The sequence below is a fragment of the Streptomyces sp. NPDC048297 genome, from assembly GCF_043201585.1.
Lineage (GTDB): Bacteria > Actinomycetota > Actinomycetes > Streptomycetales > Streptomycetaceae > Streptomyces.
Window position 1 is genome coordinate 1 of sequence record NZ_JBICZA010000041.1, and the last position, 55,838, is coordinate 55,838.

Annotated in this window: 50 protein-coding genes, 2 tRNA genes, 1 pseudogene and 1 riboswitch; of the genes and pseudogenes, 30 read left to right on the forward strand and 23 right to left on the reverse strand. The window is 70.7% G+C overall.

The features are described from left to right. A pseudogene (locus ACGFYV_RS32515) lies at positions 1-509 on the reverse strand (transposase); the annotation flags it as partial. Between the two features lie 164 nt (positions 510-673). Between ACGFYV_RS32515 and ACGFYV_RS32520 the strand changes: the two are divergent. Beyond that, positions 674-886, forward strand: coding sequence for a hypothetical protein (locus ACGFYV_RS32520; protein WP_393882106.1), 213 nt, complete (start codon positions 674-676; stop codon positions 884-886). A 14-nt stretch (positions 887-900) separates the two neighbouring features. Here the strand turns inward: ACGFYV_RS32520 and ACGFYV_RS32525 are convergent, their stop codons facing one another. Further along, the gene (locus ACGFYV_RS32525; RefSeq protein WP_393882107.1) at positions 901-2,358 is read right to left on the reverse strand and encodes an ABC1 kinase family protein; all 1,458 of its coding nucleotides are present in this window, start codon (positions 2,356-2,358) and stop codon (positions 901-903) included. Next, complete coding sequence (locus ACGFYV_RS32530) at positions 2,351-3,553, reverse strand: TOMM precursor leader peptide-binding protein (protein ID WP_393882108.1); 1,203 nt, start codon at positions 3,551-3,553, stop codon at positions 2,351-2,353. Before ACGFYV_RS32530 ends, ACGFYV_RS32525 begins: the two co-directional genes overlap by 8 nt. Before the next feature lie 301 nt (positions 3,554-3,854). Here ACGFYV_RS32530 and ACGFYV_RS32535 point away from each other — a divergent pair, with 301 nt between their 5' ends. From ACGFYV_RS32535 to ACGFYV_RS32550, 4 genes are all read left to right on the forward strand, one after another. After that, a complete protein-coding gene (locus tag ACGFYV_RS32535; RefSeq protein ID WP_393882109.1) occupies positions 3,855-4,451 on the forward strand; it encodes a M48 family metallopeptidase in 597 nt (198 codons plus the stop codon). A 124-nt stretch (positions 4,452-4,575) separates the two neighbouring features. Then, a complete protein-coding gene (locus ACGFYV_RS32540) occupies positions 4,576-6,258 on the forward strand; it encodes a TerD family protein (protein WP_393882110.1) in 1,683 nt (560 codons plus the stop codon). An 11-nt stretch (positions 6,259-6,269) separates the two neighbouring features. Next, a complete protein-coding gene (locus ACGFYV_RS32545; RefSeq protein WP_393882111.1) occupies positions 6,270-6,950 on the forward strand; it encodes an AIM24 family protein in 681 nt (226 codons plus the stop codon). Positions 6,951-6,968: 18 nt separating this feature from the next. Then, positions 6,969-7,724: an AIM24 family protein gene (locus ACGFYV_RS32550; RefSeq protein ID WP_393882112.1), complete on the forward strand. Its 756-nt coding sequence runs from the start codon at positions 6,969-6,971 to the stop codon at positions 7,722-7,724. 160 nt (positions 7,725-7,884) lie between these two features. Here ACGFYV_RS32550 and ACGFYV_RS32555 read toward each other — a convergent pair whose 3' ends face one another. Next, a complete protein-coding gene (locus ACGFYV_RS32555; protein WP_393882113.1) occupies positions 7,885-8,406 on the reverse strand; it encodes an NUDIX hydrolase in 522 nt (173 codons plus the stop codon). After that, positions 8,403-9,842: a zinc-dependent metalloprotease gene (locus tag ACGFYV_RS32560; protein WP_393882114.1), complete on the reverse strand. Its 1,440-nt coding sequence runs from the start codon at positions 9,840-9,842 to the stop codon at positions 8,403-8,405. The genes ACGFYV_RS32555 and ACGFYV_RS32560 overlap by 4 nt, the downstream gene beginning before the upstream one ends. Before the next feature lie 192 nt (positions 9,843-10,034). Between ACGFYV_RS32560 and ACGFYV_RS32565 the strand changes: the two genes are divergently transcribed. The 4 genes from ACGFYV_RS32565 to ACGFYV_RS32580 all read left to right on the forward strand — a co-directional run bounded on the left by ACGFYV_RS32565 (position 10,035) and on the right by ACGFYV_RS32580 (position 13,290). Continuing rightward, the gene (locus tag ACGFYV_RS32565; protein WP_393882115.1) at positions 10,035-11,147 is read left to right on the forward strand and encodes an SDR family oxidoreductase; all 1,113 of its coding nucleotides are present in this window, start codon (positions 10,035-10,037) and stop codon (positions 11,145-11,147) included. Between the two features lie 176 nt (positions 11,148-11,323). Then, entirely contained in the window at positions 11,324-11,785 is a 462-nt protein-coding gene (locus ACGFYV_RS32570) for a molybdenum cofactor biosynthesis protein MoaE (protein WP_393882116.1), read from the forward strand. A gap of 183 nt (positions 11,786-11,968) precedes the next feature. Further along, a complete protein-coding gene (locus tag ACGFYV_RS32575) occupies positions 11,969-12,142 on the forward strand; it encodes a hypothetical protein (RefSeq protein ID WP_393882117.1) in 174 nt (57 codons plus the stop codon). 50 nt (positions 12,143-12,192) lie between these two features. Continuing rightward, complete coding sequence (locus ACGFYV_RS32580; protein WP_393882118.1) at positions 12,193-13,290, forward strand: PDZ domain-containing protein; 1,098 nt, start codon at positions 12,193-12,195, stop codon at positions 13,288-13,290. A 120-nt stretch (positions 13,291-13,410) separates the two neighbouring features. Here the strand turns inward: ACGFYV_RS32580 and ACGFYV_RS32585 are convergent, their stop codons facing one another. After that, positions 13,411-13,953, reverse strand: a complete 543-nt coding sequence (locus tag ACGFYV_RS32585) for a PPA1309 family protein (RefSeq protein WP_393882119.1) — start codon at positions 13,951-13,953, stop codon at positions 13,411-13,413. Positions 13,954-14,117: 164 nt separating this feature from the next. On the opposite strand from ACGFYV_RS32585, the gene ACGFYV_RS32590 reads away from it, so the two are divergent. The 4 genes from ACGFYV_RS32590 (at position 14,118) to ACGFYV_RS32605 (ending at position 19,313) form a co-directional block, all read left to right on the forward strand. Next, positions 14,118-17,039, forward strand: a complete 2,922-nt coding sequence (locus ACGFYV_RS32590) for a UPF0182 family protein (protein ID WP_393882150.1) — start codon at positions 14,118-14,120, stop codon at positions 17,037-17,039. Between the two features lie 41 nt (positions 17,040-17,080). Further along, positions 17,081-17,154: transfer RNA gene (locus ACGFYV_RS32595), tRNA-Met, on the forward strand. A 205-nt stretch (positions 17,155-17,359) separates the two neighbouring features. Further along, positions 17,360-19,162: a tetratricopeptide repeat protein gene (locus ACGFYV_RS32600; RefSeq protein ID WP_393882120.1), complete on the forward strand. Its 1,803-nt coding sequence runs from the start codon at positions 17,360-17,362 to the stop codon at positions 19,160-19,162. A 77-nt stretch (positions 19,163-19,239) separates the two neighbouring features. Then, positions 19,240-19,313: transfer RNA gene (locus ACGFYV_RS32605), tRNA-Met, on the forward strand. Positions 19,314-19,484: 171 nt separating this feature from the next. Here the strand turns inward: ACGFYV_RS32605 and ACGFYV_RS32610 are convergent. The 3 genes from ACGFYV_RS32610 to hisN all read right to left on the reverse strand — a co-directional run bounded on the left by ACGFYV_RS32610 (position 19,485) and on the right by hisN (position 21,422). Next, positions 19,485-19,901 carry a Fur family transcriptional regulator gene (locus tag ACGFYV_RS32610; protein ID WP_393882121.1) on the reverse strand — a complete coding sequence of 139 codons (417 nt, stop codon included), beginning with the start codon at positions 19,899-19,901 and terminating at the stop codon, positions 19,485-19,487. 152 nt (positions 19,902-20,053) lie between these two features. Then, positions 20,054-20,449 (reverse strand): cyclic nucleotide-binding/CBS domain-containing protein, encoded by a 396-nt coding sequence (locus tag ACGFYV_RS32615; protein WP_393882122.1) that lies wholly within the window; start codon positions 20,447-20,449, stop codon positions 20,054-20,056. Between the two features lie 172 nt (positions 20,450-20,621). Further along, positions 20,622-21,422 (reverse strand): histidinol-phosphatase, encoded by an 801-nt coding sequence (gene hisN / locus ACGFYV_RS32620; RefSeq protein ID WP_393882123.1) that lies wholly within the window; start codon positions 21,420-21,422, stop codon positions 20,622-20,624. 312 nt (positions 21,423-21,734) lie between these two features. On the opposite strand from hisN, the gene ACGFYV_RS32625 reads away from it, so the two are divergent. Beyond that, on the forward strand, positions 21,735-22,343 hold the full coding sequence (locus ACGFYV_RS32625) for a TetR/AcrR family transcriptional regulator (protein WP_393882124.1): 609 nt from the start codon (positions 21,735-21,737) through the stop codon (positions 22,341-22,343). A 112-nt stretch (positions 22,344-22,455) separates the two neighbouring features. On the opposite strand, the gene ACGFYV_RS32630 is transcribed toward ACGFYV_RS32625, so the two are convergent. From ACGFYV_RS32630 to ACGFYV_RS32645, 4 genes are all read right to left on the reverse strand, one after another. After that, complete coding sequence (locus ACGFYV_RS32630) at positions 22,456-22,779, reverse strand: DMT family transporter (RefSeq protein ID WP_393882125.1); 324 nt, start codon at positions 22,777-22,779, stop codon at positions 22,456-22,458. Positions 22,780-22,863: 84 nt separating this feature from the next. Beyond that, the gene (gene rsgA, locus ACGFYV_RS32635) at positions 22,864-23,874 is read right to left on the reverse strand and encodes a ribosome small subunit-dependent GTPase A (protein WP_393882126.1); all 1,011 of its coding nucleotides are present in this window, start codon (positions 23,872-23,874) and stop codon (positions 22,864-22,866) included. A 16-nt stretch (positions 23,875-23,890) separates the two neighbouring features. Next, on the reverse strand, positions 23,891-25,198 hold the full coding sequence (aroA, locus tag ACGFYV_RS32640) for a 3-phosphoshikimate 1-carboxyvinyltransferase (RefSeq protein WP_393882127.1): 1,308 nt from the start codon (positions 25,196-25,198) through the stop codon (positions 23,891-23,893). A 242-nt stretch (positions 25,199-25,440) separates the two neighbouring features. Further along, entirely contained in the window at positions 25,441-26,163 is a 723-nt protein-coding gene (locus tag ACGFYV_RS32645; protein ID WP_393882128.1) for a M50 family metallopeptidase, read from the reverse strand. Positions 26,164-26,231: 68 nt separating this feature from the next. Here ACGFYV_RS32645 and ACGFYV_RS32650 point away from each other — a divergent pair, with 68 nt between their 5' ends. The 10 genes from ACGFYV_RS32650 to ACGFYV_RS32695 all read left to right on the forward strand — a co-directional run bounded on the left by ACGFYV_RS32650 (position 26,232) and on the right by ACGFYV_RS32695 (position 36,609). After that, entirely contained in the window at positions 26,232-27,047 is an 816-nt protein-coding gene (locus tag ACGFYV_RS32650) for an SOS response-associated peptidase (RefSeq protein ID WP_393882129.1), read from the forward strand. 1 nt (position 27,048) lies between these two features. After that, complete coding sequence (locus ACGFYV_RS32655) at positions 27,049-27,675, forward strand: alpha/beta family hydrolase (RefSeq protein ID WP_393882130.1); 627 nt, start codon at positions 27,049-27,051, stop codon at positions 27,673-27,675. A gap of 397 nt (positions 27,676-28,072) precedes the next feature. Then, positions 28,073-28,777, forward strand: coding sequence for a sigma-70 family RNA polymerase sigma factor (locus ACGFYV_RS32660; protein WP_393882151.1), 705 nt, complete (start codon positions 28,073-28,075; stop codon positions 28,775-28,777). Continuing rightward, positions 28,774-29,076, forward strand: coding sequence for a mycothiol system anti-sigma-R factor (rsrA, locus tag ACGFYV_RS32665; RefSeq protein ID WP_393882131.1), 303 nt, complete (start codon positions 28,774-28,776; stop codon positions 29,074-29,076). Before ACGFYV_RS32660 ends, rsrA begins: the two co-directional genes overlap by 4 nt. Before the next feature lie 147 nt (positions 29,077-29,223). Then, on the forward strand, positions 29,224-30,531 hold the full coding sequence (locus ACGFYV_RS32670) for an HD-GYP domain-containing protein (protein WP_393882152.1): 1,308 nt from the start codon (positions 29,224-29,226) through the stop codon (positions 30,529-30,531). 154 nt (positions 30,532-30,685) lie between these two features. Further along, positions 30,686-31,948 (forward strand): HD-GYP domain-containing protein, encoded by a 1,263-nt coding sequence (locus ACGFYV_RS32675; RefSeq protein ID WP_393882132.1) that lies wholly within the window; start codon positions 30,686-30,688, stop codon positions 31,946-31,948. A 128-nt stretch (positions 31,949-32,076) separates the two neighbouring features. Next, positions 32,077-33,084, forward strand: a complete 1,008-nt coding sequence (locus ACGFYV_RS32680; RefSeq protein ID WP_393882133.1) for a tetratricopeptide repeat protein — start codon at positions 32,077-32,079, stop codon at positions 33,082-33,084. A 196-nt stretch (positions 33,085-33,280) separates the two neighbouring features. Beyond that, positions 33,281-33,931, forward strand: coding sequence for a peptide deformylase (def, locus tag ACGFYV_RS32685; protein WP_393882134.1), 651 nt, complete (start codon positions 33,281-33,283; stop codon positions 33,929-33,931). 228 nt (positions 33,932-34,159) lie between these two features. Beyond that, a complete protein-coding gene (gene cyc1, locus ACGFYV_RS32690) occupies positions 34,160-35,239 on the forward strand; it encodes an epi-isozizaene synthase (protein ID WP_393882153.1) in 1,080 nt (359 codons plus the stop codon). Beyond that, entirely contained in the window at positions 35,239-36,609 is a 1,371-nt protein-coding gene (locus tag ACGFYV_RS32695) for a cytochrome P450 (protein ID WP_393882135.1), read from the forward strand. Before cyc1 ends, ACGFYV_RS32695 begins: the two co-directional genes overlap by 1 nt. 116 nt (positions 36,610-36,725) lie before the next feature. Here the strand turns inward: ACGFYV_RS32695 and ACGFYV_RS32700 are convergent, their stop codons facing one another. Then, entirely contained in the window at positions 36,726-37,691 is a 966-nt protein-coding gene (locus tag ACGFYV_RS32700) for a helix-turn-helix domain-containing protein (protein WP_393882136.1), read from the reverse strand. A 93-nt stretch (positions 37,692-37,784) separates the two neighbouring features. Here ACGFYV_RS32700 and ACGFYV_RS32705 point away from each other — a divergent pair, with 93 nt between their 5' ends. Continuing rightward, positions 37,785-38,117 carry a hypothetical protein gene (locus ACGFYV_RS32705; RefSeq protein ID WP_393882137.1) on the forward strand — a complete coding sequence of 111 codons (333 nt, stop codon included), beginning with the start codon at positions 37,785-37,787 and terminating at the stop codon, positions 38,115-38,117. Here the strand turns inward: ACGFYV_RS32705 and ACGFYV_RS32710 are convergent. The 6 genes from ACGFYV_RS32710 to ACGFYV_RS32735 form a co-directional block, all read right to left on the reverse strand. Continuing rightward, complete coding sequence (locus tag ACGFYV_RS32710; RefSeq protein ID WP_393882138.1) at positions 38,030-39,043, reverse strand: ribonucleotide-diphosphate reductase subunit beta; 1,014 nt, start codon at positions 39,041-39,043, stop codon at positions 38,030-38,032. The genes ACGFYV_RS32705 and ACGFYV_RS32710 overlap by 88 nt on opposite strands. Then, positions 39,043-41,430 carry a ribonucleoside-diphosphate reductase subunit alpha gene (locus ACGFYV_RS32715; RefSeq protein WP_393882139.1) on the reverse strand — a complete coding sequence of 796 codons (2,388 nt, stop codon included), beginning with the start codon at positions 41,428-41,430 and terminating at the stop codon, positions 39,043-39,045. Before ACGFYV_RS32715 ends, ACGFYV_RS32710 begins: the two co-directional genes overlap by 1 nt. 126 nt (positions 41,431-41,556) lie before the next feature. Next, positions 41,557-41,695, reverse strand: a riboswitch (cobalamin riboswitch). 50 nt (positions 41,696-41,745) lie between these two features. Continuing rightward, on the reverse strand, positions 41,746-42,252 hold the full coding sequence (locus ACGFYV_RS32720) for a GNAT family N-acetyltransferase (RefSeq protein WP_393882140.1): 507 nt from the start codon (positions 42,250-42,252) through the stop codon (positions 41,746-41,748). A 67-nt stretch (positions 42,253-42,319) separates the two neighbouring features. Then, complete coding sequence (mctP, locus tag ACGFYV_RS32725; RefSeq protein WP_393882141.1) at positions 42,320-43,939, reverse strand: monocarboxylate uptake permease MctP; 1,620 nt, start codon at positions 43,937-43,939, stop codon at positions 42,320-42,322. After that, entirely contained in the window at positions 43,936-44,202 is a 267-nt protein-coding gene (locus ACGFYV_RS32730; RefSeq protein WP_393882142.1) for a DUF3311 domain-containing protein, read from the reverse strand. Before ACGFYV_RS32730 ends, mctP begins: the two co-directional genes overlap by 4 nt. Before the next feature lie 423 nt (positions 44,203-44,625). Continuing rightward, a complete protein-coding gene (locus tag ACGFYV_RS32735; RefSeq protein WP_393882143.1) occupies positions 44,626-45,390 on the reverse strand; it encodes a GntR family transcriptional regulator in 765 nt (254 codons plus the stop codon). Positions 45,391-45,750: 360 nt separating this feature from the next. Here ACGFYV_RS32735 and ACGFYV_RS32740 point away from each other — a divergent pair, with 360 nt between their 5' ends. From ACGFYV_RS32740 to ACGFYV_RS32755, 4 genes are all read left to right on the forward strand, one after another. Next, entirely contained in the window at positions 45,751-47,028 is a 1,278-nt protein-coding gene (locus tag ACGFYV_RS32740; RefSeq protein ID WP_393882144.1) for an extracellular solute-binding protein, read from the forward strand. A gap of 74 nt (positions 47,029-47,102) precedes the next feature. Then, positions 47,103-48,089 (forward strand): carbohydrate ABC transporter permease, encoded by a 987-nt coding sequence (locus ACGFYV_RS32745; protein WP_393882145.1) that lies wholly within the window; start codon positions 47,103-47,105, stop codon positions 48,087-48,089. Between the two features lie 5 nt (positions 48,090-48,094). Further along, positions 48,095-49,024, forward strand: coding sequence for a carbohydrate ABC transporter permease (locus ACGFYV_RS32750; protein ID WP_393882146.1), 930 nt, complete (start codon positions 48,095-48,097; stop codon positions 49,022-49,024). A gap of 9 nt (positions 49,025-49,033) precedes the next feature. Beyond that, positions 49,034-50,536: a glycoside hydrolase family 3 protein gene (locus tag ACGFYV_RS32755; RefSeq protein WP_393882147.1), complete on the forward strand. Its 1,503-nt coding sequence runs from the start codon at positions 49,034-49,036 to the stop codon at positions 50,534-50,536. 136 nt (positions 50,537-50,672) lie between these two features. Here the strand turns inward: ACGFYV_RS32755 and nagB are convergent, their stop codons facing one another. Beyond that, on the reverse strand, positions 50,673-51,458 hold the full coding sequence (gene nagB, locus ACGFYV_RS32760; protein WP_393882148.1) for a glucosamine-6-phosphate deaminase: 786 nt from the start codon (positions 51,456-51,458) through the stop codon (positions 50,673-50,675). A gap of 724 nt (positions 51,459-52,182) precedes the next feature. Here nagB and ACGFYV_RS32765 point away from each other — a divergent pair. After that, positions 52,183-53,649, forward strand: coding sequence for a sensor histidine kinase (locus ACGFYV_RS32765; RefSeq protein ID WP_393882154.1), 1,467 nt, complete (start codon positions 52,183-52,185; stop codon positions 53,647-53,649). Positions 53,650-53,867: 218 nt separating this feature from the next. Here the strand turns inward: ACGFYV_RS32765 and ACGFYV_RS32770 are convergent, their stop codons facing one another. Together ACGFYV_RS32770 and ACGFYV_RS32775 are read right to left on the reverse strand one after the other, a co-directional pair. Then, positions 53,868-54,125: a WhiB family transcriptional regulator gene (locus ACGFYV_RS32770; RefSeq protein WP_003992873.1), complete on the reverse strand. Its 258-nt coding sequence runs from the start codon at positions 54,123-54,125 to the stop codon at positions 53,868-53,870. A 320-nt stretch (positions 54,126-54,445) separates the two neighbouring features. Next, entirely contained in the window at positions 54,446-55,414 is a 969-nt protein-coding gene (locus tag ACGFYV_RS32775) for a diacylglycerol/lipid kinase family protein (protein ID WP_393882149.1), read from the reverse strand. Between the last annotated feature and the right edge of the window lie 424 nt (positions 55,415-55,838).

A 55,838-nucleotide genomic window follows, 5' to 3' on the forward strand; every position in this document is an offset into this window, starting at 1 on the left:
CCGCCCGTAACGTCTCGCCGACCAGCTCCAGCCAGTTCAGCTCACGCGCCGAGGAGAGCACATGCGTGGAGTCGGTCCGTGCCTTCCCACCAGCGGCGACCAGCCCTCGTTCCTGAGCTGCGACCAGGATGGGCGTCCAGCACAGTCCGCCCGGCGTCCCCGCCGACCAGACGGTCCCTGGACTCCGAGAGCACCGAGAAGTCGAAGCCGGGACCGGCCAGCTCCAGCCCCAGCGCGAACTTCCAGTCGATCCGGGCCCGCACCGCCTCAGCGGCCTGCCGGTCGGTCAATCCCTCGACGAACTGCAACACCAGCACCATCGCCAGACGCCCCGGCGACCAAGCAGGCTTACCCCGCACCGGGAACAAGTCCGCGAACTGCTCGTCCGTGAACAGAACACCCAGCTCATCACGCACCCGGATCGCCAGGCTGCCCTTCGGGAAAGCCGCCCGGGCCACCCGCACCGTCTCCACCGGGATCTCCCCCGGCTCCCGCGGCTGCATCGACATCGACACCCTCCCCATACGGCAACGTCGGCTCCCAAGACCGCAACAAGGTCTCGGGAGCCGACGTCACGCGAAGGCCGGGATTACCCAACAGCATCGGCCGAACGGACCGGCCCCCGCGGTGCGTTGTACGTGGCGTCCGGCCGCCGCGGGGTTATCGTCACGAGGTGACGAGTCCTCCCGGAGAACGTGATCAGGGTGGCTCCACCACGGAGCACCGCACCCTCGCCTGCGCCCGCTGCGGCACCAAGGCCGACGGCTCCCAGTCGGCCACCTGGACCTGCTCCGTCGAGAACGGCGTCCGGCAGTACTTCTGCGACGTCTGCTCCCGGGAGAACCTCAGAGCGGTCGAGGGCCGGCTGGACTCGTCCTGGTGGTGAGGGTCTGGTGAGGATCAGGCCTCGGCCGCGGTGACCTCCTCCGCCAGGTCCCTCTCGGGCAGCAGCCCCCTCTCGGGCAGCAGCCCCCTCTCGGGCAGCAGCTCCTCCCCGGCGGGCTCGTCCCCGGCCGGCTCCTCCGCGGTGGGGACGAATCCCGGGAGCCATTCCTCCAGCTCGTCGCGCAGCCGCACCGTGGCGCCCAGCTGGCAGAGCACGCCGATCGTGCTCAGGGTCACGCGGTGTATCAGGAGGTAGGCCGGCGGCAGGTTGAGCCGCTTGCCGAGCTGGTAGGCGGGGGAGCGGGGGTCGGCGATGCGGGCGGCCTGGCTGCGCATCCAGTTGCGGGTGAAGGTGAACTCGTCGACCCGGGCCGGCTCGATGATCGGCAGCAGGTAGTCGAGGACCGCGTCGGGATCCAGCTCGATGGAGTCCTTGACGAACCCCTCCTCGCACAGCAGCTCGTAGACGGTCTCGGCCCGGCCGTCCAGAGTCATCCGCAGGGAGACACCGATCGGCACCGGCAGCCCGCCGGAGAGCCGGTCGACCGTGCCGAAGTCCAGCACGCCGAGGCGCCACTCCTCCTCGTCGTCGGGACCGCCCGGCAGCAGCCGGAAGTTCCCCGGATGCGGGTCGGCGTGCAGCAGGCCCGTGCGGGCCGGGCCGGAGAACAGGAAGCGGGCCAGGAGCTGGCCGGCCCGGTCGCGCTGCTCCTGGGTGCCGTCCGTGATGATCTCGGACAGCGGGATCCCGTCGATCCACTCGGTCACCAGGACCTGTTCGCTCTGGTGCACCACCGCCGGAACCACCACGTCCGGGTCGTGCGCGAACTCCTCCGCGTGCGCCGCCTGGGCCTGGGCCTCCAGCGCGTAGTCCAGTTCCTCGGAGACCCGGTCCCTGAGTTCCGCGATCAGCGGCTTGATGTCCATGCCCGGGATGAGTGGCCCCAACAGCCGGGCGAATCGGCTCAGTTGGCCGAGATCCGACAGCAGCGCCTCGCCGGCACCCGGGTACTGGACCTTGACCGCCACCTCGCGGCCGTCGTGCCACACCGCCCGGTGGACCTGCCCGATGGAGGCCGCGGCCGACGGCTTGTCCTCGAACTCCAGGAACAGATCACGCCAGTCCGCGCCGAGCCGCTCCTGGAGCACCTGGTGCATGGTGCGGGTCGGCATCGGCGGCGCCGCGTCCTGGAGCTTGGTCAGCGCCGCGCGGTAGGGGCCGGCGACCTCCTCGGGGAGGGCGGACTCGAAGACGGACAGGGCCTGCCCGAGCTTCATCGCACCGCCCTTCAACTCGCCGAGGACCTTGAACAGTTGCTCGGCCGTACGCGCCTGCAGCTCACGGCCGACGATCTCCGCGGACTCGCCCACGATCCGCTTGCCCAGCCCCCAGGTGGCCCGGCCGGCGAAGCCGAGCGGGAGCGCGGCGAGCTTGGCGGTCCGGGTGACCGCCTTCCGGGGAAGATCAGACATGCGCCCTCCAAGTCCCAGTCGGCCGCGCGGCGCCTGCCCTGTGTCGTCGCTGCGTCGACGGCCGTTGCACCGCCATTGTCTCGCGCGCCTGTGCGCCGCTTGAGGAGTGCTCCCCTTTGTGTTTCTCCACTGCCCCGCACCCGCATGCCGGATGCGGCGGCACAGGCCGGGAGCGCCAGTTCAGACCGGGCAGGGACGCCTCCCAGCGGGCACTCGCGCTGGACGGCGACTCCCCGTCGAGGAAGGCGAGGGCGTGCGCGGCGGCCAGTCCCGCGACCGCCGTGGCCAGCGTGAGATCGCAGGGGCCCACCTGGCGGGCCCGGCCGGAGCGCCACTGGGCGACCAGCCGGGGCCAGACCGGATCCCGGTCCGCGCGGTCCTGGTGGAGACAGCCCGCGCAACTCGTCTCGCCGGGCAGGACCAGCGGCCCGACCACGCCCGTCCCCTCCGCCACCCCCGCGTAGAGGTGCGGGACCCCCGAGTCCATGAGCGGCTCGGCGACGAACGGGTCCGGCGCGTGCACGGCGACGTCGTCGCGCGGGGTGAGGATCACCAGTGAAAGGGGCGGCTCGTCCGCGCCCGAGCGCCTCTGGCGGGGGCGGTCGGGCGCCGCACGCCGGGTGGCCGCCCGTGCCGCCTGGTCCCGGCGCTGTCCGACCGACTCGGCGGGCAGCCCGCCCGGGGCCACGTCCCACGGCTCCACGCTGCCCACATCCCGCACGTCGACCTCGCCGATCCCCGCGCCGGACAGCACCGAGGCCACGACGGCTCCGACCCGCCCCGCGCCCCGTACCTGCACCCGCAGGGAGCCGCGGGCGGCGAGCCGGTCGAGGGCGCCGCCGGGCTCGGCCGTGCTCAGCGAAAGGGAGGCGAGGTCGGGGCGCATCCGTTCCAGGACCCCCTTCCGCTTTCGCAGGGTGTCCGCGGCCGGCCCGCCGCCGTGCGGGTCGTCGAGCAGTCCCGCACGGCCGAGCCCGTCCACGAGCGCGTCGACATGGCCGTCCGGGAAGTCCATCCGGCGGGCCTCCTCCCGCAGCAGGGGCAAGCCCCGGGTGCCGTTGAGGAGTTCCAGGAAGTGACCCGTCGCCGTGTCCATCGGCCCCAGGGCCATGGCGTGCGCCGGAGTCATCCCGAACTGCACGGTGTTGAGATCGCGCCAGCCGCGCCGCAGCGCCGGCTTCACCATCGGATGCATGACAAGCCCCCGTGTCCGTCCGTGTCGAAGATGCGTGAAAAGCCCCTGAAGTCCTCCGGGTTCCGAAGTTCCGGAACGCCGCTTTCGCCGGTGGAGCCGGTCACGCTCCGCCGACGAAATCCAGAATGCCCGGCCGCGCCGACAAGCGGCGGAAGTTGTCCACAGGCTCGGGATGATCGTCGTACGAATGGGCCGTACCAGTCGGGCATATCGGTCGTACGATTCCAACGCACGGTGGGCACCGGCACAGAACCGTTCCCCAGCCGGGACTTCGGTGCGGCCCAGCGGGTAACGTCGGAGCGTGCCCGCCGACCCACTGCACCGCGCCGGAATGCCATATCGCAGCACGACGAGCCAGCCGCCCAGCGGCTCGAAGGCGAGCGCGATCGAGGTCCGCAGGAGTACCCGGCGCCGCCGCACGGTGTCCGCCTACCGCGAGGGCGATCGCACCGTCGTGCTCATCCCCGCCCGCATGTCGGAGGCGGAGGAGCAGCGCTGGGTGACCCTCATGCTCGACAAGCTCGCCGCCCAGGAGAGCAGACGGGGGCTGGGCGACGCCGAGCTGATCGAGCGTGCCGAGCGGTTGTCGGAGCAGTACTTCGGCGGCCGGGCCCGTCCCGCCTCGGTGCGCTGGGTGACCAACCAGAACACGCGCTGGGGTTCGTGCACCCCGGCCGAGGGCAGCATCCGTCTCTCGCACCGGTTGCAGGGGATGCCCGAGTACGTCGTCGACTACGTGCTCTGCCACGAACTGGCGCATCTGCTGGTGCCCGGTCACGGCCCCGACTTCTGGCGGCTGCTGGAGTCCTATCCGCGTACCGAGCGGGCCCGCGGCTACCTCGAAGGTGTGGTCGCCGCCGAGCGGTTGCCGCACGTACCCGGCGCGCGCGGCGAGTGAGCGCCCGGTGTGAGCCGCCGGGCGCGGTTGTGTACCGGGTCTGTACCGGTTGCGTCCGGTGTCGGTGTTTGCCGTTAGCCTGGCGCGACGCACTCGTATTCGGGATGGGGGACGGTCGTAACGCATGGCCAGGGAATTCCAACGCGGCCACAAGGCCAGGATCAGTGACCTCACGGCGGGCACGGATCTGTACGTAGGCGTGCAGATCTCCGGCCCCGGACTGACCTTCGACATCAGCTGCTTCGGTCTGGACGCCGACGAGCGTCTCTCGGACGACCGGTACTTCGTCTTCTTCAACCAGCCGAAGTCCCCGGAGGAGTCCATCCAGCTGCTGGGCGCCCAGGCGGGCGACAGCGAGTCGTTCCGCATCACGCTGGACCGGGTCCCCGACAACATCCGGAAGCTGTCGTTCACCGCGACCCTCGACGGCGCCGGGCAGATGTCGCAGATCGGCCCCGGATACGTGCGCATCGTGGCCGGCGGCGAGGAGGTCGCGCGGTACTCCTTCAACGGCTCGGAGTTCTCCACCGAGCGGGCCGTGATGCTCGGTGACTTCTACTTCAAGGACGTGTGGCGGTTCGCCGCGGTCGGCCAGGGCTTCGACGGCGGACTTGAGGCGCTGCTGAAGAACTTCGGCGGCGAGGTGCTGGAGGAGGCGCCCGCCGCGCCGCAGCAGCCGCAGAGCGGTGCCGCGCCCGGCTTCGCCCCGCCCGCCCAGGCCTCCGCGCCGCCCGCGTTCGGCACCCCGGCCGCACCCGCCCCGGCCCCCGCACCCGCCCCGGCTCCCCAGCCGGCGCCCATGCAGGGCTTCACGCAGCCCCAGGGCCACACCCCGCCCCCGGCGCCGGTCCCGAACATGCACGGCGCGCCCACGGTCATCGCCCCGCTGGCCCCGCCCGCCGGGGGCACGGTTCCGCCGCCGGCCCCGGCGCCCGCGCCCTACGGCCAGCCGCCGCAGCCCCAGCAGTTGTCGTACGGCGGTCAGTCGAGCGCCCCGATGCCGCCCGGCTACGGCCAGCAGCCCTCCCACGGCGGCCAGCCCGGCGCGCCCATGCCCCCCGGCTACGGCCAGCAGCCGCCCTACGGCCAGGTCCCCGGCCAGCAGGCCTCCCCCTACGGCGTGCCGCAGGGCGCCCCGCAGGGCGGTGCCGGCGTGACCGCCGCGCTCAGCGCGTTCAAGGAGACGCCCACCGGGCAGCGCTGGACGCAGCAGAACTCGAAGCTCATCCGCGTCGACCTCGGCATGGGCGGACAGCCCGTGCTGGCCCGGCAGGGCAGCATGGTGCTCTACCAGGGCAAGGTCGACTTCAGCTACAAGGGCGCCGGGTTCGCCGGACGCATCGTCGGCAACGCCACCGGCCAGGAGATGCAGCTCATGCGCTGCACCGGCCAGGGCCAGGTGTTCCTCGCCGAGAGCTCCACCCACCTGCACCCCGTCGAGCTGCAGGGCGACGCGATCTGCGTCTCCGCCGAGAACGTCCTCGCCTTCGACGAGAGCCTGCAGTACGAGGTCCGCCGGATCGAGGGCCACGGCATCCCCGGCGGCGCGCTGTTCACCATGCAGTTCCAGGGCACCGGCACGATCGTCGTCAAGACGCACGGCACGCCCGTCGTGCTGCCCGTGACGCCCACGACCTTCGCCGACTGCAACGCGGTGGTGGCCTGGTCGGCCGCCTCCCAGGTGATCGTCTCCAGCCAGGTGCGGATGCGCCGCAACGCCTACCCCGGCGACACCGGAGAGAGCGTCAACCTCCAGTTCCGGGGCGCTCCCGGCAACTTCATCGTCGTCCAGCCGTACGAGGTCTGAGGGAGCCCGTCATGAACCAGCCGCTCGCGGGCTACGCCCCCGCACCCGTCACCGCCCGCATGGAGAACCACGGCAACCACATGCTGAAGGTCGCCATGCAGACCGGAAGCGACCTCTTCGCGCGCGTGGGCTCGATGGTCGCCTACGAAGGCTTCATCCAGTACGAGCCCAACCCGCCGGCCGTCCGCCAGATCGCCCGCGACTGGATCACCGGCGAGGGCGCCCCGCTGATGAAGTGTTCCGGCGACGGCCTGCTCTACCTCGCCGACTACGGCGCCGACGTCGTCGTGATCAACCTCAACGGCGATGGCATCTCCGTCAACGCCACCAACCTGCTCGCCTTCGACGCGCACCTGCAGTGGGGCGTCGAGCGCGTCAAGGGGCTCGCCAAGTTCGCCGGGCAGGGCCTGTGGAACACGAAGATCTCCGGCCAGGGCTGGGTCGCGCTGACCTCCCGGGGCAAGCCGATCGTCGTCGACTGCGGTGGCGGCGAGGACGAGACGTACGTCGACCCCGACGCGCTCGTCGCCTGGTCCCCGAACCTGAAGGTGAAGGGCAAGCGCAGCTTCAAGGCGCAGTCACTGATCGGCCGCGGCAGCGGTGAGGCCTACCAGATGGCCTTCTCCGGCCAGGGCATCGTCGTCGTCCAGCCCAGCGAGGACAGCACCGACCGCCTCCGGGTCCGGGGCTGAGGGGGAGCCAGAAACACCATGCAGAGCCCGCTTTTCGCGTACAACGACTCCCAGACACAGGACCGCTGGAGCCTGCAGAACAAGCAGATGCTCCGCGTCACCCTGGGGGGCAACGACGACATCCTCGCCCGCAAGGGCACCATGGTCGCCTACCAGGGCCTCGTCGAGTTCGACGCCGAGTACCAGAACAACGGCCAGCGCCGTTCCCGGGCCTACACCGGCGAGGGCCTGGACCTGATGCGCTGCCACGGCCAGGGCACCGTCTACCTCGCCAACCTCGCCCAGTACGTGCACGTCATGGACGTGGAGCAGGACGGGCTGACGGTCGACAGCAGCTATGTCCTCGCCATGGACTCCTCGCTGCACCACGAGGTCATCGCCGTCGACAGCCTCTACGGCATCTCCGGCTCGGGGAAGTACCAGCTGAACATCACCGGGCACGGCAAGGTCGCCCTGATGACCTCGGGCGCGCCGCTGCTGATGCAGGTCACGCCCGACAAGTACGTCAACTGCGACGCGGACGCGATCGTCGCCTGGTCCACCGGGCTGCGGGTGCAGATGCAGGCCCAGACGCACTCCTCCGGGGTGTGGCGGCGGCGCGGCAACACCGGTGAGGGCTGGGAGCTGAGCTTCATGGGCTCCGGATTCGCGCTCGTACAGCCCAGCGAGCTGCTCCCGCCGCAGAACGCGGCGATCGGCCAGGGGCTCGCCGCCCAGTACGGCATGGGCCAGCACGGCGCGCGCGGACAGAACCAGGGCAACGTCTGGAGCTGACCGCACGCCGGCTGCAGGGAAGGCACTCGCCGACCGTAGGGAAAGCACACGCCGACCGTAGGGAAGGCAAACGCTGAGGGGCGGTCGCAACAGCGACCGCCCCTCACCCGTTCAGGGCCCGGTCCAGGGTCCGTGTCCGGGGTCCGTGTCCAGGGTCCGTTCAGAGCCGGGCCCGGGTCGCCTCCAGGAGCCGTACGACCGAGTCGTCGGCCACCTCCGCCACCTCTCCGTAGGCGAACCAGCGCACGTCCAGCGACTCGTCGCTGATCGCGTGCGCGGCGCCGCGCGGGGCCAGGACCGCGTACTGGACGTCGTAGTGCCAGTTGCACGGTGCCGGGATCGGATGCCGGTCCAGGCGCACCGGACCACCGGGCAGCAGCGTCAGACCCGCGATCCCGGACTCCTCCGTCGCCTCGCGCAGGGCAGCCGCCCGCAGGGACGGGTCGCCCGGCTCGCAGTGGCCGCCCATCTGGAGCCACATCCGCAGCTTCTTGTGCAGCGTCAGCAGCACCCGGTCCTGCTCGGGGTCGATCACCAGGGCGCTCGCCGTGACATGTCCGGCGTCGCAGGCCTTCCACATGCCGTCCGGGTGGGCCGCCAGATGGTCCAGATAGGCGTCGCGCAGCTCACCCTGGCCCTCGTACCCCTTGAGCACCAGGACCGCGTCGTCGTACAGGCTCACTCGGTGTCGTCGCCCTTTTCGTCGTCCTTCTTGCGCAGGTCGGGCTTCTCGGCGGAGCCGCTCGCCGCCTCGCCGAGCATCTTGTCGAGCTCGGAGAAGTCCAGGTGCTCGCGGTGGACGAAGCCGTCCGGGTCGTCCAGGTCGGAGGCCGTCGGCAGCATGTCCGGGTGGGCCCACAGGCCGTCCCGGCCCTCGACCCCGCGCGCGTCCGTGAGCGAGGCCCACAGGCGGGAGGCGTCGCGCAGCCGGCGCGGGCGCAGCTCCAGGCCGATCAGGGTGGCGAAGGTCTGCTCCGCGGGGCCGCCGGTGGCACGGCGCCGGCGCAGGGTCTCGCGCAGCGCGTCGGCGGACGACAGGCGCGGCTTCGCGGCGGCGTGGACCACCGCGTCCACCCAGCCCTCGACGAGCGCCAGAGCGGTCTCCAGACGGGCCAGAGCGGCCTTCTGCGCGGGCGTGTCCTCGGGCTGGAACATGCCCTGCTGGAGCGCGTCCTGCAGCTGCTCGGGGTTCTGCGGGTCGAACTGGCCGACCACGTCCTCCAGCTTCGCGGTGTCGACCTTGATGCCGCGCGCGTAGCCGTCGACCGCGCCGAACAGGTGCGAGCGCAGCCAGGGCACGTGCGCGAACAGGCGCTGGTGGGCGGCCTCGCGCAGCGCCAGGTAGAGCCGCACCTCCTCCTTGGCCACGCCGAGGTCCTTGCCGAAGGCCTCCACGTTGGCCGGCAGCAGCGCGGCCTTGCCGACCGGGCCCAGCGGCAGCCCGATGTCGGTCGAGCCGACGACCTCGCCCGCGAGCACGCCGACGGCCTGCCCGATCTGCGTGCCGAACATGGCGCCGCCCATCGAGCGCATCATGCCGATCAGCGGGCCCGCCATGGCCTGCATCTCCTCCGGCAGGACGTCGCCCATGGCCGCGCCGACCCGCTCGGCGACCGGGTCGACCAGCTCCTGCCAGGCGGGCAGCGTCGCCTCGACCCACTCCGCGCGGGACCACGCGACGGCCGAGCCGGAGCCCGACGGCAGGGACGTGGCGTCGTCCAGCCACAGGTCGGCCAGGCGCACGGCCTCCTCGACCGCGGAGCGCTCGGCGGGGCCCACGCTCGCGTCCTTGACGCCGTCCGGGGTGCCCTGGGCGACGGTCTGGCGGGCGATCTGCTTGGCCATGTCCCAGTTCACCGGGCCGCCCTCGTAGGAGAGCATCTGGCCGAGCTGCTGGAACGCGGCGCCCAGGTCGTTGGGGTTCAGGGAACCGAACATGGCTGCGAGCGGATTGTCGGCGCCCGGCCCGCCAGAGCCTCCGGCTCCGGGCAGACCGCCGAAGCCGAACGGGTTGGCCGGTCCCTGCCCACCACCGCTCTGCTGGTCCTTCTTCTTGCCTTCGTCGCCGTCTTCCGGCTCCTCCGGCGGAAGGCCGAATCCGAATGGGGTGTCACTCACGGGGTTCCTCGGCTGGTAAGGCCACCGGTCTCATCCGGCGGCGCGGCTGCCCGACATTCACCACCCAGCGTAGACACCCCGACCGGATCGGGCCTCGGTGCTTCGCCCAGGCAAGGGCTGCGGCAGGATGGATGCACCTGGTACGTACGCGTCACTCGCGCTCGTATTGAAGACAACCGCTGGAGACGCCCGGTGAGTTCCCCAGATCCACAGGTTCGCGCAGCGCGAAACCGCTCAACCCCTCCCGCCGTGCGCGGGCCCGTCGTCGCGGTCACCGGCGCCGCCACCGGGGTCGGCGCCCTCCTCACCGAGCGGCTCGCCGCCTCGGACGAGATCAAGCAGGTCATCGCCATCGACGAGCGGCGCGGGGAGTGCGCGGACGCGCAGTGGCACATCCTCGACGTGCGCGACCCGGCGATCGCGGACAAGCTGCGGGGCGCGGACGTGGTGGTCCACCTGGCGCTCGACCTGGACCTCGGCAGCGACACGGCCGCGCGGACCGCGTACAACGTCCGGGGCACGCAGACCGTGCTGACCGCCGCGGCGGCGGCCGGGGTGCACCGGGTGGTGCTGTGCACGTCGGCGATGGTGTACGGCGCGCTGCCGGACAACGAGCTGCCGCTGTCGGAGGACGCCGAGCTGCGGGCCACCGCCGAGGCCACCGGGGTCGGGGACCTGCTGGAGATCGAGCGGCTGGCACGGCGCGCCCCGCGGGCGCACCCGGGGCTGAACGTCACCGTCGTGCGGCCCGCCGTACTGGTCGGCGGCACGGACACCGCGCTCACCCGGTACTTCGAGTCGCCCCGGCTGCTGGTCGTGGCCGACTCCCGGCCGGCCTGGCAGTTCTGCCACGTCGAGGATCTGTGCGGGGCTCTGGAGTACGCCGTCCTCGAAAAGGTCGACGGCGAGCTGGCCGTCGGCTGCGACGGCTGGCTGGAGCAGGAGGAGGTCGAGGAGCTGAGCGGGATCCGGCGGATGGAACTGCCGACGGCGGTCGCGCTCGGCGCGGCGGCCCGGCTGCACCGGATCGGGCTCACGCCGTCCCCGGCCGGGGACCTCGCGTACACGATGTACCCGTGGGTGGTCAGCGGCAGCAGGCTGCACGACGCCGGGTGGCGGCCCGGATGGACCAACGAGGAGGTGCTGGCCGAGCTGCTGGAGGAGGTCTCCGGGCGGCACACCGTGGCCGGGCGCCGCCTGGGCCGCAAGGACGCGACGGCGGCGGGCGCCGCGGGAGCGACGGTGGCCCTGCTGGGCGCGGCGGCGGTCGTACGGCGGGCCCGCAAGGCGCGGCGCCGGCTCTGACCGTCCGGACCGGCGGACGAGAGGCGCCTGCTGAGGTCGGCGACCGCTGAGGCCGGCGACCACTGGGGTCGGCGACCACTGGGCCCGGCGCTTGTAGGAGACTCCGAACACCACCGCGCGCGTGCCTGGTGAATCTCGTATTCCTCGATGTCGGAGGCATGCGGCACGATGGAGGCATGGCAGCTACGAACGATCACCCCGGCGAGCACGCGGCTCAGGACCCCATCAAGCTGATCGGCGTCCGGGAGACCCCGCTGTCCGTGGACGAGGTGTTCCAGGCCGTCGGGGACGACGCCGCCGGCGGGATGACCCTGTTCGTGGGGACCGTGCGCAACCACGACGGGGGTGCCGACGTCGACGCGCTCGGATACTCCTGCCACCCCAGCGCCGAGGCCGAGATGCGGCGGATAGCGGAGAAGGTCGTCGCCGACTATCCGGTGCGGGCGCTGGCGGCCGTGCACCGGGTGGGGGACCTCCGGGTGGGGGACATCGCCGTGGTCGTCGGCGTGTCGTGTCCGCACAGGGGCGAGGCCTTCGAGGCCTGCCGCAAGCTCATCGACGACCTCAAACACGAGGTACCCATCTGGAAGCACCAGAGGTTTTCGGACGGTACCGAGGAGTGGGTCGGCGCCTGCTGAGATCTGACGGTCCTGCCCGTCGGCCCGTCTTCACCGTTCCTCCCCGCATGGGCGTACATGTGTGCGCGTTCGGCCCAGCCCCCTCCGGTTGCGTAACTGCCCCCCTGCCGTGAGCGTTGTCAGTGCGGATGGTTAATCTGCTGATCAGTCAGTTGCGGACGCTCGTCGGGTTGGGAGGTCGGCATGGGGGCTCTCGCCTGGTTGCTGATTCCGTTTATCGCCGCGATCGCGGCGGGACTGTGGGGAAGCTGGGCCAACCGCACGCGCAAGGTGCGCGGTGACGGTCCCGAGCTGGACGGATACGCCCGATTCCGCGAGGCCATGGAGAAGTCCCACACGGGCGCCCGCGGCGCGTGACGAGGGTGCCCTGACGGTGCGCTGACAGAGCCGTCCCGTACTGTCGAGACATGCCACGCCGCACCGCGACGATGCTCGCCTCCACCCTGATGCTGATCGCGCTCCTGTGCGCGGGAGTGCTGATCCCCGTGCCGTACGCGGAGATGTCCCCCGGGCCGACCGTGAACACGCTCGGGGACCACGGGGGCCAGCCGGTGCTGCAGATCTCGGGCCGCAAGACGTACCCGACGGACGGCCATCTGAACATGACCACCGTCCGGGTCACCAGCGCCGACTTCCGGATGAACCTGGTCGAGGCCGTCTACGGCTGGCTGGCGCACGACAGCAAGATCGTGCCGCACGACACCCTCTACCCGGACGGCAAGACGGAGGAGCAGTCCACCCAGGAGAACGCCGAGGAGTTCACCCAGTCCCAGGAGAGCGCCAAGGTCGCCGCCCTGAAGGAACTGGGCGTCCCGGTGAAGTCCTGGGTGATCGTCTCCACCGTGATCAAGGGCACCCCGGCCGAGGGCCGGCTGCACGCCGGCGACGTGATCAAGGCCGTGGACGGCACCGCGGTCAAGCAGCCCTCCGACGTCGCCAAGCTGGTCACCCAGCACAAGGCCGGCCAGAAGGTCGTCTTCACCGTCATCCCGGTCAAGGAGCAGACCGCCGCCGAGAAGGAGCACAAGACGGCGACCCGCACGCAGGACGTGACCATCACGACCGCCGCCTCCCACGACAGCGGCGCCCCGCGAGCCATCGTCGGGATCTCCGCCGGGACCGACCACACCTTCCCGTTCAGCATCGACATCAAGCTCGCCGACGTCGGCGGCCCGAGCGCCGGCCTGATGTTCGCGCTCGGCATCTACGACAAGCTCACCCCGGGCAGCCTCACCGGCGGCAAGTTCGTCGCCGGCACCGGGACCATCGACGACAACGGCACGGTCGGACCGATCGGCGGCATCGAGCTGAAGACCATCGGCGCGCGCGACAAGGGCGCCCAGTACTTCCTGACGCCCGCGGACAACTGCGCTGCCGCCGCCAAGGACACGCCGAGCGGGCTCACCCTGGTCAAGGTCAACACCATCGACGACGCCCTCGGCGCCCTCAAGGACATCCGCACCGGCGACACCGCCGCCCTGCCGAAGTGCACGACCAAGGGCTGACGAGAGGCCGACGCGAAGAGGGCCGACCGGCACGGGCCGGCGCGAGCCCGAGGCGGCGCACAACGGCGGCGGGGCGCCCCCTGTGACCAGGGGCGCCCCGCCGCCGTACCCGCCGAGGACTCAGTCCTCGAACGTCGCCGCCAGCGCCGCCACCAGGCCCGGCACCAGGTCGGGGCCCGTCAGGACCTCCGTAGAGGAGTCCTTCTCGCGCAGTCGCAGCGCCGAGTCGCGGGTGCCGTCGCGCAGCACCCCGACCGTCATACGGACCTCCTGGCGCTCGGGGTGGCTCGCCACCCACTTCGCCAGCTTGGCCTCGCTCAGGTTCTCCGGAACCTGAGCCTCCGCCGTCGGCGGCAGCATCAGGCGCTCCACCGTGAGCGCGCAGCCGACCACCGCGTCCGGCCAGGCGATGGTGCCGAGGAACTCGTCGAGCTGCTTGTCCGCGGGGATCTCGTCCTGCTCGATCGGGGTGAGACCGGTGGTCTCGGGCTCGTCCTGCAGGCCGAGCTGGGCGGCGAGCGAGGGTTCCTGAGCCCGCAGCCGTGCGGTGTCTACAAGGGCGAAGAGGCGAGCGGGCTGGTCCCAGCCGAGGCCGGAGGCGTACTCGTCGATCTCGAGTACGGCCCGGGTGAGCGGGTTCGCTGCCATGGGAGTGTTGGACATGGTCACAATCCTGCCTCGTTCCCGGCCGGAACCGGGAACCGAGGCGAGCGTGAGTAAGTTGCATAGGTGTGGGCTCGCGATCACGGGGGGCCACGGAGGGCCCGCGAACACGAGGGCCTGACGGATCGACAGCGAACTTCGAGGTGCGCACCTTGGCTTTCCAGATGCCGGACCGCGGCGGAGGCCCGACGGGGCCGCGGATCAGAGCGGGCCGCCCGTCCCGGCGCGCCCGTACCCTGCTCGTGACCCTGGGCGTCCTCGCCGTCCTCGGCATGGCGTTCACCATGTTCGCCGGCTTCTGGACGGACTGGCTGTGGTACCGGTCGGTGCACTACTCGTCCGTGTTCACCACCACCCTGTGGACCAAGATCGGGCTGTTCTTCGTGTTCGGCCTGCTGATGGCCTTCGCCGTGGGCGTCAACATCTGGCTCGCGCACCGCACGCGGCCCCCGCTGAGCGCCATGTCCATGGAGCAGCAGAGCCTGGACCGCTACCGGATGGGCATCGCGCCGTACAAGACGTGGCTGCTGCTCGCCGTCATCTGTCTCGTCGGCCTGATCGCCGGTGCCTCGGCGGCGAGCCAGTGGCGCACCTGGCTGTTGTGGGTCAACGGCGTGCCCTTCCACCAGAAGGACCCGCAGTTCCACCTCGACGTCTCCTTCTACGCCTTCGACCTGCCCTGGTACCGGTTCCTGCTCGGCTTCGGCTTCGCCACCGCGATCCTGAGCCTGATCGCCGCCGCGCTCACCCACTACCTGTACGGCGGGCTGCGCGTCACCAGCCCCGGCGCGCGCGCCACCGCCGCCGCGACCGGGCATCTGTCGGTGCTCCTCGGCCTCTTCGTGGCCCTCAAGGCGGTCGCCTACTGGCTCGACCGCTACGGCCTGGCCGTCAAGTCCAGCGACTTCAAGGCGACCGGCAACTGGACCGGTCTGCGCTACGTCGACGCCAACGCCTATCTGCCGGCCAAGACGATCCTGTTCTGCATCGCCGTCATCTGCGCGCTGCTGTTCTTCGCCACCCTGTGGCGCCGCACCTGGCAGCTGCCCGTCATCGGCTTCGGCCTGATGGTCCTCTCGGCGATCCTCATCGGCGGCCTGTACCCGGCCATCGTGCAGAAGTTCCAGGTCCAGCCGAACGAGCAGGCCAAGGAAGCCCCGTACGTCGAGAAGAACCTCAAGGCGACCCGCGAGGCGTACGGCATCGACGACACCGAGGTCAGCGAGTACGCGGGCACGTCCAGCACCAAGGACAGGACCACGCTGCGCGACAAGGTCGCCGACACGGCCAGCCTGCGCATCATGGACCCGAACGTCGTCTCGCCGACGTTCCGCCAGCTCCAGCAGATCAAGGCCTACTACGGCTTCCCGGACAACCTCGACGTCGACCGGTACAGCACCAAGGACGGCAAGGACCAGGACACCGTCCTCGGTCTGCGCGAGCTGAACCTGGACGGCGTCCCGAAGAACAACTGGATCAACGACCACTTCCGCTACACGCACGGATTCGGCGTGGTCGCCGCCAAGGGCACCGAGGCCGACTCCGAGGGCCGGCCGGTCTTCATCGAGAAGAACCTGCCCGCCAAGGGAGATCTCGGCTCGTTCGAGCAGCGGATCTACTACGGCGAGAAGACCAACACGTACTCGATCGTCGGCGGCCCCCAGAAGGAGGTCGACTACCCCGACAACGAGCACGAGAGGACGACCAGCTACCGGGGCAAGAGCGGCGTCAACCTCGACAACCCGGTCAACCGGGCCGCGTACGCGGTGGCGTTCAACGAGCCGCAGATCCTCTACTCGGGAGCCATCGGCAAGGGCTCGCGGATCCTGTACAACCGCACGCCCAAGGACCGCGTCGAGGCGGTCGCCCCCTGGCTGACCATCGACGGCGACGCCTACCCGGCGGTGGTGAACGGCCACATCCAGTGGATCGTGGACGCGTACACGACCACGAACGGATACCCCTACGCCTCGCGTACGACCCTCGGCGACACGACGGCCGACTCGCTGACCGCCACCAACACCTCGCGCGCGGTGGTGGCCCAGCAGAACCAGGTCAACTACATCCGCAACTCGGTGAAGGCGACCGTCGACGCGTACACCGGCGAGGTCAAGCTGTACCAGTGGGACACCGAGGACCCGGTGCTGAAGACCTGGATGAAGGCCTTCCCCGGCACGGTGAAGCCCCGCGCGGACATCGCCCCGGACCTGATGGCCCATCTGCGCTACCCGCAGGACCTGTTCAAGGTCCAGCGTGAGCTGCTCACCCGGTACCACGTGCCGGACGCGCAGACCTTCCTCAGTGGCAGTGAGGTGTGGGCGGTCCCGGACGACCCGACCAACGACTCGGCCAGCGCGGTGCCGCCGTACTACCTGAGCATGAAGATGCCGGACCAGAGTGCCCAGAAGTTCTCGCTGACGACGACGTTCACGCCCAACGGGCGGGACAACCTGAGCGCGTTCATGGCCGTCGACTCCGACCCGGGCACGGACGACTACGGCAAGATCAGAATCCTGAAACTGCCGACGAACACCAACTTCGACGGTCCGAAGCAGGTGCAGAGCCAGTTCAACTCCGAGTCGGACATCGCCGAGACGATCAGTCTGCTCAGCAGAGGCCACTCGAAGGTCGAGTACGGCAACCTGCTGACGGTGCCGCTGGACGGGGGACTGCTGTACGCGGAGCCCGTCTACGTCCGCGGTGGTTCCCTGAAGTACCCCTTGCTGCGCAAGGTGTTGGTCACCTACGAGGGCAAGACCGCCTTCAAGGACACGCTGGGCGAGGCGCTCGACGAGGTGTTCGGGGTCAAGGCGAGCACACCCCCGGACACGGGAACCGCCAACCCGCCGCCCCCGCCGGGCTCCGCCAACCCGACGGTCAGACAGGCACTGGAGGACGCTCAGAAGGCCTTCGACGCGGGGCAGGCGGCGCTGCAGAAGCCCAAGCCGGACTGGAACGCCTACGCCAAGGCGCAGGACGATCTGGCGGCGGCGCTCAAGAAGGCCGAGGAGGCACAGGCCAAGGCCGACAAGGCCAGCAACGACAAGGCCGGCGCCGACAAGACCGGCGGCGGAAAGAAGAGCTGATCAAGACCCCCCCGCGCCGTGATACGGTTGTTGAACAACGGCGCGGGGTGGAGCAGCTCGGTAGCTCGCTGGGCTCATAACCCAGAGGTCGCAGGTTCAAATCCTGTCCCCGCTACTGAAGTCGAAGGCCTGGATCCTTAAGGGATCCGGGCCTTCGTGCTGTGCGAACTCATGTACTGGGGGGAGCGGCGGTCGCGCCGCCGTGGGGTGGCGGAGGCCGCGTGTTTGACTTATCTCTCTGTGGGCATGTCGACAAAACGCTGAAGTGACCTTACGGGCTGCGGTATACCGGGTGTACCCAGGTTGCAGGTGGTGCGACGATGGACGTTATGGGGGAGAAGGCAACTCTGTTCGAGTCAGGGCGATTTGCGCGGCCTTCGGTGGATGAGTCGTCCCGCGACGAGATGGGGGACGCCGCCGAGGAGCTGCGTCTCCGGTTCGCCGCGGAGGCCGGCGACGCCGAGGCGTCGAGCGTCCTCGGAGCCATGCTGCTGCGCCGCGGCGACTTCGACGGAGCCGAACCTCAACTGCGTGCCGCCACCGCGTCCGGTGACCGGGCCGCCGCCAACAACCTGGGTGTCCTGCTGCACCAGCGTGGCTACCCCGACGAGGCCGCCGGCTGGTGGCGCATCGCCGCCGTCGCCGGCTCGGCCGCCGCCGCACACGCCCTCGGCCGCCATCACCGTGAGCGCGGCGACGAACCCGCCGCCGAATACTGGCTGCGCCAGTCCGCCGAACAGGGCCACACCCTGGGCGCCTACGCGCTCGCCGACCTGCTTGAGCACCGCGCCGACGCGGGCGCCGAGCACTGGATGCGGATCGCCGCCGAACGCGGACACCGGGAGGCCGCCTACCGGCTGGCGCGCGCGATCGACCGCAAGGCCGCCCAGGAGGACGAGGCCGCGGCCGACGACGCCGTCCAGGAGACCGAGCAGTGGTACCGGCAGGCCGCGGCGCGTGGTCACCGGCGGGCCGCGCTGCACCTCGGCGCGATCCTGGAGAAGCGCGGCGACCTGAAGGAGGCCGGCCGCTGGTACCTGACCTCCGCCAAGGACGGCGAGGCGCGCGCCGCCTGCGCACTCGGATTCCTGCTGCGCGACGCCGGTGACACCGAGAGCGCCGCCGTGTGGTGGCTGCGCGCCGCCCAGGACGGCGACGGCAACGCGGCCAACGCGCTGGGCGCCCTGCACGCCGAGCGGGGCGAGACCCAGACCGCCGAGCGCTGGTACCGGGCGGCGCTGGACGCCGGGGACGACAACGGCTCGTACAACCTCGGGCTGCTCTGCGCCGAGCAGGGGCGGACCGCGCAGGCCGAGCAGTGGTACCGGCGCGCCGCGTACGCCGGACACCGGGAGGCGGCGAACGCGCTGGCCGTGCTGCTGCTCCAGGTCGGCGACACCAGCGGGGCCGAGCCGTGGTTCTCCAAGGCCGCCGAGGCGGGCAGCGTGGACGCCGCGTTCAACCTCGGGATCCTGCACGCCGGCCGCGGCGAGGGCCCTCTCGCGTTGCGCTGGTACGAGCGGGCCGCGGCAGCCGGGCACACCGAGGCCGCGCTGCAGGTCGGCATCGCCCGCCTGCGCGAGGGCGACGACCGGGGCGCCGAGCGGCATCTGCGGTGCGCGGCGGGCGGCGGCAGCGCGGAGGCGGCGTACCGGCTGGCCGCCGTGCTCGACGCGCGCCGTCCGCCGGAGCCGGCGCACGAGCTGGGCGAGACCGTGCACGAGAAGACCGAGTGCGAGGAGTGGTACGAGCGGGCGGCCACCCAGGGGCACCGGCGGGCGCAGGTGCGGGTCGGCATGCTCGCGGCGGGCCGCGGGGACGTGCTCGACGCGGCGCGGTGGTACCGGGTGGCGGCGGAGGCCGGTTCGCGCAACGGGGCGTTCAACCTCGGGCTGCTGCTCGCCCGCGAGGGCAGCGAGCCCGAGGCCGCGGTGTGGTGGCAGCGGGCCGCCGACGCCGGACACGGGCGGGCGGCACTCCGGCTGGCCCTGGTCTACGCGCGTCGCGGCGAGCTGGCCGAAGGGCAGAGGTGGGCCGACCGTGCGGTGGCACTGGGACCCGCGGAGGTGGCCGAGCGAGCGGGACGGCTGAGGGACGCGCTGCGGGAAGAGCTGTCGGCGTGACACGGAGTGGCCCAGGTCACTCGTCCTGTATCGATTTGCTTCCGTGGGCTTCCCTCGCGTAATGTCGTGTTCACCGACGCGGGGTGGAGCAGCTCGGTAGCTCGCTGGGCTCATAACCCAGAGGTCGCAGGTTCAAATCCTGTCCCCGCTACTGAAGGCCGAGGGCCGGAATCCAGAGATGGATTCCGGCCCTCGGTCGTTTCCGGGTGCGAGCGGCGAAACGGGAGGGCGGCGAAACGAAAAGAGGGGGCTTTCGCCCCCTCCCTTGCTCTTCGAACCCTGCTCTTCGCGCGCTGGCTCTTCGTGCGCCGGCTTTTCGCGCTTACGCGCCCGCGCAGTCCGGGCACAGTCCCCTGTACGTGACCTCCACGTCCGAGACCGTGAAGCCGAAGCGCTCCGTGTCGGGGAGGTCGGCGAGCGGGTTGCCGGTCGGGTGGACGTCCCGGATCGAGCCGCAGTGGGCGCAGACCAGGTGGTGGTGCGGCCGGTGCGCGTTCGGGTCGTACCGCTTGGCGCGCTTGTCCGTGCTGACCTCAAGCACCTCGCCGAGGGACACCAGCTCGCCCAGCGTGTTGTAGACGGTGGCCCGGGAGATCTCCGGCAGCTTGGTCACGGCCCGCGCGTGGACCTCGTCGGCCGTCAGATGCACGTGCTCGCCGTCGAGCACCTCGGCCACGACGCGCCGCTGTGCGGTCATTCGCCATCCGCGTCCACGCAGCCGTTCCAGAAGGTCGCTCATGGCTCTCAGCCTAACAGCAGGGGGACCAGGTTCCGAATAGGTGTGACTTTGGATCCTGGATTGACTTAGATGAAATCTATTGTGGGATCGGGCTTGCCCCTGCATGGCTGTGCGTGGCTGAGGTGCGTCGACTCAGGGCGGGTGTACGACGCTCAGAGTGCGGGCGCGGGCTCCCGGGCCGGGGCCCAGCAGCGGATGATGTCGCGGACCGAGACGATGCCGACGGGTTCGCCGCGGTCGAGGACGACGAGATGCCGGAAGCCGCCGTGGGCCATGGCCCGCGCCGCCTCCTCCAGGGTCCAGGCCGGGGTGGCGAAGACGACGTCGGTGGTGGTGTGGGCGTGGGTGGTCTCCGTGTCCGGGTTCTGGCCGAGGCCGACGGAGTTGAGGACGTCGCGTTCGGTGAGGATGCCGATCCCGCCGGCGTCGGGATCCAGGACCACGGCGGCGCCGACGCGACGGGCGGACATCAGGGCTGCTGCCTGGCGGAGAGTGTGGTTGGGGCCGACGGTGAGGACCACCGTACTCATGGCGTCACGGACCAGCATGGATGGGCCACCTCCTAGGAATCCCGGAGTTCGTGGAGCCCGGCACCGGAGGCGCCTGGTGGGCACTGCACAAGTTCACAAGTGGGGGTAGACCCAGAGTGGCAGGTAAAGGAGGGGTCAACAAGAGGGCGCGCGAGGTCAGTTGAGGGCGTGCGCGGGTGTCTCCCGTGACTCAGTGGCGCTGGTTGAGATACCCCAGCAACTCCTCGTGCAGCAGCCCGTTGGACGCGGCCGCGTTGCCGCTGTGCGGGCCCGGACGGCCGTCGAGGCCGGTGAAGGTGCCGCCCGCCTCGGTGACGACGATCGCGGTGGCGGCCATGTCCCACAGCGAGAGCTCGGGCTCGGCGCAGATGTCCACCGAGCCCTCGGCGACCATCATGTAGGGCCAGAAGTCGCCGTACGCGCGCGTGCGCCAGACCTCGCGGGTGAGGTCGAGGAAGCCATGCAGCCGGCCCTGCTCCTCCCAGCCCGAGAGCGAGGAGTACGCGAAGGAGGCGTCCGCCAGCCGGCCGACACGGGACACGTGGATACGGGACGCCGAGGTCAGGCTGCGGCCGCTGAAGGCGCCGTGGCCCTTCGCGGCCCACCAGCGGCGGTTCAGGGCCGGGGCGGAGACGACACCGACGACGGGCTGGTAGCCGCCCTCGCCCGCCTCCATCAGGGAGATCAGGGTCGCCCAGACGGGGACGCCGCGGACGTAGTTCTTGGTGCCGTCGATCGGGTCGATCACCCAGCGGCGCGGGCCGGTGCCCTCGACGCCGTACTCCTCGCCGAGGATCGCGTCTCTCGGGCGGGCGCGCTGGAGCTGGCCGCGGATCAGTTCTTCCGCCGCCTTGTCCGCTTCGCTGACCGGAGTCATGTCCGGCTTCGTCTCCACCTTCAGGTCGAGCGCCTTGAAGCGGGCCATGGTCGCGGCGTCGGCCGCGTCCGCGAGGACGTGGGCGAGACGGAGATCGTCAAGGTAGTCCGGCATGTGAGGAACGGTATCTGTCCGCGCCGGTACGGGGCTACCGGGGGGCTCAGGGCAGGAGGGTTGTCAGGCGACCACGGCGCCTGTGCGGCCGACGGCGCCGCAACTCCCCAGGGGCGCGGGGACCGCGACTTCCCAGGGGCGCGGGGGCTGCGTCTTCCCAGGGGCGCGGGGAACTGCGCGACCGGCCACGACGGACCCGCGGCCGGACAACAACCCCGGCCCCGGCGGAGCCCATTGCTGTCGCGCACCCTTGACAGTGCATGCGTGCGCGTCAAATCTGGGCGCAGAGTTGCCTGCCCCAGGGAGGCGAGGATGCCTGCTGCCCGGGATTCGCTTCTGGACGCCGCTTACACGGCGCTTGCGCGCCGGCCGTGGTCCACGGTGCGGATGGTCGACGTGGCCGCGTCGGCCGGGGTGTCCCGGCAGACCCTGTACAACGAGTTCGGCAGCAAGGACGGACTGGCCAGGGCGCTGGTACGGCGGGAGGCCGACGGGTATCTCGCCGGGGTGGAGCGGGCGCTCGCCGCGCACACCGACCCGCGCGACCGCCTCACCGCCACCGCCGAGTGGACGGCCTCGGCCGCCCGGGACAACGCTCTGGTGCGGGCCATGCTCACGGGGTGCTGGAGCGAGCGCCTGCCCGCGCCCGCCCTGACCGGTGTGCCGTCCTCCTCCGTCGTACCGGCGCAGCGTCGTGCGGACGGGCCGCTGCCGTCGCCCGGCGACCTCGTGCGGATCGTGCGGGACCGGGCCGTGGTCGCCCTGTCCGGCCCCGGTGCCGTCCCCTCCGACACCGCCGAACTGGCCCTGTCCTGCGAACTGGTCGTCCGCCTCGCCGTCTCCTGCGTGGCCGCGCCGCCGCCGGGCGAGGGCGGGGTGGCGGGCCTGGTGCGTGGTGCCCTGCACCATCAGGCGGCGTGAGTCACGTTCCCGGTGAGACCGGTGAGACCGGTGAGACCGGTGAGACCGGTGAGAGCGGCGAGACCGGTGAGACTGGAGAGACCGGTGAGAGCGGCGTGCTGCCGGTCAGGCGCTAGTGGGCCGAGCCCGACAGTTGGAGGCCGATCACTCCGATGATGACCATCGAGATCGAGACGATCTTCAGGGTCGACACCAGATCGCCGAGGAAGACCATGCCGTAGATCGCGGTGCCCGCCGCTCCGATCCCGGTCCACACCGCGTACGCCGGGCCGACGTCGAGTTTCTTCAGGGAGAGGGTCAGCAGGCCGAAGCTGCCGAGGGCGAAGCTGGCGAACGCGATCGTCGGCCACAGCCGGGTGAACCCGTGCGAGAGCTTCAGGCACACGGCGAAGCCGGTCTCCAGAATCCCGGCCACGACGACCAGCAGCCACGCCATGCGCTGTCCTCCCGTAGGTCCGGCTCCCCGGCTGGGTGCGATTATGCACTTACCAGCACCGGGCCCCGGCAAACAACGCGATACTCAGTCGCCTTCCCGGCGCTCCCGCGTCGACAGCAGCCGGCGCAGCGAGTACAGCCGGGCCGGGTCCGCGTGACCCTCCGCCACCCACGCGTCCAGCGCGCAGTCCGGCTCGTCGTGGCTGCACGCGCGCGGGCACCCCTCGGTGCCCGGTTCCAGGTCGGGGAAGGCATGGATCACCCGGGTCGGGTCGATGTGCGCGAGCCCGAAGGAACGGACGCCCGGGGTGTCGATGACCCAGCCGTCCCCGTCGGCCAGGGGCAGGGCGAGCGCCGAGGTGGTGGTGTGCCGGCCCCGGCCCGTCACCGCGTTGACGTGTCCCGTCGTACGCCGCCGCTCCTGCGGTACGAGCGCGTTGACCAGGGTCGTCTTGCCGACGCCCGAGTGCCCCACGAACGCGGTGACCCGGCCGCCCAGCTGCTCCAGCACCCGCTGCGCCGCGTCCCCGTTCGCCAGTTCCTCGCGGCTGGTGACGACGTACGGGATGTCCAGGTCGCCGTACAGCTCCAGCAGCTTGCCCGGCGGGGCCAGGTCCGACTTGGTCATCACCAGCAGTGGTTCCAGGCCGCCGTCGAAGGCCGCGACCAGGCACCGGTCGATCAGCCGCGGGCGCGGCTCGGGGTCGGCGAGGGCGGTGACGATGGCGAGCTGGTCGGCGTTGGCGACGACGACCCGCTCGTAGGGATCGTCGTCGTCCGCCGTACGGCGCAGCAGCGAGGAACGCTCCTCGATCCGCACGATCCGGGCCAGGGTGTCCTTCTTGCCGGACAGATCGCCGACCAGGGCCACCCGGTCGCCCACCACGGCCGCCTTGCGGCCCAGTTCGCGGGCCTTCATGGCGATGACGGGACGGTCGTCGACCAGGCAGGTCAGCCGGCCCCGGTCGACGGTGAGGACCATGCCCTGCGCCGCGTCCTCGTGCTTGGGCCGGATGTTGGTCCGCGGCCGGTTGCCCTTGCGGTTGGGACGGGACCTGATGTCGTCCTCGTCGGTGTGCTTGCCGTAGCGGCGCATGGTTCCAGTCCGCCCGTCAGTTCCCGAGCATCCCGGTCCACAGGTCGGGGAAGTCCGGCAGGGTCTTCGCCGTGGTCGCCACGTTCTCGATCCGCACGCCCTCGACCGCCAGGCCGATGATCGCGCCGGCCGTCGCCATGCGGTGGTCCTCGTAGGTGTGGAAGGTCCCGCCGTGCAGCGCGCGCGGGCGGATGTGCAGGCCGTCGGCCGTCTCGGTGACGTCACCGCCGAGTTCGTTGATCTCCTTGGTGAGCGCGGCCAGCCGGTCCGTCTCGTGCAGCCGCAGATGGGCCACGCCCCGCAGGGTCGAGGGGGAGTCGGCGAGCGCCGCGACCGCGGCGATGCCCGGGGTCAGCTCGCCCACGTCGGACAGGTCCACATCGAGGCCGTGGACGGCACCCGAACCGGTGAACACCAGCCCGTACTCGGTCAGTTCGCAGGAACCGCCCATCTCGGTGAAGATCTCCCGCAGCCGGTCACCGGGCTGGGTGGTCCGCTCCGGCCAGTCCGGGATCAGCACCTTGCCGCCGGTGACCAGGGCCGCCGCCAGGAACGGCTGCGCGTTCGACAGGTCGGGCTCGACGGTCAGGTCCCGGCCGAGGAGCGCGCCCGGGGTCACCCGCCACACGTTCGGCTCGCCGCCCGACTCCGGGGTGTCCACCTGGGCGCCGACCGCGCGCAGCATGTCCACCGTCATCCGGATGTGCGGCATCGAGGGCAGGCTCGCGCCCGTGTGCCGGACCTCGACGCCCTGGTTGAAGCGGGGGCCGGACAGCAGCAGCGCGGAGACGAACTGCGAGGACGAGGAGGCGTCGATCGAGACCGGGCCGCCCTCCAGGGCCCCGCTGCCGTGCACGGTCAGCGGCAGTGCGCCCCGGCCGTCGTCGTCGATCCGGGCGCCGAGGACGCGCAGCGCGTCGATCACGCCGTGCAGGGGCCGCTCGTACGAGCGCGGGTCGCCGTCGAACCTGATGGGACCGTCGGCCAGCGCGGCCACCGGCGGCAGGAAGCGCATCACCGTGCCGGCGTTGCCGACGTCCACCGTGGCCGGGCCGTGCAGGCCGGTGGGCAGCACCCGCCAGGCCTCCCCGGAACCGTCCGGGCCGACCCCTTCCTCGATCTCCACGCCCATCGCGCGCAGCGCACCGGCCATCAGCAGGGTGTCGCGGGAGCGCAGCGGACGGCGCAGCCAGCCGGGCTCGGACGCGAGGGCGGCGAGCACGAGGGCGCGGTTCGTCACCGACTTGGACCCGGGGACGTGAACCGTCGCGTCGACGGCCCCGCTCGCGTGCGGGGCGGGCCAGAGGGCGGGGGATTCGGGCATGAGCCCACTCTATAAGGAGGGCCCCGAGGGGGCGGTCCCCGTCCATGGCCGAGCAGGGCCGGACGACACCGGACGACACCCCCCAGGGGCGTGCCGTCACCCCTCCAGCGGCCAGGTGCTTCAGTCTCCCAGCGGTCGCGTGCCTCAGCCCGTCAGCAGTCGCGTGCTTCAGCCCGTCAGCGGCCACCTGCCGCACCCCCTCCAACGGCCACCTGCCGCACCTCCTCCAACGGCCACCCGCCTCACCCCTCCAGCAGCCACCTGCCCCCGCCGATCAGCGAGCACAGCGACACCGCGTGGAACAGGAACAGCCACAGCCCCGCCGGTACGTGCGTCAGGCGCGCCAGCTGGTCCGGGTCCGAGTCGCCGGCGCCTCCCCGCCGCCGTTTGGCCTGGAGCTCGAAGGCCGGCCGGACCCCGCCCAGCAGCAGGAACCACACCACCACGTACGCGAACGCCGCCTGCACCTGAGGTCCCGTCAACCAGGACACCAGCAGAAACGCACCGCCCGCCACGACCACGGTCAGCACGCCGTACGCGTTGCGGATCATCACCAGCATCACCAGCAACAGGGCGGTCGCCGCCCACAGCAGCAGCGTGATGCGTCCGCCGGCCAGCAGCGCGGCTCCGCCGAGGCCCAGCAGCGGGGGCGCGGTGTAGCCCGCCGCCGCCGTGAGGATCATGCCCAGGCCGTACGGCTTGCCACGGCTGACCGTGAGCCCGCTGGTGTCGGAGTGCAGCCTGATGCCGGTGAGCTTGCGGCCGGTGAGCAGGGCGATCAGGCCGTGGCCGCCTTCGTGGGCGATCGTGATCGCGTTGCGGGATATCCGCCACAGGCCGTGCGGGAGGATCACGGCGAGCGCGGCGACCAGCGTGGCCAGGACCACCCACAGGTCCGGGTCGGGCTGGGTACCGGTCAGCCGGTCCCAGACGTCGGGCAGCGCGGTGGCGGCGAGGCTGTCCATGACTCGGGGTGGCTCCTGTCGTCGAAGATGGTGGCCGGGCGACGGGTGGGCCTGGCAGTGTGACACGTATGTGCGGACGGTATGCATCCAGTCGTAGGCCCGAGGATCTCGCGGGAGTCTTCGAGGTCGGGAAGTGGGATCCCGAGGAGAGTCTCGAACCGGACTACAACGTGGCGCCGACCAAGGAGGTCTACGCCGTCCTCGACCGTCCTGTGAAAGACGCGGAATCACCGCGTCCGGTTCGCCAGCTGCGCACACTCAAGTGGGGACTCGTGCCCTCCTGGGCCAAGACGCCCGAGGGCGGCGCCCGGATGATCAACGCCCGCGCGGAGACCGTGCACGAGAAGCCGGCCTACCGCCGCGCCTTCGCCGCCCGGCGCTGCATCATCCCCGCCGACGGCTACTACGAGTGGGTCACCGGCAAGGACGAGCGGAACCTTGAGGTCGAGGGGAAGAAGAAACGGCCGCGCAAGCAGCCGTACTTCGTGCTCCCGGCGGACGGCTCGGTGTTCGCGATGGCCGGGCTGTACGAGTTCTGGCGCGACCGCACGCTGCCCGACGACCACCCGCAGGCCTGGTGGGTGACCTGCTCGGTGATCACCACCGAGGCGGAGACGAGCCCGCTCGCCGTCGCCCCGGCACAGGGCCCGCACACGCTCGCCGAGATCCACCCCCGGATGCCGCTGATGCTCACTCCGGACCGCTGGGACGCCTGGCTCGACCCCGCCCGCACGGACCCCGACTCCCTGCGCGACCTGCTGGCCCCGCCGCCCGAGGGCCTGATGCGCGCGTACCCCGTCTCGACGGCCGTCAGCAACGTCCGCAACAACGGCCCGGAGCTGCTGAAGGAGCTGGAGGGCCCGGAAGAGGGCACACTCTTCTAGCGTGATCGAGATTGTCGAGACGGACGCCGGGACCGCGCGCATCACCTGGCACCGGGCGAAGAAGGCACGGTTCGTGCTGGCCGTCAGTCATGGGGCCGGCGGCGGCATCGAGGCGCGGGACCTCAGGGCACTGGCCGAGGTGCTCCCGGAACACGGTGTGACCGTGGCCCTCGTCGAGCAGCCCTGGCGCGTCGCAGGCCGGAAAGTCGCTCCGGCGCCGAAGACCCTGGACACCGGCTGGCGCGGCATCTGGCCCGCGCTGGCCGGCATGGAACTGCCGGTCATCTCCGGCGGTCGCAGTGCCGGAGCCCGCGTCGCCTGCCGCACCGCCACCGAGCTGGGCGCCCATGCGGTGCTCGCCCTCGGCTTCCCGCTGCACCCGCCCGGCAGGCCGGAGAAGTCCCGCGCGGAGGAACTGCTCGGGGCCGGGGTGCCCACGCTCGTCGTCCAGGGCGGCAACGACCCCTTCGGGAAGCCGGAGGAGTTCCCCGAGGGCACGTACACGCTGGTCGAGGTGGCGTACGGCGATCACGGGTTCGCCGTGCCCAAGCGCGCGGAGATCACCCAGGAACGGGCACTGGAGATCGTCACCGACGCGGTCGTGGAGTGGGTCACCACACTCGGGTGACGCCAGGGGAACTCAGGTGACGCCAGGGGAACTCGGGTGACGCCAGGGGAACTCGGGTGACGCCAGGGAAACTCGGGTGACGCCAGGGAAAGTCGGGCGACGCCAGGGAAACTCGGGTGACGCCAGGGAAAGTCGGGCGACGCCAGGGAATGTTGCGCGGTGGATCCCTGTTGAGCCGGACAGGAAGTGCCGGAGCCCCGGCACAGACGTCTGGCGAGAGGAAGTCCGCCGCATGGGTTCGACCACCTGCCCGAGCCGCGACGCCCGCGCCGACCTGGACTGGACGGTGCTGCACGCGGCCAGGACCGCTCCCATTCGAGCGGCGGACGGCACGGGTCGTGTTCTATCCTCCGAGACGAGTGGGATCGGTTTCGGTCCCGCCCGGGATCTTGAGGAGGTGGGTCCGGTCACTGGGACCGACGCAGGGACCGACAACGGCCAGGCGGAGCCGCCCGAGGGCCAGGGCACGGGCGCGCAGACGTCCGGGACGAGCCCGGAGTCCGGAGCGGAGCGCACCGCGCGCTTCGAGCGGGACGCGCTCGAATACCTCGACCAGATGTACTCGGCCGCGCTGCGCATGACGCGCAACCCGGCCGACGCCGAGGACCTGGTGCAGGAGACCTACGCCAAGGCGTACGCGTCCTTCCACCAGTTCCGTGAGGGCACCAACCTCAAGGCATGGCTGTACCGGATCCTCACGAACACCTTCATCAACTCGTACCGCAAGAAGCAGCGCGAACCTCAGCGCAGTGCGGCCGAGGAGATCGAGGACTGGCAGCTGGCCCGCGCCGAGTCGCACATGTCGACCGGTCTGCGCTCGGCGGAGTCGCAGGCGCTGGACCACCTGCCCGACTCGGACGTGAAGGAAGCGCTGCAGGCGATCCCCGAGGAGTTCCGCATCGCCGTCTATCTCGCGGACGTAGAGGGCTTTGCGTACAAGGAGATCGCGGACATCATGGGGACGCCCATCGGCACGGTGATGTCCCGGCTGCACCGGGGCCGCCGTCAACTGCGCGGCATGCTGGAGGACTACGCACGCGAGCGCGGCCTGGTCCCGGCGGGCGCCGGAGAGTCGAACGAAGCGAAAGGTTCGGGCTCATGAGCTGCGGAGATCCGCACGAGACGGACTGCAGTGAGGTCCTCGACCACCTGTACGAGTTCCTTGACAGCGAGATGCCGGACGTCGATCGCGACAAGTTCCAGCACCACTTCGAGGAATGCTCGCCGTGCCTGGAGAAGTACGGCCTGGAGCAGGCCGTGAAGAAGCTGGTCAAGCGGTGCTGCGGCCATGACGACGTGCCCGCCGACCTCCGCTCGAAGGTCCTGGGGCGGATCGACCTGATCCGCTCCGGGCAGGCCGTGCCGGATCACGACGTGACGGCCTCGGCCCAGGAGGGCTGACCACCGCTGACCAACCCCGAGAACCCCCGAGAACCCCTGAGCACCCGCTTCACCCGAACGTGCTAATCCTCGGGCCATACGCCCCGCCCCCCGATCCCCGCCCCTAGGCTCCGAGCCCGGACAGGCAAGGTCGGGGGAGGGGGCGTGATGGAGGCGGTTCCGGCGAGGGCGCGGGTCTACGTGGTCTGCGCCGGCCTGGTGGCCGTGCTCTGTGTCCTGCGCGCGCCGGCCACGCACACCCCCTGGTGGGCGCTCGCCCTGCTCGCCGCGCTCTACGCGGTCTGCGAGCAGGTCGTACGGCGCCGCTCCGGCGGCACCTTCTACCCCGTCCTGCTCGCCGGGGCCTTCCTGCTGCCCCCGCCCGCCGCCGCGCTCGTCCCGCTGCCCGCCGCCCTGCTCCCCGGCGTGGAACACCCGCCCGTGCTGCTGCGCCGGGTGTGGCGGGCCGCGCGGCCCTCGCTCGCGGTCTGGGGAGCGGCTGAGGTGCACTGGGCGCTCGACGGCCGCGACGCCGTCCTGGCCTGCCACTTCCCGTACGTCCTCCTGCCCGCCGGGGCGGCCGTCCTCGCCTTCTGCCTGGTGCTCACCCTCCTCGACGGCGGAATCCTCGCCACCGTCGACCGGGTGCCGCTGCGGCGCGCCTGGCACGGGCTGTTCGGGCGCTGCCTCGCGCCGGTCGCCGTGCACGGACTCGCCGGGCTGATGATGGCCGTGCTGTGGCGCAGCCCGTACGGGCCCGTCGCCGCGCTGCTCGTGCTGCTGCCGATGGGCGTCTCCAGCTGGGTGTTCGCCCAGTACCACCGGGAGCGGGCCGCCCACCAGGCCACCATCCGCGCGCTGGTGCAGGCCGTCGACATCAAGGACGGGTACACCCGCGGCCACAGCGAGCGGGTCGGACAGGCCTCCGTGATGATCGCCCGCGAACTCGGCATGAACGACGAACGCGTCGAGGTGCTGCGCTTCGCCGGCATCCTGCACGACGTCGGCAAGCTCGGCGTGCCCACCCGGCTGCTGCGCAAGGACGGCCCGCTGACCCCCGAGGAGCGGCGGATCATCGAGCTGCACCCCGAGTACGGCCACGAGATGGTCCGCGGGATCTCCTTCCTCGACGAGGCCCGCGCCGCGATCCTGCACCACCACGAACGCCTCGACGGCAGCGGCTACCCGTACGGCCTGTCCGGCACGCAGATCCCCGAGTCCGCCCGTGTGGTCGCCGTCGCCGACGCCTTCGACGCGATGACCTCCACCCGCACCTACAGCAGGGCCCGCCCGGTCGGAACCGCCCTGACCGAGCTGGAGCGCTGCGCGGGCACCCAGTTCGACCCGCGCATGGTCAGGGCGCTCGTGCGGGCCCTGCGCCGGTTCGGCTGGCACCCGGCCGTCACCGCCGACGAGCCCGCGTACGGACTGCCGTCCCAGAAGCCCGCGCACAGCAGGTCGGGGGCGGAGCGATGAGAACACGCACGCGAGGCCGCCGCCGTGTCCGTGCCCGTGTTCGTGCCCGCAGCCACACCCGCACCCGCGGTCGCAGACGCCCGCACCCCCACCCGCGCCCGCACCCCCACCCGCGCCGTCGCCCCCACCGTCGCCCTCGTGAACGGGGCCGCCGATGACCGTCCGACGGCTCATCCACGGAACCGCCGTCCTCGTCGCGGCCGTCTGCCTCGCCGTGACCCTGTGGACCGGCATCGACGGACCGGGCGTGGCGCTCGCCTTCGGTGTGCTCATAGCCGTCGGTGAGCTGACCCGCTGGAGCGGCGCCGAGGTGCGGCAGGCCGCGCCGCTGGGCACCGCCGGATCCCTGTCGTACGCCCTGCTGGGCTCCGTCGCCGGGGACCCCGCGCGGCACGGCGCCGCCCAGGTCGTCACCGTCGTCCTCGCCGCCTCCCTGCTGGGCAGCGTCCCGCACATCTGGATGGGCCGCAGCCCGACCCTCGACCACCTGGCGCGCCGCGTCCTGTCCGTCGGCTTCGCCGCGGTCTGCTTCCAACCCCTCTACGACCGGGGGGTGTTCACGACCTGGGACGGCTCCGCGTACGCCCTGCTGCTCATCGCCCTGCTCGTCCTCACCGCCCTGTGCGACGCCGTCCTCGCCGCCGCCCTCGCCCGCTCCCGCACCGGCTGGCCCTTCGGCCCGCTGCTCCGCGACGAGTTGCGCGGACTGCTCGGCATCGGCTCAGCGGTGTGCGCCACCGGCGCGGTGATCGCCCTCGCGGTCGGCGTCGCCGGGCTGTGGGCGCTGCCGGTGTTCTGCCTGCCGCTGCTGCTGACACAGCTGTCCGTCCGCCGCTACGCCGCCGTGCGCGCCACCTACCGGCAGACCATCGCCTCCCTCGCCCGCGCCACCGAGATCGCCGGCTGCACCCCTTCCGGGCACGCCCACCGCGTCGCCGCACTCAGCCGTGCCGTCGGCCGCGACCTGGGCCTTTCGCGGCCCGAGCTGACCGTCCTGGAGTACGCGGCGCTGATGCACGACATCGGCCAGCTCAGCCTGGTCGACCCGGTGCCGGCGGGCGCCACGGCCGGCCTGCCCGCGCAGGAGCAGCGGCGCATCGCGCTGCTCGGCGGGGCCGTCGTACGGCAGACGGGCGTGGACGCGGCGGTCGCCGTCGTGGTCGAGCGGCAGGCGGACCCCTACCGGGAGCAGCCGGTCGCCGCGCGGATCGTACGGACCGTGAACGCGTACGAGGAGAAGGCCAGGGACGCCGGTCCCGAGGGGCCGCTCAGGGCCCTGGAGGAGCTGCGGCTGGCGACCGCCGGGGACTACGCTCCCGAAGTGGTGGAGTCGCTCGCCCGTGTCCTCTCCCGGCACTGGGGCGGCGGCGCACCCGCGTCCGGCGGCCGGGCGGCGGTGGTCGACCGGTGGGGCTGACCTTGCGTGTGACGGGGTAACCCATGGGTAATGAGCGCCTCTCCCGGCGTACGTGGTTGGATGCGAGGGAGAGGGTGTCCGGGGGCACAGGCCAGCCCACTGTGAACTGGAACTGGCAGGCGGGAATCGTGAGTATCTTCGGCAAGGGACGGCACCGGCCCTCCGCCTCCTGGCGGCAGGCGACCGACCGCGCGTTCACACTCATCGGTGACGGTCGCTACGAGGACGCGGGCGAACTGCTGACCCGCGCCGCCGACCTGGAACCCTGGCTGTCCGAGTCCTGGTTCAACCTCGCCCTGCTGCACAAGTTCCGGCACGACTGGGAGCAGGCCCGCGCCGCCGGACTGCGCGCGGTGGCCCTCCTCGACAAGGCGACCGGCGCCCCGGACTGGTGGAACGTCGGCATCGCCGCGACCGCCCTGCAGGACTGGCCGCTGGCCCGTCGCGCCTGGCAGGCCTACGGACTCAAGGTGCCCGGCGGCGCGGCCCGGCCGAAGCCCGGGGGAGGCTCCACCGCCACCGCCGAGCCGCTCGGCATGGAACTGGGCAGCGCGGCCGTGCGGCTGTCCCCGGAGGGCGAGGCCGAGGTCGTGTGGGGCCGCAGGCTGGACCCGGCGCGCATCGAGGTGCTGTCCATCCCGCTGCCCTCGTCCGGGCGGCGCTGGGGCGAGGTCGTGCTGCACGACGGCGTCCCGCACGGCGAGCGGACGACGTCCGCCGGGCACTCCTACCCGGTCTTCGACGAGATCGAGCTGTGGGCGCCCTCGCCCGTGCCCACCTGGGTGGTCCTGCTGGAGGCGGCCACCGAGGCGGACCGGGACGCGCTGGAGCAACTGGCCGCCGACGCGGGGTTCGCCGCGGAGGACTGGTCCTCCTCGGTGCGGCTGCTGTGCCGGATGTGCTCGGAGTCGCGGATGCCGTCGGACGAGGGGGAGGGCATCCATCTGGATCCGCACGACCACAGTGAGCCCGGTCATCCCGGACCACTGGGGCACCGGACGGACGGGCAGTTGTGGGTGCCCGAGCGTGAGTGCGGGGTGGCGGCGCCGGCTTCGCTGGTACGGGGGTTGCTGGACGGGTGGGTCGCGGACAGCCCGGACTCCAGGGACTGGCGGGATCTCGAAGAGGTCTGCTGAGGCCGGCTGCCGGGTGCCGCCTGCCGGGTGCGGGTCCGCTGGGTCCGGGTCTGCTGAGGCCGGTCGCCGGGTGCGGGTCCGCTGAGGCCGGGTCCGCTGTGGCCGGTCGCGCAGTTCCCCGCGCCCCTTGAGGGGGCTCGGCCCCTTACTCTGTACCCGCAGGATTTTCTTGGTCGCAGGAAGGCGTACGTCGGTCATGGCGCAGCAGGACACCGATCAGCAGCACGCGGGCGTGCTCCCCGTCGACGACGAGGGGTACGTCGTCGACACGGAGGACTGCGAGAAGCGCGAGCAGGACTGGCGTGAGCGCGGCACCTCGCGGGCGATCACGGTCGTCGGCAACCCGGTGCTGCACAAGGAGTGCAAGGACGTCACCGAGTTCGGCGCGGAGCTGGAGCAGCTGGTCGCGGACATGTTCGCCAGCCAGCGCACCGCCGAGGGCGTGGGCCTGGCCGCCAACCAGATCGGCGTCGACCTGAAGGTCTTCGTCTACGACTGCCAGGACGACGAGGGCACCCGGCACGTCGGCGTGGTCTGCAACCCCAAGCTGGTCGACCTGCCCGCCGACCGGCGCCACCTGGACGAGAGCAACGAGGGCTGCCTGTCCGTGCCGACGGCGTACGCGCCGCTCGCGCGCCCCGACTACGCCGAGGTGACCGGCCAGGACGAGAAGGGCAACCCGGTCAAGGTCCGCGGCACCGGCTACTTCGCCCGCTGTCTGCAGCACGAGACCGACCACCTGTACGGCTACCTCTACATCGACCGCCTGTCCAAGCGCGACCGCAAGGACGCGCTGCGGCAGATGGCCGAGAACGAGCCGCGCTACCCCGTGGTCGCCAACGACTGAGCAGCGACGACGCCTCCTTTCGACGCCCGGCCGGGATCACTCCCGGCCGGGCGTCGTTCGTGTGACGGTCGTAAGGTTCCCGGCATGAGGGGTGGTGAATGAAGCAAATCCGTTCCCCTGGCGGTCAGTTGTGGTGCTGAATGGGAAGTGCGGGGATACGCAACGGCGCACGCCCGGCACGACGGCAGGGAAGGGTGTGCGCTCCTGTCGGCTGAGAGGGGACTGTTCGTGCACGCTTTCTCACACGGCTCCACATCGTCGACGGCGGTGGTTGTACCGCCGTCCCTCGCACTCCCGGTGATCGAGGCAGAGTTTCCCCGGCAACTCCACCCGTATTGGCCGAAGGTTCAGAAGAACACGCGCCAGTGGCTGCTGGAAAAACGGCTCATGCCGGCGGACAAGGTCCGGGAATATGCCGATGGCCTTTGCTACACGGACCTGATGGCGGGGTACTACCTCGGTGCCCCGGACGAGGTCATGCAGGCCATAGCGGACTACAGTGCCTGGTTCTTCGTCTGGGACGACCGCCACGACCGGGACATCGTCCACGGCCGGGCCGGTGACTGGCGGCGGCTGCGGCACCGGCTGCACGCGGCTCTCGATGCGCCCAGGCATCATCTGCACCACCCGGACCCCGTGGTCGCGGGCTTCGCCGACTGTGTGCTGCGGTTCAACGGGTTCCTGCCGCACTCCTGGAACCAGCGGTTCGCCCGCCACTTCCACGCGGTGATCGAGGCATATGACAGGGAGTTCCGCAACCGGACCGAGGGATACGTGCCCGGCGTCGCGGAATACCTCGCCCTGCGCCGGCTCACCTTCGCCCACTGGATATGGACGGACCTGCTCGAACCGAGCGCCGGGTGTGAACTCCCGGACGCCGTGAGGAAGAACCCGGCCTATCGCCGTCCGGCGCTGCTGAGTCAGGAATTCGCCGCCTGGTACAACGACCTCTGCTCACTTCCCAAGGAAATAGCGGGCGACGAGGTGCACAATCTCGGAATCAGTCTCATCACGTATGAGGGGCTGACGCTCGAAGAAGCGGTGCGGGAGGTCAGGCGACGCGTCGAGGAATGCGTCACCGAATTCATCGACGCCGAGCGGGACGCGCTGAGGTTAGCCGACGGACTCGACGACGGCACCGTCCACGGAAAGGAACTCGGCGGCGCCGTGCGTGCCTGCGTGGGCAATATGCGGAACTGGTTCAGCTCCGTCTACTGGTTCCATCACGAGTCCGGCCGGTACATGGTCGACAGCTGGGACGACCGGTCCACACCCCCGTACGTCAACAACGAAGCGGCAGGTGAGTGATGACCCTGGAGTCTGTGAAGCCCGTGACGCCCGAGGCGTCCGGGCTGCGCGAACCGCCTCTCGCCGGCGGCGCCGTACCCGTGCTCGGGCACGGCCTGAAACTCGTCCGCGACCCGCTCGCGTTCATGTCCGGGCTGCGTGAGCACGGTGACGTCGTACGCCTCAAGCTCGGCCCCAAGACGGTGTACGCCGTCACCGCGCCGGCGCTCACCGGCGCCCTCGCGCTCAACCCCGACTACAAGATCGACGGGCCCCTGTGGGAGTCCCTCGAGGGCCTGCTCGGCAAGGAGGGCGTGGCCACCGCCAACGGCCCCCGGCACCGCCGCCAGCGGCGCACCATCCAGCCCGCGTTCCGGCTGGACGCCATCCCGGGCTACGGGCCGATCATGGAGGAGGAGGCGCACGCGCTCACCGAGCGCTGGCAGCCCGGACAGACCGTCGAGTGCACCTCGGAGTCGTTCCGCGTCGCGGTGCGCATCGCCGCCCGCTGCCTGCTGCGCGGCGAGTACATGGACGAGCGCGCGGAACGGCTGAGTATCGACCTGGCCACCGTCTTCCGCGGGATGTACCGCCGTATGGTCGTGCCGCTCGGGCCGCTGTACCGGCTGCCGTTCCCGGCCAACCGCGAATTCAACCGGGCACTGGCCGATCTGCACCTGCTGGTCGACGAGATCGTCGCCGAGCGGAGGGCATCCGGTCAAAAGCCGGACGATTTGCTGACGGCATTGCTGGAGGCGAAGGACGACAATGGCGACCCCATCTCGGAACAGGAGATCCACGATCAGGTCGTTGCGATCCTGACCCCCGGCAGTGAAACAGTCGCGTCCACGATCATGTGGCTGCTCCAGGTCCTCGCCGAACATCCGGGTCACGCCGAGAAGGTGCGGGCCGAGGTCGAATCGGTGACCGGAGGCGAGCCGGTCGGATTCGAGCACGTACGCAGGCTCACGCACACCAACAATGTGGTCGTGGAGGCGATGCGACTGCGGCCCGCCGTATGGATATTGACGCGGCGCGCGGTGGCCGAAACCGAGCTGGGCGGCTATCGCATTCCGGCCGGGGCGGACATCGTCTACAGCCCCTTCGCCATTCAGCGGGACCCGCACTCCTACGAGCGGAATCTCGACTTCGACCCCGACCGGTGGCTGCCGGAACGGGCCAAGGACGTGCCGAAGTACGCGATGAGCCCGTTCAGCGTGGGCAACCGCAAGTGCCCCAGCGACCACTTCTCCATGACCCAGCTGACCCTGATCACCGCGGCGATCTCGGCGAAGTACCGCTTCGAGCAGGTCAGCGGGTCGAACGACACCACGCGCGTGGGCATCACGCTCCGGCCGCACGACCTGCTGCTGAGGCCCGTGCTGTGGTGACGCACCGAGCGACGGACGCGGCGACGCACGGAGTGACACACGCAGCGACGCAGCCGGCGACGCACAGAGCGACGCACTGAGCGACGGAGGGAGAGAGTCCTGATACCGGCGCGCGTTCAGGCGGCCTGCGGGCCCCGGAACGCGCGCCGGTAGGCGTTCGGGGTCGTGCCCAGCGCGCGGACGAACTGGTGGCGCAGCGCGGCCGCCGTGCCGAACCCGGTGCGGTCGGCGATCGCGTCCATCGTCTCGTCGCTCCCCTCCAGCAACTCCTGGGCCAGCAGCACCCGTTGCCGCAGGATCCAGCGGTACGGCGTGGTCCCCGTCTCCTGCTGGAAGCGGCGGGCGAAGGTGCGCGGTGCCATATGGGCGCGGGCGGCGAGCTGCTCGACGGTGACCTCCCGGTCGAGGTGCTGTTCCATCCAGGCCAGCACCTCGCCGACCGTGTCGCAGGTGTCCTTGGGCAGCGGTCGCTCGATGTACTGCGCCTGCCCGCCGTCCCGGTGCGGCGGTACGACCATGCGCCGGGCGATCTTGTTGGCGACCTCGGGGCCCTGCTCCTTGCGCACGATGTGCAGACAGGCGTCGATGCCGGCCGCCGTGCCCGCCGAGGTGATCACCGGGTCCTCGTCGACGTAGAGGACGTCCGGCTGGACCCGGGTGCGCGGGAAGCGGCGGGCGAGCAGGTCCGCGTGGCGCCAGTGCGCGGCGCAGCTGCGCCCGTCGAGCAGTCCGGCGGCACCCAGCACGAAGACGCCCGAGCAGACGCTCAGCACCCGGGCGCCCCGGTCCACCGCCCGGCGAAGGGCGGCGAGCAGCTGGGGCGGGTACTCCCGGTCGACGTTCGCGTCCGAGGCCGGGACCGCGATCAGGTCGGCGTCCTCCAGCCGGTCGAGTCCGTACGGCGTCGACACGGTGAGCCCGCCGACATGGGTGCCCAGCGACGGGCCCTCGGCGGAGACCACGGCGAAGTCGTAGACCGGCAGCCCCTCGTCGCTGCGGTCGAGCCCGAACACCTCGCACAGGACCCCCAGCTCGAAGGGGTGCACTCCGTCGAGCAGGGGGACGGCCACGTTCGTCAGCATGCCGCCAGTGTGCCTCACAAGTGGCAGCAATTCGAGGGTGCAAGGCAGTCCTGCCACTCACGGTAAGGAGCGTCAAGCAGGACAGTGGTGTCCATGAACGGAAACCAGATCGAAGGCCTCATCGGAATGCTCGCGACCCTCGGGATCCTGGTCCTCCTGGTCCTCCCGTCCGTGTTCGGCATCGTGCGCGACAGGCGCGTCGACCGGCAGCTCAGGGAGGCCCAGGAGACCGGGAAGACCCCGGGAACCAGGAAGACCCCGGGAACCAGGAAGACCCCGGGAACCAGGGAGGCCCTGGAGACCGGGAAGGTCTCCAGGGCCGGGAAAGGCGGTCCGGCTCAGAAGTCCTCGTCCAGGTCGACGGTGCCCTCCACCGCGACCTGGTACGCCGACGGGCGGCGCTCGAAGAAGTTCGTCAGCTCCTGAACACCCTGCAGCTCCATGAAGGAGAACGGGTTCTCCGAGCCGTACACCGGGGCGAAGCCGAGCCGCGTCAGACGCTGGTCGGCGACGCACTCCAGGTACTGCCGCATCGACTCGGTGTTCATGCCGGGCAGGCCGTCACCGCACAGGTCGCGCGCGAACTGCAGCTCGGCCTCGACGGCCTCCCGCAGCATGTCGGTGACCTGCTGGCCGAGCTCGTCGTCGAAGAGTTCCGGCTCCTCCTTGCGGACGGTGTCGACCACGTCGAAGGCGAACGACATGTGCATCGTCTCGTCGCGGAACACCCAGTTGGTGCCGGTGGCCAGACCGTGCAGCAGACCCCGGCTGCGGAACCAGTAGACGTACGCGAAGGCGCCGTAGAAGAACAGGCCCTCGATGCACGCGGCGAAGCAGATGAGGTTCAGCAGGAAGCGCCGGCGGTCGGCCTTGGACTCCAGGCGGTCCAGCTTCTCGACCTCGTTGATCCACTTGAAGCAGAACCCGGCCTTCTCGCGGATGGAGGGGATGTTCTCCACCGCGTCGAAGGCCGCCGCGCGGTCGTCCGGGTCGGGCAGGTAGGTGTCCAGCAGCGTCAGATAGAACTGGACGTGCACGGCCTCCTCGAACAGCTGCCGGCTCAGGTAGAGCCGCGCCTCGGGGGAGTTGATGTGCTTGTACAGCGTCAGCACCAGGTTGTTCGCGACGATCGAGTCACCCGTCGCGAAGAAGGCCACCAGCCGGCCGATGAGGTGCTGCTCCTCCGGGGACATCCTCGCGAGGTCGGCGACGTCCGAGTGGAGGTCGACCTCCTCCACGGTCCAGGTGTTCTTGATGGCGTCCCGGTAGCGCTCGTAGAAGTCGGGGTAGCGCATGGGACGCAGCGTCAGCTCGAAGCCCGGGTCGAGCAGGTTCTGGGGTCGGGTGGACATTACTGGCAGGCCTCGCAGGACTCGGGGTTTTCCAGGGAGCAGGCGACGGCCTCGGGGTCGGCGACCTGCTGCACGGGGATGGTGGGCTGCGCCTGGGCGGCGCGGGCGATACGGGTCGCCGGACGCGAGCGCAGGTAGTACGTCGTCTTCAGCCCCGACTTCCACGCGTACGCGTACATCGAGGAGAGCTTGCCGATGGTCGGCGTCTCCATGAAGAGGTTCAGCGACTGCGCCTGGTCCAGGAACGGGGTCCGCGCCGCCGCCATGTCGATCAGGCCGCGCTGCGGGATCTCCCACGCCGTGCGGTACAGGTCGCGGATCTCCTGGGGCACCCAGGTGAAGCCCTGCACCGAGCCGTTGGAATCACGCAGCGCGTCCCGGGTCTGCGCGTCCCACACGCCCAGCTCCTTGAGGTCCTGCACCAGGTACGAGTTGACCTGGAGGAACTCGCCGGACAGCGTCTCGCGCTTGAACAGGTTGGACACCTGCGGCTCGATGCACTCGTACACGCCCGCGATGGAGGCGATGGTGGCCGTCGGCGCGATCGCCAGCAGCAGGGAGTTGCGCATGCCCACGGCGGCGATCCGCGTCCGCAGCGCCGCCCAGCGCTCGGGCCAGGTCAGCTCCACGCCGTAGTGGTCGGGGTGCAGCACACCCTGGGCCGTACGGGTCTTCTCCCAGGCCGGCAGCGGGCCGCTGTGCTCGGCGAGGTCGGCGGAGGCCTCGTACGCGGCGAGCATGACGCGCTCGGCGATCCGCGTGGACAGGGCCTTGGCCTCGGCGGAGTCGAAGGGCACGCGCAGCTTGAAGAAGACGTCCTGCAGACCCATCGCACCGAGGCCCACGGGACGCCACTTGGCGTTGGAGCGGCCCGCCTGCTCGGTCGGGTAGAAGTTGATGTCCACGACGCGGTCGAGGAAGGTCACGGCGGTGCGGACCGTCTCGTCCAGCCGCTCCCAGTCGATGTCGCCGGCCGCCGTGTCGACGAAGGCACCCAGGTTCACCGAGCCCAGGTTGCAGACCGCCGTCTCGCCGTCGTCGGTGACCTCCAGGATCTCCGTGCAGAGGTTGGAGGAGTGGACGACGTGGCCCGGCAGCGCCGTCTGGTTGGCGGTGCGGTTGGCGGCGTCCTTGAAGGTCAGCCAGCCGTTGCCGGTCTGCGCGAGGGTGCGCATCATGCGGCCGTACAGGTCGCGGGCCGCCATGGTCTTCTTCGCGAGCCCGGCCTCCTCCGCCTTGCGGTAGGCCGCGTCGAACTCCTCGCCCCACAGGTCGACCAGCTCGGGCACGTCCGCCGGGGAGAACAGCGACCACTGCCCGTCGGAGCCCACCCGGCGCATGAACTCGTCCGGGATCCAGTGCGCGAGGTTCAGGTTGTGCGTACGCCGGGCGTCCTCACCGGTGTTGTCGCGCAGCTCCAGGAACTCCTCGATGTCGGAGTGCCAGGTCTCCAGGTACACCGCCGCAGCGCCCTTGCGCCGGCCGCCCTGGTTCACGGCGGCCACCGAGGCGTCCAGCGTCTTCAGGAACGGGACGATCCCGTTGGAGTGCCCGTTGGTGCCCCGGATCAGCGAACCGCGCGCCCGGATACGGGAGTACGACAGACCGATGCCGCCGGCGTGCTTCGAGAGCCGGGCGACCTGGTGGTAGCGGTCGTAGATGGAGTCCAGCTCGTCCAGCGGGGAGTCGAGGAGGTAGCAGGACGACATCTGGGGGTGCCGCGTACCGGAGTTGAAGAGCGTGGGGGAGGAGGGCAGGTAGTCGAGGCGGCTCATCAGGCCGTACAGCGCGGCGACTTCGTCGAGGGCGCGCGCGGTGTCGTCCTCGGCGAGCCCGCTCGCCACCCGCAGCATGAAGTGCTGGGGCGTCTCGATCACCTGGCGCGTGATCGGGTGGCGCAGCAGGTAGCGGCTGTGCAGGGTGCGCAGGCCGAAGTAGCCGAAGCGGTCGTCGGCGCCCTTGTCGACCAGCGCGTCCAGGCGCTCGGCGTGCTGAGCCACGAACGCGGCGGTGCGGTCGGCGACGAGGCCCTCGCGGTGCCCCACGGCCACCGACTCGGTGAAGGACGTCACGCCCTGCGAGGCGGCCTCGGCGCGGATCGTGAGGGTCAGCAGGCGGGCGGCCAGCCGCGAGTACGCGGGGTCCTCGGAGATCAGGCCGGCGGCGGCTTCCGTGGCCAGCTCGCGCAGTTCCGCAGCGACGTCGGAGTCCGCCCGCGCGGACCGGCCCCGCAGCGCGGCGGCGGCGACCCGGCCGGGGTCGGCGTCGGGCAGGTCGGCGGTCAGCTCGGTCAGGGTCCGCAGCAGCGCGGCACCAGGACCGTCGGCCTCCACCGGGGCCTCGGTCGCCGGGGTCGCAGAAGCCGGGGCGGCTGGCGCGATGGTCACGTGGGGCTCTCCCTCGCTCGGCACGGGGCCTTGCGGAGGACAGGGGGCAGCCACGAGCACGCACGCGTGGCGTCCACCAGCCCATTCCACGAGGCCCGGACGTCGGAAAGGCACCCGGGCCGGGACGGCCGGGTACGCGCTGCCGACAGGTCCTCGGACTGACTCCTGTACGCGGATACGCACAAGTACACCGTTGCGGGACAGTTCCGGATTTGCACCGGATTCCCCTGCGACGACAGCGAGGATGAGCATACATCTAGTGCCGGGTTGTCGTGGCACCCCCAGATGTTGTGTCTGTTGTGTGTCGCGGTGGCTTCAGAGCGTCAACGCGTAGGTGAGCAGGGTGATGTCGGCGAGTTCCGGTACCGGGTTCCAGTCGCGCTCGGGAGCGCGGACGAAGCCCAGGCGCCGGTAGATGCGGTGGGCCGCGTGCATGGTGCGCTGGGTCGACAGCACGATGCCCGAGCAGCCGGGGGTGGTCCGGGCGCGCTCGACGCAGGCGCGCACGAGGGCCTCCCCGGCGCCCCGGCCGCGGCCCGCGTGGCCGACCGCGAGCATGCGGATCTCGGCCTCGCCCGGGCGGGCGATGTCGGCCATGGGGCCGCCGGAGGGGACGAAGGTGACGCCTCCGAGGAGCACTCCGTCACGGACGGCCACGAGGACGTCCGCCGCGGCGGCTCTCTTGGCCACGTTCCGGAGTTCGTGGAGGTAGGAGTCGCTCGCGCCGAAGTCCAGGAGGCCGTCCTGGAGGTAGGCCTCGGCCGTGATCTCGCCGAGGGACTCGTACTCGGCCGGTGCGGCGGCACGGATGACGGTGTCCATGGAGCGAGTGTGGACGACAACGGGCCGCCGAAGCACGTGCTTTCGGCGGCCCGCTGGGACGGTCCGCTCAGTTGCCGGCGCCCGCAGGCAGCTTTGCCTGCACGCCCGCGTTCCCCGCGTCCGCCGTGTAGTCCCCGGGGACGGTCTCGTCGATGCCCTCGGGGGCCTTCACGGCCTTCAGGACGAAGGTGAGGACCACGGTGACGACGGCGTTCAGGACGAACGCCGTGAGGCCGATGTAGCCGATCTCGCCGATGCCCGGGATGTCCTTCGCCGAGCCGCCGAAGTGCGCCTGGGTCGGGGAGGCGACGCCGTACGCGGCGACCGTGCCGTAGATCATGCCGACCGCCCAGCCGGCGAGCAGGGCCCAGCGGTGGAACCAGCGGGTGAACAGACCGCCGACCAGCGCCGGGAAGGTCTGCAGGATCCAGATGCCGCCCAGCAGCTGGAAGTTGATCGCGACCGTCTTGTCCATGGTCAGGACGAAGACCAGGGCGCCGACCTTCACCAGCAGCGACACGAACTTGGAGACCTGGGCCTCCTGCTTCGGCGTGGCGTCCGGCTTGATGAAGTCCTTGTAGATGTTGCGGGTGAAAAGGTTCGCCGCCGCGATGGACATGATCGCAGCGGGGACCAGGGCGCCGATGCCGATGGCCGCGAAGGCCACGCCCGCGAACCAGTCCGGGAACATGTTCTCGAACAACTGCGGGATCGCCAGCTGGCCGTTGGCGACGTTCACGCCGGCCGCGATCGCCATGAAGCCCAGCAGGGCCAGCAGGCCGAGCATGAGCGAGTACAGCGGCAGGATCGTGGTGTTGCGGCGGATCACCTCACGGCTGCGGGACGACAGGGTCGCGGTGATCGAGTGCGGGTACATGAACAGCGCGAGCGCCGAGCCGAGTGCCAGCGTGGCGTACGTCCACTGGCCGGCCTCCGGCGGGGCGAGCGCGCCACGCGGCTTGCCGGTGGCCGGGTTGACCTGGCTGAACGCGTGACCGGCCTTGGCGAAGACGTCGTCGAAGCCGCCCAGCTTGATCGGGATGTAGATGATCGCCACCGCGATGACGATGTAGATCAGCGTGTCCTTCACGAACGCGATCAGGGCCGGGGCGCGCAGACCCGAGGAGTAGGTGTAGGCCGCGAGGACACCGAAGGCGATGAGCAGCGGCAGGTCCTTCACGAACCAGTTGGTGCTCTCCCCGCCGCCGACGCCCATCACGTCCAGCACGGCCTGGATGCCGACGAGCTGGAGCGCGATGTACGGCATCGTCGCGAGGATGCCGGTGACGGCCACCGCCAGCGACAGGCCCTTCGAACCGAACCGGCCGCGCACGAAGTCGGAGGTCGTGACGTACCCGTGGCGGTGCGAGACCGACCACAGGCGCGGCAGGAAGGTGAAGATCAGCGGGTAGACCAGGATCGTGTACGGCACCGCGAAGAAACCGGCCGCGCCCGCCGCGTAGATCGCCGCCGGGACGGCGACGAACGTGTACGCCGTGTACAGGTCGCCGCCGAGCAGGAACCAGGTGATCCAGGTGCCGAAGGACCGGCCGCCGAGCCCCCACTCGTCCAGGGAGTGCTCGTCGGCGGGCCTGCGCCAGCGGGCGGCGAGGAAGCCCATGACCGTGACGGCCAGGAAGAAGAAGATGAAGACGCCGAGCGCGACGCCGTTGACGCCGTCCTTCACCGCGCCGCACCCCCGTCCCGGGCGGCCCTGCGGCCGCGCTGGTCACGCTGCCACAGCTGGTAGGCCACCATGGTGAGGGCGGTCGAGATCGGCACCCACAGCATCTGGTACCAGTAGAAGAACGGGATCCCGATGAACGTCGGATCCGTCTTCGCGTACGAGCCGACCCACAGCATCGCCACGAACGGCGCGACGAGACACAGGGCGATGACGACGCGCACCGGTGTCACCACCAGTGGTCTCACTTCAGGCGTTTCTGACATCCCACGGCTCCGTCCCCTCGGTGCTCACCTGTGTAATGCGCAGGCAATCTAGGTGACGGCGTCGCGGAAGCGGAAGACCTCGTCCGGGTATCGGCATGTCGATTCGGTGCGCACCGTGTGAAGAAGCCGGATCACGTCGGTCCAGAAGCCGGATCACGTCGGTCCGGACGCCGGTTCACGTCGGTCCGGACGCCGGTTCACGTCGGTCCGGATGCCGGTTCACGTCGGTCGGGACGCCGGTTCACGTCGGTCGGGACGCCGGTTCACGTCGGTCGGGACGCCGGTTCACGTCGGTCCGGATGCCGGTTCACGTCGGTCGGGACGCAGGTTCACGTCGGTCCGGATGCCGGTTCACGTCGGTCCGGATGCCGGTTCACGTCGGTCCGGACGCCGGTTCACGTCGGTCCGGATGCCGGGCTCACGTCAGTCCATCGGCCGCTTCAGGCGGGCGACGAACTTGTACCGGTCCCCCCGGTAGACCGAGCGCACCCACTCCACCGGCCTGCCCTCGCGGTCCACGGAGTGGCGGGAGAGCATCAGCATCGGCAGGCCGACGTCGGTGCCGAGCAGGCCGGCCTCGCGCGGGGTGGCCAGGGAGGTCTCGATGGTCTCCTCGGCCTCGGCGAGATGGACGTCGTAGACCTCGGCGAGCGCGGTGTACAGGGACGTGTACTTCACCAGCGAGCGGCGCAGGGCCGGGAAGCGCTTGGCGGACAGGTGGGTGGTCTCGATGGCCATCGGCTCGTTGTTGGCCATCCGCAGCCGCTCGATGCGCAGCACGCGTCCGCCGGCCGTGATGTCGAGGAGTTCGGCGAGCCGGTCGTCGGCGGTGATGTAGCCGATGTCCAGCAGCTGCGAGGTCGGCTCCAGGCCCTGGGCGCGCATGTCCTCGGTGTAGGAGGTCAGTTGCAGCGCCTGGGAGACCTTCGGCTTGGCGACGAAGGTGCCCTTGCCCTGGATGCGTTCGAGCCGACCCTCGACGACCAGTTCCTGCAGGGCCTGCCGGACGGTGGTGCGCGAGGTGTCGAACTCCGCGGCCAGCGTGCGCTCGGGCGGCACCGGCGTGCCGGGCGCCTGCGTCTGCGTCATGTCCAGGAGGTGCTTCTTCAGGCGGTAGTACTTGGGCACGCGCGCGGTACGGACGGTCGCGCCGGTCTCGTTCTCCGCCCTGCTGGCGTCGGTGCTCATGGTCTGCCTTCCCGGCTCCGGATGCGGCTCACATCGTGGCACGGCAGCGTATCGGCAGGTCCGCCGCACGCTGCGTGATCCCCTCTGTATACCGTCGTCGGCATTGTTGGTCTAGTCCACCTGACGATTGGTCTACCGGAATTGTGCCGTCCGGGGTCCAGGTTTTCGAGGGGTTCTTACTTAAAGGTTCCTGCATATGTAGGTCACATAACGGCTGGTCGGAGGCCGTTCCGACAGCCTTGACAGGCTTCTTGGCCTGGTCCAAGCTCCCCGTACTGGTCTACACCATTGGTCCAGGTCCCGGCCCCAACGCTCGTGCGGGGAGGCAGGGGGGTGTGTGGGAACCCTGAGGAGGGTGGCGTGAAGCGCAAGCTGGTAGCCGCGATCGGTATCGCGGGCATGGTCGTCTCCATCGCGGCGTGCGGCAGTGACAAGAAGGACGACAAGGCGGGGGCGGACGCCAAGGAGCTGACCGTCTGGCTCACCGTCGACGCCCAGAACAACTGGCCCAACCTGGTGAAGTCCGCCGACGCCGCCGTGCAGAAGGCGCACCCCGGCATCAAGATCAAGCACGAGTACTACGGCTGGCCGGACAAGAACACCAAGCTGGACGCCGTCCTCGCCACCGACAAGGCCCCCGACGTCGTCGAGATGGGCAACACGGAGATGCTCGGCTACATGGTCAAGGGTGCCTTCGCCCCCGTCGACCCGGCCAAGTTCGACAACTCCGCCGCCTGGCTCGACGGCCTCAAGGCCTCCGTCACCTACCAGGGCCAGACGTACGGCGTGCCCTACTACGCCGGTGGCCGCGTCGGCACCTGGCGCAAGGACATCGCCGCCGCCTCCGGCATCAAGGCGGCCCCGAAGACCTACGCCGAACTCACCGCCGACCTGGACAAGATCCAGAAGAAGCAGGGCGCCACGTTCAACGCCTGGTACCAGCCCACCCGCGACTGGTACGCGGCCATGTCCTTCGTCTACGACGCCGGCGGCTCCATCGCCAAGGAGGAGGGCGGCCAGTGGAAGGCGAGCCTTTCCTCGCCCGAGTCCCTCAAGGGCCTCAACGCGTGGAAGACGGTCATCGACACGTACATGCACGGTGACAAGACCAAGGACGAGTCGGACCGCTACATCGTCTACGGCCAGGGCAAGTCCGACCTGATGTTCGCCGCCGCCTGGGAGGGCGCGACCGCCGCCGACCCGAAGAACGACAAGACCGGCAAGCTCAAGGACAACCTCGAGAACTTCGTCCTGCCCGGTCCCTCCGGCAAGAACATGCCGGTCTTCCTCGGCGGTTCCGACCTCGCCGTCCCGGTGAAGTCCAAGGCGCAGGGCGTCGCCGCCGAGTGGATCAACGCCTTCACCGGCCCCGAGGGCCAGAAGGGCCTGATGGCCAAGGGCAATCTGCCCAACAACAAGACCGACCTCGCCACCCTCAAGAGCGACCCGGCGACCGTCGTCCCGGCCACCGCCGCCGAGTCCAACTGGTTCGTCCCGATGGCCCCCGGCTGGGGCCAGGTCGAGAAGGCCCAGGTCCTGCAGACCATGCTGCAGAACATCGGCACCGGCAAGAAGTCGGTCGAGGACGCCGCGAAGGACGCGGACACCGCGATCGACAAGGTCATCAACACCAAGTGACCTGAGCGCGGGGCCCTGTTCACTCACGGGGCCCCGCTTCTCGTACGACCCGAGGGACCGCTGAGGAGCGCGCGATGAGTGCCGCAGACACGACCACCCCTGCCAAGGTGCCGCCACCGCGGCAGGCACCGCCACCGGGCGCCCCCGACCGGCCACGCAAAGCGGGCAGAGCCGGCGGCGCGAGCGTCCCCTGGCTGCTGCTCGCCCCCTGTCTGCTCGTCCTCGCCCTGGTCATGGGCTATCCGCTGGTCCGCCTGGTCACCCTGTCGTTCCAGACGTTCGGGCAGTCCCAGCTGTGGGGCTTCAAGCCGGCCGAGTCCGCCGGGTTCGACAACTTCTCCAGCGTGCTGGGCGACAGCGAGTTCTGGCAGGTCGTGCTGCGCACGATCGTCTTCGCGGCCGGCTCGGTGATTCTCACGATGGTCCTCGGCATGCTGGTGGCCCTGCTGCTGCAGCGCGTCTCCGGCTGGGTGAAGACCCTGATCAACATCGCGCTGGTGGCCAGCTGGGGCATGCCCGTCATCGTCGCCACCACCGTCTTCAAGTGGCTCTTCGACGCCGACTACGGCATCCTCAACGCCCTCGTCAGCAAGCTGCCCGGCGTCGACCTGATCGGCCACAACTGGTTCGCGAGCGGCCCCGAGGGCCTCGCCGTGATCATGCTGCTGGTGGTCTGGGGCGCGGTCCCCTTCGTGGTCATCACCCTCAGCGCCGGCCTCACCCAGGTCCCCAGGGAACTCCAGGAGGCGGCCCGCCTCGACGGCGCCGGCGCCTGGGGCGTCTTCCGGTACGTCACCCTGCCCATCCTCAAGCCGATCGTCGTGATGCTCACGACCCTCTCGGTCATCTGGGACATGGGCGTCTTCCCCCAGGTCTTCGTGATGCGGGGCGGCCACCCGGAGGACGACTTCCAACTGCTGACCACCTACTCCTACAAACGGGCCTTCGAGATCAACGACTACGCGCAGGGCTCGGCGATCGCTCTCATCACCGTCCTCCTGCTGCTCGCGGTGGTCGCCGTCTACATGCGGCAGATGCTGAAGATCGGAGACGTCGAGTGAACGGCATGAGCGGCATGAGCAGCGTGAGCGGTACGAGCAGCAGCAGCGTGAGCGGTACGAGCAGCGGCGTGAGCGCCAAGAGAAGTGCGAGCGGCGCGGGCGCCCCCGCGGGACGCCGCCGGTTCCCGAAGCTCGGCTGGAACCTCCTCGGGCTCCTCGTCTTCGTGATCGCCGGCTTCCCCGTCTACTGGATGCTGAACACCGCGTTCAAGCCGGCCAAGGACGCCATCGACCCGGACCCGAGCCTGCTGCCGACCGGGCTGACCCTCGACAACTTCCGCCGCGCGCTGGACATCGCCGACTTCTGGGGCCCGGTCGGCCGCAGCCTGATCGTGTCGCTGTCCGTCGTGGCGATCGCCATCGTCGTCGGCATGCTGGCCGCGCTCGCCATCTCCCGGTTCGCCTTCCGTGGCCGCAAGGTCGTGATCGTCGGCATCCTCGCGGTGCAGATGGTCCCGCTGGTCGCCATGATCATCCCGGTCTTCCTGCTGCTGAACGACCTGAACCAGTACGACAAGCTCTCCGGCCTGATCATCACGTACCTGACCTTCATCCTCCCCTTCACGGTGTGGACGCTGCGCGGCTTCATCGTCAACATCCCCCGGGAGCTGGAGGAGGCCGCGATGGTCGACGGCTGCTCCCAGACCGGCGCCTTCGTCCGCGTCGTCTTCCCGCTGCTGGCCCCCGGCCTGGTCGCCACCTCGGTCTACGGCTTCATCCAGGCCTGGAACGAGTACCTGTACGCCCTCATGCTGCTCAGCCAGGAGCACCAGACGGCGACCGTCTGGCTCGGCAACTTCACCACCAAGCACGGAACCGAGTACGCCCCGATGATGGCCGGCGCCACGATGATGGCCGTGCCGATCGTGGCCCTGTTCCTCCTCGTCCAGCGCAAGATGGCCGCGGGTCTGACCGCCGGCGCCGTGAAGGGATGACGCCACCCGATGACGACACTCGCCGGCGGCACCGCTGCGTTCAATCCGGAGAAGGACGGCCCGGCACGCGACGCCCTCACCGTCCTCCAGCCCGGCTTCACCGGCACCACCGCCCCCGACTGGCTGCTGCGCCGCCTCGGCGAAGGCCTGGCCTCCGTGGGCCTGTTCGGCCGTAACATCGCCACCCCCGAACAACTCGCGGCACTGACAGCGCAGTTGCGTGCGGAACGCGACGATGTCCTGGTCGCGATAGACGAAGAGGGCGGTGACGTCACGCGCCTGGAGGTGCGCGGCGGCTCCAGCTTCCCCGGCAACCACGCCCTCGGCGCGGTCGACGACACCGAGCTGACCCGCGCCGTGGCCCGTGAACTCGGCCGCCGCCTCGCGGCCTGCGGGGTCAACCTCAACTGGGCCCCCTCCGCCGACGTCAACTCCAACCCCGCCAACCCGGTCATCGGGGTCCGCTCCTTCGGCGCCGACCCCGGCCTGGTCGCCCGGCACACCGCCGCCTACGTCACCGGCCTCCAGTCGGCCGGGGTCGCCGCCTGCACCAAGCACTTCCCCGGACACGGCGACACCGCCGTCGACTCCCACCACGCGCTGCCCCGCATCGACGCCGCCGCCGATCTCCTGGACGCCCGCGACCTGGCCCCCTTCCGCGCGGCCATCGCCGCCGGCAGCCGGGCCGTGATGAGCGCCCACATCGTCGTACCGGCCCTCGACCCGGACCGGCCGGCGACCCTCTCCCCGCGCATCCTCACCGGCCTGCTGCGCGGCGAACTCGGCTACGACGGCCTGATCGTCACCGACGGCATGGAGATGCGCGCCATCGCCGACACCTACGGCATCGAGCGCGGCAGCGTCCTCGCCATAGCCGCCGGCGCCGACGCGATCTGCGTGGGCGGCGGCCTCGCGGACGACGAGACGGTACGGCGGCTGCGGGACGCCCTGGTGGCGGCGGTGCGCTCCGGCGAACTGCCCGAGGAACGGCTCGCCGACGCGGCCCGCCGGGTGCGCGAGCTGGCCTCCTGGACCGCCGGTGCGGCAGGCGCGGCAACCGCCCCCGACACCGAGGTCGGACTGCGGGCCGCCCGCCGCGCCCTCAGGGTGACGGGCGGCGCGTCCTTCACGCCGCTCACCGAGGCGCCGTACGTCGCCTCCTTCGCGCCCGTCGCCAACATCGCCGTCGGCGACGAGACCCCGTGGGGCGTCGCCGCCGAACTCGCCCGCCTGCTGCCCGGCACCGGCACCGGCGGCTTCGCCGGGGAGACGGCGGGCCCGGACGCGCTGGCGGCGGCGGGGAAGCGCCGTATCGTCGCCGTGGTCCGCGACGAGCACCGCCACCCGTGGATGTCCGCGGCCCTCGACACCCTGCTCGCGGCCCGCCCCGACACGGTCGTGGTCGAGATGGGCGTCCCCCAGGCCCCCGCCCGCGGCGCCCTGCACCTGGCCACCTACGGCGCGGCCCGCGTGTGCGGCCAGGCCGCGGCGGAGGTCATCGCGGGGGTGTAGGAGGCCGTACGGCGCGAAAGGCGCTGGTCACTTTCGAGTGACCAGCGCCTTTCGCACCCCAGGAGCGCGGGGAACCGCGCGAGCGACCACACACGGCCCGCCTCCGAAGCGAACAGAAACCGGCGGACGACGCCCCCTAGATTCCCTGCCACCCCGGCTTGTTCGCGTACGTGTGCCGGAAGTACTCCGCCAGCTTCAGCTTGGACGCGGCGGCCTCGTCGACGACCACCGTGGCGTGCGGGTGCAGTTGGAGCGCGGAGGCGGGGCAGACGGCCGCCACCGGGCCCTCGACGGTCGCGGCGACCGCGTCGGCCTTGCCCTCGCCGGTCGCGAGCAGCACCAGGTGCCGGGCCTCCAGGATGGTGCCGATGCCCTGGGTGATGACGTGGTGCGGCACCTGCTCGATGTCGCCGTCGAAGAAGCGCGCGTTGTCGACGCGGGTCTGCTCGGTCAGCGTCTTGATCCGGGTGCGCGAGGCGAGCGAGGAGCAGGGCTCGTTGAAGCCGATGTGTCCGTCGGTACCGATGCCGAGCAGCTGGAGGTCCACGCCGCCGGCCTCGCCGAGCGCACGGTCGTAGGCCTCGCAGGCCGCCTGGACGTCCTCGGCCGTGCCGTCCGGGCCCATGAACGCGTCCATGCCTATCCCGAGCGGCTCCAGCACCTCCCGGTGCAGCACCGAGCGGTAGGACTCGGGGTGCTCGGCGGGCAGGCCCACGTATTCGTCGAGCTGGGCGATCCGCGCCCGCGAGACGTCCACGGCACCGGAGCGGACCTTGGCGGTCAGCGCCTGGTAGATGGGCAGCGGTGTCGAGCCGGTGGCCACACCGAGCACGGCGTCGGGCTTGCGCCGCAGCAGCTGGGCCATGGCCTCGGCGATCAGTTCGCCGCCCGCCGCGGCGTCCGGAACGATGACAACTTCCACGCTGGGCCTGCCGTTCTGAAGAGGGCTGGAGATCGGGGAGGGGCTCGGAAGAACTCGCTATGTGGTTTAGACCAATCTAGCAGAGCGGGACCCCGAAGGAGCCTGGGAAAAAGGCCTTTCGGCGGCACTGCCGCTATTTATCTAGGGATCGCTACGAAATGCCAGGCGATGGTGACCGGTGTGGAGGCGAACGAGCAGGCCACCACCTCCCGCGGCCGTGGCCGTCCCGCCCCCGCCCCTTCGATCGTGCCACCGCGCTGGACGGGGCGCTCACGGCGTTCCGGGAGGAACTGGAGGCACTCGCGGAAATTGTCATGGATATCTGGCCCCGCAACTGACCCGGGCGGGCTAGGCTGCGTGGCACCGCGTGTCAACAGCCGTTAACGCATGTCCGCACATCCATGGACACGCCTTCGTGGTCTAGTCCACAATGTTCAGGACAGTGGCGCGCAGTGCAGGACGCCGGTGCGGAGGTCGCCTCCGCAGGGGCGCACAGCTGAAAAGCCTCCGTCTTCCCCGCACAGGAAGGCGGACCGAGGAACCGGAGCTCTCTGCCCTGACTGCCCCGGGTCCTCGACCTTCGGCCGACCGGGACCGCACACCCCACGGCCGATGATGCTCCGGGCTGCGGTGCCGGGAGGGTTGAGGGTCCCTCCCAGGCGCCGCGGCCCGCGGGTGTTTTTCGGCCCCGCGGCGCCCCGGGTACGCTCACAACGTGCCCTCCATGAACGAACTGGTACGCCAGCACACCGCACTCGGCGACTCGGACCTCGAGTGGCTCCACATGCTGGTCTCCGAGTGGCAGCTGCTCTCGGACCTCTCCTTCGCCGACCTGGTCCTGTGGGTCCCCACCCTCGACGGCACCCGGTACGTCTCGGTCGCCCAGATGCGCCCCAACACCGGCCCGACCTCCTATCAGGACGACATGGTCGGCCACCTGGTCCCGCGGGGCCGCCGGCCCATGCTGGACGCGGCGCTCGACGAGGGCCGGATCGTGCGCGAGGGCGACCCGGAGTGGCGTGAGGAGGTCCCCGTACGGGTCGAGTCCATCCCCGTACGGCGTGCGGGCCGCGTCCTCGGCGTCATCGCCCGCAACACCAACCTGCTCACCGTCCGCACCCCGAGCCGGCTGGAGCTGACCTACCTCCAGAGCGCCTCGGACCTGGCGCAGATGATCGCGGCAGGATCGTTTCCGTTCCCCGACCAGCAGGTCGACATGGACGCCTCGCCACGCGTCGGCGACGGCCTGATCCGGCTGGACGCGGACGGCATCGTCCAGTACGCCTCCCCGAACGCCCTGTCCGCCTACCACCGCCTCGGCCTCGCCGCCGACCTGGTCGGCCACCACCTGGGGCGGACCACCGCCGAACTCGCCCCGTCCCGGGGCCCGGTGGACGAGGCGCTCGCCAAGGTCGCCAGCGGCTGGGCCCCGCGCGAGTTCGAGATCGAGGCGAAGGACGGGGTCATCCAGTTCCGGGCCATCCCGCTCAAACCCAAGGGGACGCGCATCGGTTCCCTGGTGCTGTGCCGGGACGTCACGGAACTGCGCCGCCGCGAACGCGAGTTGATCACCAAGGACGCGACCATCCGGGAGATCCACCACCGGGTGAAGAACAACCTCCAGACGGTCGCGGCGCTGCTGCGGCTGCAGGCCCGCCGTATCGGCTCCGATCGCGGCCGGGAGGCCCTGGAGGAGGCCGTGCGCAGGGTCGGCTCGATCGCCATCGTCCATGAGACGCTGTCTCAGAACCTGGATGAAAGGGTGGAGTTCGACGACATCGCCGACCGGGTGCTCGCGATGGTCGCCGAGATCTCGCCGGGCAAGGTGACCGGTCGGCGCAGCGGGCGGTTCGGGATCCTCGACGCCGAGGTCGCCACGCCGCTGTCGATGGTCCTCACCGAGATCCTGCAGAACGCCCTGGAGCACGGCTTCCGCGAGGGTGACACCGGCACGGTCGAGGTCTCCGCGGTCCGCGGCGGCACCGCCAAGGAGGCCCGCCTGCTCGTCACCGTCCAGGACGACGGCGTCGGTCTGCCCGAGGGGTTCGACCCGAAGACCGCGGGCAACCTGGGCCTGCAGATCGTACGGACGCTGGTCGAGGGCGAGTTGGGCGGCACCTTCGACATGGTCCCGGCGCCGGAGCGGGGGACCCGGGCGATCCTCGACATTCCGGTGCGGGCTCAGAAGTAACCGCGGGCGGCGCCGGTGCGGGCCCAGGAGTAGCCGCCGGCGGCGCCGGTGTCGCCGTTCCCGCCCCGAACAGCATTGAGCCCCGGGCCACTTCGTGGTCCGGGGCTAAAGCTCGAAGCTATGCGCATCGGGGGTACTGCGCGCTGCGGCTCGGGGGCGGGAGATGCGTGCGTGCTGCACGCGCCGCCAAGCTCAGGCTGTCAGCAGGGGTGGGGATGTCAGGCGGAGGCCTGACGAGCCCGGTTGCGGGCGGCGCGACGCTTCATGGCGCGGCGCTCGTCCTCGCTGAGACCACCCCAGACGCCGGAGTCCTGACCGGACTCGAGCGCCCACTGCAGGCACTGCTCGATCACCGGGCAGCGGCGGCAGACGGCCTTGGCTTCCTCGATCTGCAGCAGCGCGGGACCGGTGTTGCCGATGGGGAAGAAGAGCTCGGGGTCTTCCTCGCGGCAAACGGCGTTGTGACGCCAGTCCATGGCTGCTACCTCTCCTTGGTATTACATGCAAGTTGCTTGTGAATGTGAACGCTTTCACGAATCCCTCAACAAGTGAAGGGCCGACCGCCGAGTCTTCCCCGGCGTGGTCCTTGGTGTGAAGAGGGGTTCCGGTGATCTGTGGAGGCCGGTGTTGCGGGCCGTCCCGATCGCCACGTAGAGACTCGCAAACCTCAGCGGCGGATACAACCCCTTCCGGAAAGTTTTTTTTGATTCCTCGGTGTCGACTAGGTCACAGCCGTACTTCCATGGGGTGGACCCTGGCCTAAACGTTCGAGTGAAAGGACTTTGGCCCGTTCCGCTCACACAATCACACGCAGTGCACGGCGTACGCCTGTGAACGTCACGCTCGTACGCACTCCGAGGTGGTCGCCGTCCATCTGAAGGGGCAGAGGAGCCTTCGAATGCAAGGTGAAGCGGTCCAGATCGTGCAGGGAGACCGCGTGCTTTCCATGGGGTCCGCGCTCGGGGGACGAAGTGAGCAACTGTGTGCCATACCGGGCAACCGCGGCCGTCGAAAGGCGGGTCAGACCGAGTACGTCGATGCCTGTATCGAACGACGCCTTAGGTGATGTGTACATCGGGCGATTGCCGAGATACGTCCAAGGGGACGTGTTCGAGACTATGGCGACAACAAGATCGTTGACCGGGTCGGCGCCGGGCCTTTCGAGGGTGATCGTGCCGTGCCGACGGTTCGGCTCGCCGAGGAACTGCCGGACGACCTGACGGACGTACAGCCCGTGCGTCGACTTCATGCCGCGCTCGCGCTGCTGCTCGACCCTGCCGACGACACCCGCGTCGAAGCCCAGTCCGGCGTTGAAGGTGAACCAGCGGCTCGGCACCGCCTCGTCCTCGGTGCCCGGCGTGCCCGAGGTGAGACCCAGCCCGACCACACGCTCGCGGCGCTCGCGCAGGGCGTCCAGCAGGGCGCCGGTGGCCTCGACGGGATCGTTGGGCAGGCCCAGGGCGCGCGCGAAGACATTGGTGGAGCCGCCGGGGACCACGGCGAGGCCGGGCAGCCGCTCCAGGTCGGGGCCGTCGTGCAGGAGGCCGTTGACGATCTCGTTGACGGTGCCGTCGCCGCCGAGGGACACGACCATGTCTATGTCGTCGCTCTCCGCCGCCTGCCGGCCGAGGTCGCGTGCGTGGCCGCGGTACTCGGTGGTGACCACCTCCAGCTTCATCTCGCTCGCCAGAGCGTGGATGAGCACGTCACGCCTGCGTGCGCTGGTGGTGGTAGCTGCCGGATTGACCACGAGAAGTGCACGCATGCATGGCAGCGTACCTACTGGGGGGTATGGGACCTAGCCCGAGGTAGGGATCCGGTAAGAGAAGATGACGTGAAGATGAACACGGTGGGCTCCGCCGGGTTTGGCCGTCGTGGGGTGCGGGGTGCGCCTGTGTGTGCGGGTGAGTGGGGGCTGGTCGCGCAGTTCCCCGCGCCCCTGGGGAAACCGCGGTGCCGTTCGCCGCGATCGCTCGGTTAGCCGTCCCGCCCCCCGTCTGCGGATCGTCGGCGGCTAAGCGGCGGCTAAGCGGCGGCTAAGCGCGCTCCTGGGGAACCGCGGTGCCGTTCGCCGCAATCGTCGGCACGCTGTCCCGCCCCCGTTATGTTCTCCACGGCTCCGCAACGGGGCCGCTGGCCTCCGGGCCCGGCATGACTTGGTCCCCCTGTCCGAGATGACCTGGGGGGTG

Excerpts from the sequence above, each read along its gene's own strand:
- ACGFYV_RS32525 (WP_393882107.1), bottom strand. The coding sequence starts at position 2,358 with ATGTCTGATCTTCCCCGGAAGGCGGTCACCCGGACCGCCAAGCTCGCC.
- ACGFYV_RS32530 (WP_393882108.1), bottom strand. The coding sequence starts at position 3,553 with ATGCATCCGATGGTGAAGCCGGCGCTGCGGCGCGGCTGGCGCGATCTC.
- ACGFYV_RS32540 (WP_393882110.1), top strand. The coding sequence starts at position 4,576 with ATGGCCAGGGAATTCCAACGCGGCCACAAGGCCAGGATCAGTGACCTC.
- ACGFYV_RS32545 (WP_393882111.1), top strand. The coding sequence starts at position 6,270 with ATGAACCAGCCGCTCGCGGGCTACGCCCCCGCACCCGTCACCGCCCGC.
- ACGFYV_RS32550 (WP_393882112.1), top strand. The coding sequence starts at position 6,969 with ATGCAGAGCCCGCTTTTCGCGTACAACGACTCCCAGACACAGGACCGC.
- ACGFYV_RS32570 (WP_393882116.1), top strand. The coding sequence starts at position 11,324 with ATGGCAGCTACGAACGATCACCCCGGCGAGCACGCGGCTCAGGACCCC.
- ACGFYV_RS32575 (WP_393882117.1), top strand. The coding sequence starts at position 11,969 with ATGGGGGCTCTCGCCTGGTTGCTGATTCCGTTTATCGCCGCGATCGCG.
- ACGFYV_RS32580 (WP_393882118.1), top strand. The coding sequence starts at position 12,193 with ATGCCACGCCGCACCGCGACGATGCTCGCCTCCACCCTGATGCTGATC.
- ACGFYV_RS32585 (WP_393882119.1), bottom strand. The coding sequence starts at position 13,953 with ATGTCCAACACTCCCATGGCAGCGAACCCGCTCACCCGGGCCGTACTC.
- ACGFYV_RS32590 (WP_393882150.1), top strand. The coding sequence starts at position 14,118 with ATGCCGGACCGCGGCGGAGGCCCGACGGGGCCGCGGATCAGAGCGGGC.
- ACGFYV_RS32600 (WP_393882120.1), top strand. The coding sequence starts at position 17,360 with ATGGACGTTATGGGGGAGAAGGCAACTCTGTTCGAGTCAGGGCGATTT.
- ACGFYV_RS32610 (WP_393882121.1), bottom strand. The coding sequence starts at position 19,901 with ATGAGCGACCTTCTGGAACGGCTGCGTGGACGCGGATGGCGAATGACC.
- ACGFYV_RS32615 (WP_393882122.1), bottom strand. The coding sequence starts at position 20,449 with ATGCTGGTCCGTGACGCCATGAGTACGGTGGTCCTCACCGTCGGCCCC.
- hisN (WP_393882123.1), bottom strand. The coding sequence starts at position 21,422 with ATGCCGGACTACCTTGACGATCTCCGTCTCGCCCACGTCCTCGCGGAC.
- ACGFYV_RS32625 (WP_393882124.1), top strand. The coding sequence starts at position 21,735 with ATGCCTGCTGCCCGGGATTCGCTTCTGGACGCCGCTTACACGGCGCTT.
- ACGFYV_RS32630 (WP_393882125.1), bottom strand. The coding sequence starts at position 22,779 with ATGGCGTGGCTGCTGGTCGTCGTGGCCGGGATTCTGGAGACCGGCTTC.
- rsgA (WP_393882126.1), bottom strand. The coding sequence starts at position 23,874 with ATGCGCCGCTACGGCAAGCACACCGACGAGGACGACATCAGGTCCCGT.
- aroA (WP_393882127.1), bottom strand. The coding sequence starts at position 25,198 with ATGCCCGAATCCCCCGCCCTCTGGCCCGCCCCGCACGCGAGCGGGGCC.
- ACGFYV_RS32645 (WP_393882128.1), bottom strand. The coding sequence starts at position 26,163 with ATGGACAGCCTCGCCGCCACCGCGCTGCCCGACGTCTGGGACCGGCTG.
- ACGFYV_RS32650 (WP_393882129.1), top strand. The coding sequence starts at position 26,232 with ATGTGCGGACGGTATGCATCCAGTCGTAGGCCCGAGGATCTCGCGGGA.
- rsrA (WP_393882131.1), top strand. The coding sequence starts at position 28,774 with ATGAGCTGCGGAGATCCGCACGAGACGGACTGCAGTGAGGTCCTCGAC.
- ACGFYV_RS32670 (WP_393882152.1), top strand. The coding sequence starts at position 29,224 with ATGGAGGCGGTTCCGGCGAGGGCGCGGGTCTACGTGGTCTGCGCCGGC.
- ACGFYV_RS32675 (WP_393882132.1), top strand. The coding sequence starts at position 30,686 with ATGACCGTCCGACGGCTCATCCACGGAACCGCCGTCCTCGTCGCGGCC.
- def (WP_393882134.1), top strand. The coding sequence starts at position 33,281 with ATGGCGCAGCAGGACACCGATCAGCAGCACGCGGGCGTGCTCCCCGTC.
- ACGFYV_RS32695 (WP_393882135.1), top strand. The coding sequence starts at position 35,239 with ATGACCCTGGAGTCTGTGAAGCCCGTGACGCCCGAGGCGTCCGGGCTG.
- ACGFYV_RS32700 (WP_393882136.1), bottom strand. The coding sequence starts at position 37,691 with ATGCTGACGAACGTGGCCGTCCCCCTGCTCGACGGAGTGCACCCCTTC.
- ACGFYV_RS32705 (WP_393882137.1), top strand. The coding sequence starts at position 37,785 with ATGAACGGAAACCAGATCGAAGGCCTCATCGGAATGCTCGCGACCCTC.
- ACGFYV_RS32710 (WP_393882138.1), bottom strand. The coding sequence starts at position 39,043 with ATGTCCACCCGACCCCAGAACCTGCTCGACCCGGGCTTCGAGCTGACG.
- ACGFYV_RS32720 (WP_393882140.1), bottom strand. The coding sequence starts at position 42,252 with ATGGACACCGTCATCCGTGCCGCCGCACCGGCCGAGTACGAGTCCCTC.
- ACGFYV_RS32730 (WP_393882142.1), bottom strand. The coding sequence starts at position 44,202 with ATGTCAGAAACGCCTGAAGTGAGACCACTGGTGGTGACACCGGTGCGC.
- ACGFYV_RS32735 (WP_393882143.1), bottom strand. The coding sequence starts at position 45,390 with ATGAGCACCGACGCCAGCAGGGCGGAGAACGAGACCGGCGCGACCGTC.
- ACGFYV_RS32745 (WP_393882145.1), top strand. The coding sequence starts at position 47,103 with ATGAGTGCCGCAGACACGACCACCCCTGCCAAGGTGCCGCCACCGCGG.
- ACGFYV_RS32750 (WP_393882146.1), top strand. The coding sequence starts at position 48,095 with ATGAGCGGCATGAGCAGCGTGAGCGGTACGAGCAGCAGCAGCGTGAGC.
- ACGFYV_RS32755 (WP_393882147.1), top strand. The coding sequence starts at position 49,034 with ATGACGACACTCGCCGGCGGCACCGCTGCGTTCAATCCGGAGAAGGAC.
- ACGFYV_RS32765 (WP_393882154.1), top strand. The coding sequence starts at position 52,183 with ATGAACGAACTGGTACGCCAGCACACCGCACTCGGCGACTCGGACCTC.
- ACGFYV_RS32770 (WP_003992873.1), bottom strand. The coding sequence starts at position 54,125 with ATGGACTGGCGTCACAACGCCGTTTGCCGCGAGGAAGACCCCGAGCTC.
- ACGFYV_RS32775 (WP_393882149.1), bottom strand. The coding sequence starts at position 55,414 with ATGCGTGCACTTCTCGTGGTCAATCCGGCAGCTACCACCACCAGCGCA.